Below are 51,252 nucleotides of genomic sequence, written 5' to 3' on the forward strand. Positions count from 1 at the left end.
ATGTCCAGACCAATAGCTAACCTTCCCTTGACCCGGAACGGCCCGTGTAGAAGGCAACGGTGAGGTCCTTGACCAGAGCCTTGCGCTCGTAGTCGTCCAGCTCCACGAGGCCGCGCGAGGTCAGCCGGGTCACCGTGTCGTCCACCGCGTCCACCACCGACGTGAGCACGCTGTCCCGGTGCCTGGCGTCGATCGCCGCGATCTGCCGTCGCTGCATCGCCTCCGCCACCTCGGGCGCGTACTCGATCCCCACCGGCTGGGCCGAGAAGACCTCGATCCCCACCGGAGCACACTCGGCCAGCAGCATGCGCGTCAGCGCGGCCCCCACGGCCTCCGCGTTGCGCAAGGTCGGAGCGTCCTCGTGGAACGCGTCCGCGGGAAGCTGCGAGAGCACCCGCGCCATCGCCGACTCCACCTGCTCGCTCAGATACTCCTCGTGGTCCTCCACACCGAGCGCCGCCCGCGCGGTGTCCTTGATCTGCCACACCACCAGCACGACGACGCGCAGCGCGGTGCCGTCCGCGTCGACCGCCGGCATCGGCTCGCTGCGCCAGTGCCGCAGCCTGACGTCCACCCGGCGGCGCAGCAGCAGCGGGCTCATCCACACCAGCCCCGTGCGCCGCACACTCCCCCGGTACTCACCGAACAGCGTCAGCACCCAGGCGTGGCCCACCTGTCCGCGACCGAGCCCGCCGAGTGCGAAGAGCGCGAGCAGCACCCCGAGGGTCACCAGGCACCACAGGCCGAGACCGAGACCGTGGTACGGCTGCGCGGTCACCCGGACCATCCGGGTCACCATCGCCGGCACCACCCCGGCGCCCCACAGCACCGTCCCGATCCCGGCGAGCGCGCACGCCCCGGCCACCAGCCCCGTCCAGCCCGGCAGCACCGGCCCGGCCCGCTCGGCCAGCTCCGGGTCGACGGGCGGCGGGGGCCGCAGCGGCGCGGGGGTGGGCCGGGGCGCCGATGTCCTGCGGCCGATCCTCGGCTGCTCCCCGGTGCCCTGCCGGCGTCCGACCACGGCGGGCCGCAGGGCGATCGGCGCGGAGTCGTCGTCGCGGAACAGCAGGTGCACCGGGATCTCGGTGGTGGCCTCCTGGGCGATGACCGGGGTGTGCCGCGGCCCGTCGAAGGGGGCGCCGCCGTCGGTCTCCGGGGTCGTGGTGTTCATGCCTGCCGCCTCCGCTGGTCGATCCGTCCTGCTGTCACGCCGGTCCCCGGCGCGCCGGGGACCGGTTTCTGCCGTCACGCGGCCCTCAGCGCGCCGCGGCGAAGAGCTTGCTCCAGGTGTGCGGCCCCGGGTAGCCGTCGGCCTCGGCGCCGCGCCAGCCGAGCGAACGCTGGAAGGCCTCGACGTTGCGCCGGTCGGCCTCCGTCCAGCGCGGACCGGGCCCGGTCGTGTAGTGCTTGCCGAAGCCGCGCTTCACCAGCTGCTTGCCGAGCTGGGTGACGTACGCGTTGGACTGCCCCGGCCGGAAGTGGCCCCGGCCCGGGAAGGGCGCGGTCACGGACCCCGGTCCGGCCGTCCCCGCGGCCGGGATGCTCCTGCCCTGTCCGCCGGCGAGCAGCCGCCAGGTGTGCGCGCCCGGCAGCCCGTCCGCCTCCGCGCCCCGCCAGCCCTGGGCCAGCTGGAAAGCCTGGGTGGCCCTGCGGTCGGCCTCGCCCCAGCGCGGCCCGGGGCCCTCGGTGTAGAACCGCCCGCCGCCCCGGGCCACCAGCATCCTGCCGAGGTCGGTGACGTGCTTGTTGTTCTTCCCGGGCCCGAAGGAGGCCGCCCCCGGGAACGCCGCGGTCGCCGAGGGGCCGGGTGTGGTCGTGACGCCGCTCAGGCCCTTGTAGCGGTAGGGGATGTACTTGTCGGAGTTGGTCCAGTACCCCATGGGCGTGGCCTGCTTGCGCGTGCTCGGCTTGGTCTGCTCGTACGCGACGTAGGAGGTGTGCGTGTAGTCGGTCCAGCCGCCGAAGAGCGTGACGTGCGAGCCCTTGGTCGGATTGGCCGGGTTGTGGAAGAGCAGCATGTCGCCGGGCTGGAGCTCCTCGCGGGTGATGCGGGTGCCGAACTGGTGGAGGCTGCCGGTCCACTCGTTGCCGACGAGGTTCCACGCCATCGAGACATACCCCGAACAGTCCTGGCGGTAGCCGTCGGACCAGTACGCCTCCATGCTGTACGGGACCTTGGCGGCGAGCCATTTCTTGGCGCGGTTGATGATCTCGGCCCGGGTGGTCTTCCGGAGTTCGGGGGTGGCCGCCGGCTTGCCGGACGGGCCGGCGAGCGGCCTGCCGTGCAGCGGGCCCCTGCCTCCCTGCTCGCTGTCCGGATCGTCCGCGGGCGCCATCGCCGCATCGAGCCCGAGCCCGAGCCCGGAGATCCCCGGGTGGGACCGGCCGGCCGCGGGCGCCGACGCGTGCGCGGCCCCCGCGCCCCCGCCGCCCAGCACCACACCGGCGGCGGTGACGAGGACGAGCGCCCTCCGGCATCCGTGGGCCGCCGGGTGCTCACCGGCGGCGAGCGCTCGGCGCTGCAGGGCGCAGCCCGGGCAGTCGCAGTCCGGGGCGGGCTCGTACTCCTCGAACACCGGCACCGTCATACGTGGCCCCTCCGCACTACTAGTGAAGATCTTTCGGGACCGGCGCACGGGGTGCGGCGGTGCCCCAACTGTCCTGACTAGTCGCATTTTGACGGACCAAAGGTAAAAAACGACCATCCGACAGGCCGGGAGCGATCAGATAATGGTCGGAGGCACTCGTCGCCATCCGGTAAAGTTCTCCAGGTCAGCAGGCGCCGCTAGCTCAGTTGGTTAGAGCAGCTGACTCTTAATCAGCGGGTCCGGGGTTCGAGTCCCTGGCGGCGCACGCACAGCGAGGCCCCTCACCATCGGTGAGGGGCCTTCGCTCTGTCCGCACGCGTCAGGGCTCGTCGACCGCCTGTGCCGCGGCCGGACCCGTCGTCACCCCGGTCAGATAGGCCGAGACGACCACATTGGCCGTGTACGCCTTCTTCGCCGGGTCGAAGGTGCCGCCGCAGGTGATCAGCCGCAGCTCGGCCCGCCCGTCCTGACGCGCGCCGTACACCTCCTGCGCGTCGAACCGCTCCCGGCCGAAGACCTGGACGTCGTCGATGGTGAAGACCGCGACCGACCCGTCCTCCCTGGTCACCCGCACCTTCTCACCGGGCTTCGCGGCGCTCAGGCCGTAGAAGACGGCCGGCTTGGTCTCGGTGTCCACGTGACCGACCAGCAGGGAAGGTCCCGCGGCGCCGGGCTGTGCGCCTTTGTCGAACCAGCCGACGGTCTGCGGCATGGCGTAGGGCGGCGGGTCCACGGCCCCGGTGGCGTCCAGGCCGCGGGGCACGACAGCCGCGCTGACGCCTATCGAGGGGATGTCCACGCGATGGGGCCTGGCCGGCTCCACCGGGGCGTGGGCGGGAGGCAGCGGGACGCCGAGGGGGCGCCCCACGGCCGCGACATCGCCGGTGGTGGGGGCTGAGCTCCCGCCGGGGCCGCCGGAGACCTCACGGCCCCAGAGCCACAGTCCCAGCAGCAGCACGGCCCAGGCCACGCCGGTGAGCATGCGGCCGGAAGACGCAGGCCGTTCGCCGGTCCCCATGTCACTCAGCACCCGACCGGCGCCGGCGCGAGCCGCGGAAGGCCACCGCGACGGCCGCCGCACCCGCGAGCACCAGACCGGTCACGGCCTGCCCGGTGCCCGGGCCCGCGCCGTCCCGCACCTCGACGTGCTCCTGGTCGGCGGCCAGGACCGCCGTACCGCCGCCGCCGGCCCGTACGGGCGCGTCCGGGGTCGGCTCCGCCGACGCGGACGCCTTCGCCCGGCGCTCGACGACCTTCAGCACACCCACGTCCGGGTGCTTGCGGCCGTCGCATGTCACACCGATCGTGTAGGTGCCGACTTTCACGGAGGACTTCACCCGCGTCTCCACGAACAGCCGGGAGCGCTGCCCGTCCTGCCAGGCGAGCTCGGCAGCGGAGACGAAGGCCACCGACGTCGCGGCACCCGCGGTGGTCTTGCAGCCCTTGACCAGCACCTCCACCTCGTCGCCCGGTACGGCGTCGGCCGGGGACACCGTGACATCCACGGCATCGTCCGCGCGGGCCTCGGGGGCGAAAGGTGCGAGCACCAGGACGGCGGCCACACCAGCGGCACGGAGAGCAATCGAACTTGAACGCATTGTGAACCTCCTGACACCGAAAGATTCACGCGTCTGGCGCGTTTTCGCATCCGCAGGAGCGATCTTGTCCGACCCTTACCCTCCTGACCTGCACAAATACGCTGGGTGAGGGTGATGTCGAGCGGGCGTCACACCCGGTCGACGAGGTCCGCGATCGAGTCGACGACCGTGGAGGCCCGGAACGGATAGCGGTCGATCTGATCCGGCGTCGTCACCCCGGTGAGCACCAGGAACGTCTCCATGCCCGCCTCCAGGCCCGCGAGCACGTCGGTGTCCATCCGGTCGCCGATCATGGCGCTGGTCTCGGAGTGGGCGCCGATGGCGTTCAGGCCGGTGCGCATCATCAGCGGGTTCGGCTTGCCCGCGAAGTACGGATCGCGGCCGGTCGCCTTGGTGATCAGGGCCGCGACGGACCCGGTGGCGGGCAGCGGGCCCTCGGCGGAGGGACCGGTCTCGTCCGGGTTGGTGCAGATGAATCTGGCCCCGGCGTTGATCAGCCGGATGGCCTTGGTGAGGGCCTCGAAGCTGTACGTCCGGGTCTCCCCGAGCACGACGTAGTCCGGCTCCTGGTCGGTGAGGATGTAGCCGATGTCGTGCAGCGCGGTGGTGAGACCCGCCTCGCCGATGACGTACGCCGTGCCGCCGGGCCGCTGGTCGTCCAGGAACTGGGCGGTCGCGAGGGCCGAGGTCCAGATGTTCTCCACGGGCACGTCGAGCCCCATGCGGCCGAGCCGCGCGTGCAGGTCGCGCGCCGTGTAGATGGAATTGTTCGTCAGGACCAGGAAGGGCTTCCCGGTCTCCCGCAGCTTCTTGATGAAGGCGTCCGCGCCGGGGATCGGCACGCCCTCGTGGATCAGGACACCGTCCATGTCGGTGAGCCAGGACTCGATCGGCTTGCGCTCTGCCATGTGACGGGACTCCTGCCGTACGCAGTGTGCTGGTGGCGCCGGGGGTACGCCGCTGTGCCCCCCGGCGCCACCAGCCTAATCAGGATGCGGTGACCTTGACCCCGTCGATCACCCAGTACCAGTTGTTAGCCCCCGTGCAGCGGAAGCGGAAGCTGACGCCGGAGGCCCCCGCGGGGACACTCACGCTCAGCGACTGCGGCTTCGACACCACGTCCGCCGTGTAGCTCTTGACCCGGGTCGGCGTGCCGCCGTTGAAGGAGGCGAGGACCTCGGCGCTCTGGCCGGCCTCGTGGCGGTAGAGGGTGGTGAAGTCCAGCCGCACGGTCGTCTTCCCGGACACCCCGTACGCCGGGGTCACCAGCGTCGAGTCGTACGGCCCCGAGCTCGCCCTGTCGGCCCACTCGTCGGAGTCGGCGACGGCGAAGACACCGCGCGAGCGGACGTTGAGCTCGCGCCACTGGTCGCGCTGCGACCGGGACCAGAACTCGTCGGTGGCGAAGGCCCAGCCGCGCCACTCGGTCATACCGCCGGTGCCCATCGCGCTGTTGATGACGGACCAGCCGCTCGGCGCGGTGTGCGTGAAGCCGAGCACGCCCGCCGGGATGCCGGTCTCGTCCACCCGGCCGGTCAGGGACGGCAGCAGGGTGTCGAAGGGGTCCGTGGAGCGCTGCTGGACCGGCTTGCCGTCCAGGCCCCAGGACGGGTCGGGCACGATGCCGAGCTGGTGGAAGACGGTGGCGGCGACATCGACGAGCCGGGTGTCGGCGGGCCGGGCGCCGGCCGCGATGCCGGGTCCCTGCGCGAGGACGAAGGTCCGCCGCTCCTCGATGGAGCTGCCGCCGTGGCCGCCGGCGTCGGCGTGACCGTGGTCGGTGGAGACGATGACCGTCCAGCGCTCGGTGGCGTAGGACGGGCGGGCCTTGATCGCGGCGAGGAAGCGGCCGAGGTACCCGTCCTGGACGGCGATGGCATCGAGGTAGCGCTGCCCGGTGCCGGAGCTGTGCGCGACGGCGTCGGTGTTGCCGAGGTAGACGAACAGCACGTCCGGGTTCTGGGACCGCAGGACCGACTCGGTCTCGTTCGCGATGGTCGCGTCGTGCCCCGGGTAGCCGTCGCGGTCCCCGTCGAGCACGAGCTTGCCGTCGGCGCCCGGGGTGACGGTGCCCTGGTCGTCGAGCGGCTTCCAGTCGACGGCCGCGTAGGTGGACAGCTCGGGGCGTACCTGCGCCAGCCGTGCCAGGAACCCGGGGTAGGCGCCGTAGTTCTTGCCGGCGAAGGAGTTGTCCTTGACGCCGTGCTTGTCGGGCCAGACGCCCGTGGCGATCGTCGACCAGCCGGGGCCGGAGGAGGTGGCCGCCATCGGCGGCGCGTAGAGCAGCGAGAGCCCGTACGTCCCGTTCGCCATCAGGGACTTCAGATGCGGGGCGTTGGCGGCGTCGATCCGGTCGTGGCGCAGACCGTCCATGCCGATGACGAGCACCTTGTCCTTGCTGGTGCCGTTCGGGAGGGTGGGAGCCGCGTAGGCGGCGGGTGCTGCGAGGGTGCCGGTGGCGGCGACCGCGGCGGTCGCGGCTCCTGCGGCGAGTACCGAGCGGCGGGACATGCCGTTGATCGGCATCTGATCCTCCGTCAAGGGTGGGTTCGAGGGTGAGGTGGGCAGAGCGACGCCCCTGATTCCTCAGGGGCGTCGGTCCGTACCCGTTATCGTTCCGCGACAGATCTGCGCGGACCAGATGGCCCGGGTGAACTCTCAGCTGCCGGTCGCGGACTTCCAGGCATCGATGTACGACGGGAGGTTCTTGTCGATGTCCTTCCAGTCCGGCTCGAAGATCTCCACGCCCTCCATCACCTTGGCGAGCGCGATGGCGTTGTCGTCGGTCGGCTTGATGTCGGAGCGGGCGGGGAAGCCGCCGCCGATCGCGCTGACCTGGCGCTGCGCCGTCTCGCTGAGCATGAAGTCGAGCAGCTTGCGGCCGTTCGCGGTGTGCGGGGCGTCCTTCACGAGCCCGGCCGCGTACGGCAGCGCGAAGGTGGTCGGCCGGCCGCCGCTCTTCGCCGGGAACCAGATGCCGAGGTTCGGCATGGAGGCGGACTGGGCGTGGTTCATCTGCACATCGCCGTTGGCGACGAGGATCTCGCCCTTGTCGACCTTGGGCGCCAGCTTGGAGGTGGACGAGGACGGGCCCACGTTGTTGGCCTGGAGCTTCTTGAGGTACTCCATCGCCGGCTCCTTGCCGCCGAAGTCGTGCATCGCCTTGATGACGACCGCGGTGCCGTCACCCGCGACACCGGGCGTGGAGTACTGGAGCTTGTTCTTGAACCTGCCGTCCAGCAGCGCCTCCCAGGTCCCCGGGGCCTTCGGCAGCTGCTTGGTGTTGTGGATGAACCCGAAGTAGTTGTTGACGACCGAGGTCCAGGTGCCGTCGGCGGACTTGTCCGCGCCGTTCACCTTGTCCACGCCCTGCGGTTGGTACTTCTGCAGCAGTCCCTTGGAGCCTGCCTGCTGGATGAACGGCGGGAGGGTGACGAGGACATCGGCCTGGGTGTTGGACTTCTCGCGGACGGCGCGCTGCACCATCTCGCCGGAGCCGCCCTCCACGTACTCGACCTTGATACCGGTCTGCTTCTCGAAGTCCTTGAAGATGCGGTCGTACCAGCCGTCGCCGTTCTCGCCCTTGAGGCCGTCGGCGCTGTAGACGGTGACGACCTTCTCGTCGGCCGCGGCGGAGGTGCCGCCGCAGGCGGTGAGGGAGGCGGCGAGGGCGAGGCTGCCGGCGACGGCGGCGATCGGCTTGAGGGTGTGCGTAAGCATGGCGTGGTGCGCTCCTTAGCGGAATGAGGCCTTGGTACGGATGCGGGAGAGGGCGAGCAGGACGAGCAGCGTGGTCGCCATGAGGACGACCGCGACGGCCGAGCCGGTGAAGAGGGACCCGCGGTCGGTGGCGGTGAAGATCAGTACCGGGAGCGGCATCCAGTCCGGCGGGTAGAGCATCATCGTGGCGCTCAACTCGCCCATGGACAGGGCGAAGCAGAGCCCCGCGGCCGCGTTGAGCGACGGCAGCAGGAGCGGCAGTCGCACGCGGAGCAGGACGTACAGGGGCCGGGCGCCGAGACTGGCCGCGGCCTGCTCGTACATGGGGTCGAGACGGGTGACGGCTGCGGCGACCGACTGATGGGCGAAGGCGGTGACCAGGACGGTGTGCGCGAGGATCACGATCCAGCGGGTGCCGTTGAGCAGCATCGGGGGCTGGGAGAAGGCGACCAGGACCGCGAGGCCGACGACGACCGAGGGGACGGCGACCGGCAGCACGAACAGCGCGTCGAGCAGCCTGCGTCCGCGCTTCTTCAGACCGGCGGCGGCGAGTGCGGCCCAGCTGCCGACGATCAGCGCGAGCAGGCTCGCGGTGACCGCGGTGACCAGACTGGTGGTCAGGGCCTGCAACGACTCCCCGCGCACCGCCGCTGTGTAGTGGGCTGCGGTCGGCCCGGAGGGGAAGGCGCCGGACCAGTTCGTGGAGAACGACGCGATGACGATGACGAGCAGCGGCAGCGCGAACAGCGGCACGAACAGGAGAAGGAAGAGGGCCCAGCAGGCCCACGTGCCCTTGCGGCTATGCACCAACACGACGGCTGACCATTCGGTAGAGGCTGTAGAGGCCGACGGAGATCGCGATGTTGACCACGGCGACCACACAGGCGGCGGGGTAGTCGGACTCGAGGATCGCCTTGCCGTAGACGAGCATCGGCAGCGTGGTGACGTCCTTGGCCCCGGTGAACAGGACGATCCCGAACTCGTTCAGGCACATGACGAGCACGAGGCTGCCGCCGGCGCCGAGCGCGGGCAGCGCCTCGGGCAGGATCACCTGCCGGACGATGCGGGCCGGCTTCGCCCCGAGCGAGGAGGCGACCTCCAGCTGCGCGGTGTCGATCTGCGAGAACGCGGCGAGCAGCGGACGCATCACGAACGGCGTGAAGTACGTGATCTCCGCGAGGAGTACGCCCCACGGCGTGGTGAGGAACCGGAACGGTCCGCTGCCCGCCCCGGTGACATCCGTCCACACCCCGTTGGCCATCCCGACCGTGCCGTAGACGAACAGCAGCGCCAGCGTGATCAGGAAGGACGGGAAGGAGAGGAAGACGTCGATGAACTTGGCGACGGCCTTCCCGCCGGGGAACGGGACGAAGGCGATGACCAGCGCGAGGGCGAACCCGAGGACGAGACAGCCGACGGTGGCGCCGACGGCGAGCCACACCGTCGTGGAGAGCGCTTCGCGGAAGGCGTCGGAGCCGAAGACCCGTCCGTAGGCGCCCGGTTCGAGCGACTCCTGCACCACGAGCGCAAGAGGGTAGAGGAAGACGAGAGCGAGGACCGCGACGGGCGGCAGGCTCCACAGGGCCGCGGTGGGCACCCGGCGCACCGGGGCCGTACGGGCAGGCGCCGGAGCCGGGCGCTCCGCCACCATCACGGACTCAGCCGGACCGGTCATGGCCGACCCCCGCTCCCAGCAGCACCGCATCCTCCGGCGCGAAGTGGACGGTCACGTCCTCCCCCAGCACCGGCACCGCCCGCAGTTCGCGGACATCGGCCGTGACCCGGTGCCCGTCGACCTCGACGTACAGCCGGTGGGTCGCACCCCGCCACTGCACCTCGGCGACGCGTCCGCGCAGGGCGTTGGGCCCCTCGCCCAGCCCCACGAGATGCGGGCGTACGCACAGGGTGGCGCCCGCGCCGGGCGCGGCTTTCCCGACGGCCACGTCGAGTGCGGCGCCCTGGAAGGAGACCCCCCGGTCCGCCACGGTCACCGGCAGCAGATTCGCGTTGCCGACGAACGAGGCCGTGAACTCGGTCGTCGGCCGCCGGTAGAGGTCCTGCGGGGTGCCGCAGTCCTGGAGCCGCGCCTTGTCCAGCACCGCGATGCGGTCCGCCAGCGTCAGCGCCTCCACCTGGTCGTGGGTGACGTACAGGATCGAGACGTCGGGCAACTCGCGGTGCAGCCGGGCCAGTTCGGCCAGCATCCCGGACCTGAGCTGCGCGTCCAGCGCGGACAGCGGTTCGTCCAGGAGCAGCACCCCGGGACGGATCGCGAGCGCCCGGGCGATCGCCACACGCTGCTGCTGCCCGCCGGAGAGCTCCCGCGGATGGCGCTGCGCGTACGCCGCCATCCCCGTCATCTCCAGCGCCTCGGCGACCCTTCCGGCGATCTCGCGCCGGGGTGTCCTGCGGGCCCTGAGCCCGAAGGCCACGTTGTCCGCGACCCTCATGTGCGGGAAGAGCGCGTACTGCTGGACCACCATCCCGATCCCGCGCCGGTGCGGCGGCAGGCCCGTGACATCGCGGTCGCCGATGAGGATCCGCCCCGAGGACGGCTGCACGAAGCCCGCGACCGCGCGCAGGGCGGTGGTCTTGCCGGAGCCCGAGGGACCGAGCAGGGCCATGACCTCGCCGGGTTCGACGGTGAGGTCCAACGAGTCCAGAACCGTGTTCCCACCGCTGCCCGAGCCGTAGACGACCGAGACGTTCTCGAAGCGGATGCCGCTGCTCATCGGTCGTCCACCCCGGCGAGCAGGTCCGGCAACTCGGCGACCGACGCCAGCACATGGGTGGCTCCGTGGTCCAGCAGCTGCGTCCTGTCGTGCGCTCCCGTGAGCACACCCGCGACGACGCCCGCCCCGGACCGCACTCCGCTGAGCATGTCGTACGACGTGTCGCCCGCGACCGCGATCTCGCTGACGCCGTCCACCGCACCCGTCCGCAGGAAGGCGGCGAGCACCATGTCCGGGTAGGGGCGTCCGCGGCCGCCCGCGTCGGCGGGGCAGAGCGTGAGCTCCACCAGGTCCTGCCAGCCGAGCGCGGCGAGGATCGCGTCCTGGGTCGTGCGGGCGAAACCGGTGGTCAGCACCACGGTACGGCCCTGGGACCGCAGCTTCTCGACGGCTTCGGCCGCGCCGGGGACGGGGGCGATCCGCCCGGCGCCCACCAGTTCTCCGTAGGCATCCTCGAAGGCGCGGTTGGCCTGCTGTGCGCGCTCCTCGCTGCCGAAGAGGTGCCGGAACACGGAGATCTTCGACTCGCCCATGGTGGCGCGGACATGGCCGATCATCGCTTCGGGCGCCTCACCGAGGCGTTCGGCGGCCGCGGCGAAGGCCTGCTCGACCAGTCCGCCGTCGGCGACCGTCGTACCGGCCATGTCCAGGACGACGAGGTTCGTTCGGGTCATCAGAAATCACCAGCCCAGTTCGTTCGCGGTCTTCTCGGCGATCGCCGGCGAGCAGGTCATGCCGCGCCCGCCGGGACCGGTCACCAGCCACACGCCGTCGCGCACCTGCTCCCGGTGGACGACACGGCTCGTGTCGGTGCACTGCGCGTACACCCCGGCCCACCGGCGGCGGACCTTCGGCAGCGGCCGGCCGAGGAAGGACTCGACGACGCCGATGAGGTGCTCGTAGGGGTCGTCGAGGGTGTCGAAGGCGAAGGGGTGCTCGTACTCGTGGGTGTCGCCGATGGTCAGCCCGCCGTCGCGGCGCTGGACCATCAGGAGCTGCATCCTGTGCTCGGCGGCCGTCGGGGCCTGCGCCTGCCCGGCGTTCAGCGCGTCCAGCGCCTCACTCGCGTAGGCGGGGTAGTAGCGGAAGCTGTCGGCGTCGGCGACGGAGGTGGTCAGCGGCTCGCCGAGCGGGTCGGTCTGCATCATCTGGAGCCGAACGCGGCGTACGGGGAGGGCGGGGGCGAGTTCGCGGACGAGACCGGAGAGCGCGGCGCCCGGGCACAGCACGACGGCGTCACCGGTGTGCACCTCGCCGTGGTCGTCGCGGACGGATGCCTCACCCACCACGTCACGGACCTCGCGCCCGCCGAGGTAGGTGTACCGGCCGGACTCCAGCAGGGCTTTCTTCAGGGCCAGTTGGGCGGGCCGGGGCTCCACCGCCGCATCCCGCTCGCACCACAGGGCGGCGATGAACCGGCCCCGCAGCGCGGGGTTGATGTCGCGCGCCTCGGCGGTGGTGACGAGCTTGTAGCCGCGGGCGGCGGCGTCGGGGCGGGCGACCGCCGCTTCGGCGACGGCCAGTTCCCGCTCGTTGCGCACGGGGGTGAGCGAACCGATGGCCCGGAAGCCGAGCTCCGGCACGCGCCGCCCGATGGACTGCCACAACTCACGGGCACGCAGCGCGGTTTCGAGCTCCTCCCCGCCCGCGCGGCCGCTCACCCAGATCTGTCCGAAGTTGCGCAGGCTCGCGCCCCGGGCCTCCTGCTCCCGCTCGATCTGTACGACCTCATGGCCGCGTTCCACTGCGTGCCAGGCGTGCATGGTTCCCACCACGCCGGCTCCTACGACGATGACTCTCACGGCCGCAACGCTCCTCGCGGCCGGTGTCCCGTTCGGGGACGACCGGCAACGGGACGGTGAACGGGCCGTCAAGCTTGGACTAGACCCGTTACCACTCTGTGATGAGGCGGAGGTCCGGTGCGGGTCGCCTGCGGATCACCTGCCCGCCGCCGACGGCTGTCGCGGCCGGTCAGCCGCCGTTGCCGAGATGGGTGGTGAAGCTGAAGCGGTCGCCCCTGTACAGCGTCCGTACGCGCTCCAGCGGGCTGCCGTCGGTGTCGCGCGACAGACGGTGCAGCAGCAGCATCGGCAGCGCCGGCGGCGTACCGATCAGCAACGCCTCGCGCGGTGTGGCCAGCACCGTCTCGATCCGCTCGTCCGCATCGCCGAAGGCGATGGACAGCCGCTCCCGCAGATAGGCGTAGAAGGAGGAGTCGGGGTCGAAGTCGGCGTCCAGGCGCGGCACCCGGGCGACGGTGACGTACGTGCTCTCCAGTCCGACGCGCTCGTCGTCCGCGAGCAGCACCCGCTCCATGTGCCACACCGGCTCACCGACGCTCGCGCCGATCTCCTCCGCCAGCGCCGCCGAGCAGGGAAAACGGTCCAGGCCGATGAGGTTGCGGCCGGGCCTGCGGCCCTGCTTGCGCACGCCTTCGGTGTAACTCGCGAGCGAGAGCGGCTGCTCCAGTTTGGGGCCGGCGACGACGGTGCCGCGGCCCTGGCGGCGCAGCCGTCCCTCCAGCAGGAGTTCGCGCAGCGCCTGTCGCACGGTCTCGCGCGACACCGCGAACCGCAGGGCGAGATCGCGCTCGGTCGGCAGCGGGTCGCCCTCGGCCGACTCGTCGACGAGGGCGGAGACACGGGCCTTGACGGCGTAGTACTTGGGGATGCGTCCGTGCTCCGGAATGCCGGAGCGGACAGGGGCGCCGGGCGCCTGGTCGTTCGGGTAGTCCACCGCCCGATGCTCGCAGACGCATATGAACGATCAGCGGCGGCCCGTCCGCAGCTTCCTGGAGGCCAGCACCACGACGGCACTTCCCAGCAGGATCGTGCCGAGAGCCATACCGAGGCGGGCCAGTGCCCCGGTGCCCGTGGTGGCGAGCTCGTCGCGGGTGACCGAGAGGCCGGAGCCGTCGTCGTCCATGACGGCGAAGCGGTAGTCGCCCGACTCGCCGACCCAGTCGCCGTCGTCGCCGCGCCGCTGGACGACGGCGGCATTGACGGTGACCTGGTTGGGCGGAGTGTCCGCGGTCAGCGCGAACCGGACCCGGACGGTGACGGTCGCACGGGCCGGCACCGCGAAACCGGCGAACGCGCCGTCGTCGAGTACGCCGATCACCTCGTCCTGCGCGGTCGTCTCCAGGGACGCGGGCCGCCAGCGCGAGGCGTCCTCGTCGTAGAACTCGAGCGTGACCCTGGGCGGGGTCAGCCCTCGGTCCCGCGCGGTGAAGACGATCACCGGGTGGATGTTGCGGCATGCCTCCGCGGTGGTGTTGGCGAGGTCGACGGACCACTGCTCGAAACCGCCGCCGGGGTGGTGCACGGGCGGGCCGCCGTGGATACGGGAGTCGATCGGGAAGCTCTTGGCGGCCACCGTGCCGCAGGTGGGCTCGTCGCCTGGGGCACGGACGGCGGCCCTGGTCTCCTTGGCCTTGCTCGCCTTGGCCTTGCTCGCCTTGGCCTTGTTCTCTTCGGCTGTGCCCGCTTCGGCCGTGCCTGCTGTGGCCTTGCTCGCGGCGGTGCTACTCGCGCCGGCCTGGTTCGCGGCGGTGCTGCTCGCGCCGGCGTGGTTGGCGGCGGTGTCGGAGACGGCGGCCCGCACGGCCGGGTCTGCGGTGGCGGCCGCCGGGGCCGCGAGGGCTGCGGGGACGACGGTGGCCGCGGCGGCGCCGGCGGCGAGGACATTGCGCAGTCGCATGGCTGACCTTTGCTGTTCGGCCGGTGCGGGCAGGGGACGTGGGCGCGACCCTGCCACGCGGGCGCCCGGGGACCCGGGAGGCACGTCCCCGAACGGCCGAACTCCGCCCTATCAGCGTATTTTCTGCCCGGTGCGCGACGGCGGGAGCGGTGACGAGAAGGCGGCCTCGGCCCGCCCGAAGACCGGGGCGAGCACCAGCTGTGCCGCGCCCTCGGCGACCGTGTGCGGACCACCGTTCGCGAGCTCCACCGGCACGGGGGTCTGCTCGCCCACTCCGCGGACGAAGGTGCCGGCCGCGGCCTCGACGACCCGGCCGCCGAGCAGGACGCGGTCGATGTCCAGCAGCTCCACGAGGTTGGCGGCGCCGACGCCGAGAATCCTCGCCGCGGCAGCGAGGTCCCCGTCGGCGACCGCCGCCAGACAGAGCGCCTCGATGCACCCTCGCCGGCCACAGCCGCACGACGGCCCGTCGAGCTGCACGACCTGATGCCCGAACTCCCCCGCCCCGGTCCGTGCCCCGCGGTAGAGCCCCCCACCGAGCACGAGACCCGCCCCGAGCCCGGTCCCCAGATGCAGATACGCGAACGAGTCCCCGTTCCCCTGGAGGGCGAGCCCGAGGGCCGCGGCATTGGTCCGGAGGGCGAGGCCGAGAGCGGCGGCGTTGGTGTCCTTGTCGAGCGCGACGGGCAGCCCGAGCCGCTCGGCGAGTGCGTCCCGCAGGGGAAAGCCGTCCCACTGCGGGAATCCGGTGACGCGATGGGGAACGCCGGAGGCGTGATCGAGCGGCCCGGGCATGGCGACGCCGACACCGAGGACGCGGTGGGAGGGGCGGTTGTCGGGACCGGGACCGCTGGGCTGCGGGGCCGGTCCGGGTTCGCCGAGCCAGGGAGCCGGTCCGGTTCCGGCGGCGGATCCCGCAGGTCCGGGGCTCGGCGCGGCGGCGGGCGCCGGGGCGGGCACGGAACCCGGCTCCCCTGCGGACAATCGCCCGGCGGAGGGCGGCTCGGAGAGGGGCCCGGCGGACAGGGTGGCGGAGGGCTGCCCGGAGGGGGGCCCGGCGGACAGGGTGGCGGAGGGCTGCCCGGAGAGGGGCCCGGCGGACAGGGCGCCGGCCGGGTCGGAAGCGGCCAGCAGGGACTCCACCTCGACCGCCACCGCCTCCATCACCGCATCCGCGCCGGCTCCCAGATCCAGCGGCACCACACGCCGGCCGACGAGCACCCCCGCCAGGTCGAGCAGCACGACGGTCAGCTCGTCACGGTCCAGGTGCAGCCCCACGGCGTGCGCCGCCGGAGGGACCAGGCGCAGGACCGTACGAGGCTTCCCGCCGGTCGAGGCGCGGTAGCCCGCCTCCGCCACCAGCCCGCTCCCGCGCAGCCGTGCCGTGATCTTGCTGACCGCCTGGGGGGTGAGCCCGGTGCCCTCCGCCAGTTCGAGACGGCTGATCCCGCCCTCACCCGCCACACGCAACAGCTCCAGGACGCGCGCCGCGTTCGCGCTGCGCAGTCCGGACAGGCTGGGCAGCTCTGGCAGCTCGGTCCCCGAAGACCCTCCATTGCCGAGGCGCCCGCTCCCCTGCCCGCTTCCGCTTCCGTACCTGCTCCCGTTGGTGTTCACGCCATCCATTCTCCCCCTCGCTTGCACTTCGGCAACACCGTTGCTTAAGTGGGGCCATGACTGGCACCGGCACCCCCCTCCGCGTCGGACTCGTCGGCTACGGCCTGGCGGGCTCCGTCTTCCACGCCCCGCTGATCGCGGCCACCGAGGGCCTCGTCCTCGACACGATCGTCACGTCGAACCCGGAGCGGCAGGAGCAGGCCCGCGCCGAGTTCCCGGATGTGCGCTTCGTGGCCACGCCCGACGAGCTGTGGACCCACGCCGGCGAACTCGACCTCGTCGTGATCGCCTCCCCGAACAAGACCCACGTCCCCGTCGCCAAGGCCGCCCTCGAAGCGGGTCTCTCGGTGGTCGTGGACAAGCCGATCGCCGGCACCGCCGCCGAGGCGCGTGAGCTCGCCGCGCTCGCGGAGGCCCGCGGTCTGCTGCTCTCCGTGTTCCAGAATCGCCGCTGGGACAACGACTTCCTCACCCTCCGCAAGCTGATCGCGGACGGCTCGCTCGGTGAGGTCCAGCGTTTCGAGTCCCGCTTCGAGCGGTGGCGCCCACAGCTCAAGGGCGGCTGGCGCGAGTCGGGCGACCCGCAGGAGATCGGGGGTCTGCTGTACGACCTCGGCAGCCACCTCGTCGACCAGGCGCTGACGCTGTTCGGCCCGGTCACCCGCGTGTACGCGGAGTCCGACCTGCGCCGCCCCGGCGCCCAGGCGGACGACGACACCTTCTTCGCGCTCACCCACGCGAACGGCGTCCGCTCGCACCTCTACGCCAGCGCCACCACCGCCCAGCTCGGCCCGCGCTTCCGCGCCCTCGGCTCGGCCGCCGGGTATGTGAAGTACGGCCTGGACCCGCAGGAGGCGGACCTGCGCGACGGCAAGCGCCCGGACACCCACAAGCCGTGGGGCGTGGAGGACGAGTCGCAGTGGGGCCGGATCGGCGGCGGCGAGTCACCACTCACCGGCGGCGGCGACCCGGTGGAGACGCTCCCGGGCGACTACCCTGCGTACTATGCGGCCGTTGCCGACGCCCTGCGCAACGGCACTCCCCCGCCGGTCACCGCCGAGCAGGCGGCCGCCGCGCTCGAGGTCCTGGAGGCCGCGCGCCGCTCCGCCCGTGAGGGCGTCACCGTGGAGGTGTCCGTATGACAACGCCCCCCACCATCCATGAGCTGGTCGACCAGGAACGCCGTCTGACCCTGCGCCGGTTCAACCATGCCGACGCGTGGGCGCTCGGCAGCATGCTGGTCGAGATGGCGCACCTGCGTGAGGCCCCGGTGGCCATCGACATCCGCCGCGGCGCGCAGCAGCTGTTCCACTGCGCACTGCCGGGTTCGAGCGCGGACAACGACGCCTGGATCGACCGCAAGCGGCGGGTCGTCGAGCGCTACGGCGAGAGCTCGTTCCTGGTCGGCACGCGGCACCGGGAGAAGGGCACGACGTTCGAGGAGTCGTCGCGGCTGGACCCGGACACGTACGCGGCGCACGGCGGATCGTTCCCGATCACGGTCGAGGGCGCGGGAGTGATCGGTACGGTCACGGTCTCGGGCCTCCCCCAGGCAGAGGACCACGCAATGGTGGTGGACGCCCTCTCCCGCTTCCTGGCCTCCACCCCACCGGGCACGTAACCCGGCCACGCCCAGCCCCGGCACTGGAGAATCACGGCCGCAGGCCGTGCCAGCTCCGGGGCCGCCCGACACAAGCCCGCCCATCCCGTCCGGCGCTCGAGGACACGGCCGCAGGCCGTGCCCACCCACAAGCCGAACCGTCCGCACCAGTCCAACCAACTCCAGCCCGTCCGGCGCTTGAGGACACGGCCGCAAGGCCGTGCCTGCTGCCCACGGGCGGGGAGCCCGAATCGGCCGACCAAATCCAGGGCCACCCGACACCTCAGGAACGGCCACAACCCAAGCACGCCCAGCCCCATCCAGCCCGTCCGGCGCTTGAGGACACGGCCGCAGGCCGTGCCCACCCACGAGCCGAACGGTCCGTACCAGTCCAGCCAAATCCAGCCCGTCCGGCGCTTGAGGACACGGCCGCAGGCCGTGCCTGCTGCCCACGGCGGGGGACCCAGCCCCGGACCTCGGCCCCAGCCCCCGCGCCGAGGCCGGAACCCGAAGCCCCGGACCCCCAACCCCCGCGCCACCAGGCGCGCTACGCGTCCTTGAGGTCCTGCCGCTGCCTCCCCAGCCCCTCGACCTCCAGCTCCACCACGTCCCCCGCCCGCAGGTACGGCTTCGGCTCGGGCTGCCCCATCGCCACCCCCGCCGGCGTACCCGTGTTGATCACGTCTCCCGGGTACAGCGTCATGAACTGGCTGACGTACCGGACCACCTCGGCCACCGGGAAGATCTGGTCGGCCGTCGAGCCGTTCTGCTTCAGCTCGCCGTTCACCCACAGCCTCAGGCTCAGCGCCTGCGGGTCCGGTACCTCGTCCGCCGTCACCAGCCAGGGGCCCAGCGGGTTGAACGTCTCGCAGTTCTTGCCCTTGTCCCACGTACCGCCGCGCTCGATCTGGAACTCGCGCTCGGACACGTCGTGCGAGATCGCGTATCCGGCGACGTACGACAGCGGGTCCTCGTCGTCCTCCAGATAGCGCGCCGTACGCCCGATGACGACCGCGAGCTCGACCTCCCAGTCGGTCTTGCGGCTGCGGCGCGGCACGAGCACCGTGTCGTTCGGTCCGACGACCGTGTCCGCCGCCTTGAAGAAGACGACCGGCTCCGCGGGAGCCTCCGCCCCCGTCTCGGCCGCGTGGTCGTGGTAGTTCAGCCCGATGCACACGACCTTGCCGATCCGGGCGAGCGGCGGGCCGACGCGCAGCCCGTCGGCGGCGAGCGCGGGCAGCTCGCCGCCCTGTGCCGCGGCCCGGATCCGGCCGAGAGCGGAGGCGTCGGCGAGCAGCTCCCCGTCGATGTCCGTGACAAGGCCGGACAGGTCGCGCAGAGTCCCGTCCACGTCGAGCAGGGCCGGGCGCTCGGCGCCCGAGGTGCCGACACGCAGCAGCTTCATGGTCTGTCTCCCCTGGTTCGGTGCGAGCCCGGACGATGGGTAGCGGCCATCGGAGGGGTTCGGAGGATTGGCTGATCCTCCAAGACATCGGATCACTCCGCAAGACCCCGTTCACAACCTGGACTGTTACGCGACGGTAGCCAGCGCGCCGGCCGTCGGCATGTCCCGGTACAGGACCGTGCGCTCGACGGCGGTCCAGGCCGTGCTGGTGACGACGTACAGCGCGGCGGCGAGCGGCACCACGGCCACCGTGATCAGCGTCGCGAACGACATCAGCGGCATGATCTTCATCATCGCGCCCATGCCCGGGGTGTCCCCCTGCGGCAGCGGCGAGGACGCCATCTGACGCTTCGTACGCCGGAAGTTGAAGATCGCGACGCCCGTGACGACCGCGAAGAGCACGAGGTACACGAGGCCCGCACCTCCGAACACCCCGCCGTGTGCGAGGGCATCCGCCCAGCGGTCGCCGAGGGGGGCGTCGAAGAGGGTGTGGCCGAGCAGACCGTTGGGCTCCCCGCCGATCCGGCTGCTGGAGAACAGGTGGTACATCAGGAAGAACGCCGGCAGCTGCAACAGGCTCGGCAGGCATCCGGAGAGCGGCGAGACCTGCTCCTTCTTGTGCAGCTCCAGCATCGCCTTCTGCATGCGCTCGGGGTTCTTGCCGTGCTTCTTCCGCAGTTCGGCGATCTGCGGCGAGAGCCGGGCCTTGGCCTTCTGCCCGCGGGCGGCGGCACGTGAGAGGGGATGGACGGCGAGCCGTACGAGCGCGGTGAACAGGACGATCGCGGCGGCTGTCGCCGATGCGTGGAAGAGCGGCTGGAGCAGGTCGGCGAGCTGCTCGACCAGGTTGGCGAATACGGACATGGGTGAGCCCTCCGTGGGTCTCGTCGTGCCGGGATGCGGTCATGGCGGCATGACGACCCGCGAGGGGTGCGGAGGCTGCGGGATCACCGGGCGCGCCTGCGCGAGCGGTCCAGCGCTCGGGCGGTCCAGCGCTCGGGCGGTCCGGGGCACACGATCCGTCGCTCGTAAGCGGCCCGGCGCGCGTGACGGTCCGGCGCGCGATCCCTCGCACGCGAACAGTCGGCGGCAAGCGGCCCGGCGGCGAGCGATACGGCAGCGGGCAGTCCGGCGGCGAACCGGCCGTGGCCGGTGTGCCGGTGTGCGGTTGCGCCCCTACGCGGTCGTCAGGACGAGACGCCCGGGAGCCCTGGGCCTGGTGCGGCCCCGTGCGTCCGGATCCCGCTGCGGCAGGAAAGCGGTGCGCCGCCGCCGGTCACGCAGAGCGGTACGCACCCGGGTGACGGGCACGGCGGGCACGCAGCGCGCGCTGATGAGGGCGCAGACGACCAGTGCCGAACCGGCCGAGGCCGTGGCGGTCGCGGCGAGCGCGACGGCGGCGGAGAGGCTGCTGCCGTCGGCGATCAGGATCTCGAAGAGCAGGAACAGCGCGAACGCGGAGGGGTGCACCCATCGCGACAGCCGGCGGCCGTCCATGTGCTCCCACCTCACTTCCTCGCTCTGCTGCCCGAACACCGTCGGGACACCTTCCAGCCGTTATACAGGATGCGCCTCGCGGGCGGGATCGGCCGCAGGGAGGGGATCCTCGGCGAGCACCTCCCCGTCGGGCCGTGGATCACGGTCGGCCGGGCGCGTGTACGTCACCGCCAGCGCGACCGCCAGATTCACGGCGAGGGCGACGATGCCCGCGTTCATGCCCCACACCGGATCGCGCCCGGTGAAGACGAGCACGCAGACGATCGTCACCCCCACGGCGAGACCGGCCAGCGCACCCGCGAACGTGAGCCGCCGCCACACCAGCCCCAGCAGCAGCATGGGCAGGAGCTGTGCCATCCCCTCGTACGAGATGAGGGACAGCCGCACGAGCGTGTTGGGGGCGATGTACGTCAGCAGCAGGGCGATCGCGCCGGCCGCCACGACGACGATCTGGGCCGCCCCCTTCTGCCGCTCGCGCAGCGCGGGCACCAGGGAGAGGACGCTGCGTCCCCACATGGTGCCGATGACGAGCATGAAGACCGCCATCGGCACGATGGAGGACAGCGCCGCCGCCACCCCGACGATCCCGACCGCCCAGGCCGGCAGCGAGTCCACGACGAGTTCGAAGAGGGCCAGGTTGGATTCCGCGCCGACGAGTCCCGGAACGACGAAGAGGGCCGCCATGCCGAGAAGCATGGGCACGAAGAGCAGGACGTTGTAGGCGGGCAGCCACATCGCGTTGCGGCGCAGGGCGTCGGCGTTGCGGGCGCCGAGGTAGCCGGCGACGGTGGTCGGAAAGATCACCACGGTGAGGGAGTTGAGGAGGGTGGTGGTGGCGAACCACAGCTCGCCGAAGCCGCCGCCCCCGTGCCCGGGCAGGGTCAGCCACTCGCCCTTCTCCGCGACGAGCCGCCCGAGGAACTCCTCGTAGCCTCCGAAGTAGTGCTGGGGCACATAGATCGCGAGGAAGCCCAGGGTCGCGATGACGAGCACGTCCTTGAGGACGGACACCCAGGCGCTGCCGCGCAGTCCGCTCACCACGACGAAACCGGTGGTGACGGCGAAGGCCAGGAAGTAGGCCCAGTTGAGGCTGACGGCGCCGTAGGAGATGGTCGAGACGACGACTCCCATGCCGGTGATCTGGAGCTGGATGTAGGGGAGCAGGAAGACGGTCGCGAGGAAGGCGACCAGGGCGCCGAGCCAGGGCCGGTCGTAACGGTGGGCGACCATATCGGTGATCCCCACCAGACCGTGCTTGCGGGCGTAGGCCCACAACATGGGGCCGACGACGTAACCGACGGCGTAGCCGCAGGACATGTACGCCACCACATACAGCACGGGTGAGCCGTAGTTGTAGCCCCAGCCCGCAGCCCCCAGATAGCTGAAACTCGTATAGCCCTCGCCCGCCATCAGCACCCAGATGAAGACGGCCCCGAGGCTGCGCCCGCCGACGGACCACTCGGCGAGCCCGCCGCCCCCACCGCCCCGCCCGCGTACGGCAAGAAGCCCGAGAGCGACGGTGCCGAGCATGAAGAGACCGAAGATCGAGGTGGCGACGACGGCGTTCACCGGCGGTCCCCCCGCCGGGCGAGCCAGACGGCGAGCGGAGTGACCAGCGTCGCCCCGAGCAACCAGACGAAGAGGAACGGCAACCCGAGCAGGACGGGCCGGACACGGTTGACCAGCGGCAGCGCACCGACGAACAGGACGTACGGCACGAGCAGCCAGAGCAGTTGAGGACGACGCTTGAGCACGTCAGGACCCTAGACCCGGTGCCCTACCGCGGCCGCATCGACGTGAGCTTCCCCCACACGATCAACCGGTACCGGGAGCTGTACTCCGGCGTGCAGGTGGTGAGGGTCAGGTAGTAACCGGGCGCGCTGTACCCGGCGGACGGCGTGACGAGACTGCGGGGAACGGGCCGGATGACGCCGATGTCCCGAGGGCTCGTCCGTGTGAGGGCCCGGTCGACGGCGTACACATACACCGCGCTCCGCGTCTCGACCCGTATCTCGTCCCCCTTGCGCAGCCGGTCGATGTGCCGGAAGGGCTCGCCGTGGGTGTTGCGGTGCCCGGCGACGGCGAAGTTGCCGCCGCCTCCGGGGTGCGCGGTGCCGGGATAATGCCCGATGTACCCCTTGTCCAGGACGCCCTGTTTGCTGATCCCCTGGGCGACGGGGGCGACAACACCGAGGCGCGGGATACGCAGGACGGCGTACGCCTGGTCCCAGCGGGGGGCGGGCGGGCGTACGGACTCCCCTGCACGGGCTCCGGAGCCGCGTCCCCCACCCCCGGCGGCCGGCGGGTCCTCGCCGGCCGCCGGTTCGCCCGACGGCGCGGCTTCCGGAGCCTCGCCGACGGAGGCGTCCCACTCCCGCTCCAGGGCGTGGACGCGGCGCTCGGCGCCCTCGCGGGCCTGCCGATTGGTCCACCACAACTGGTGCACGACCAGCAGGAGCACCACGACGCCGAGTGTGACGGTGATCTCGGCGACGGCCCACAGCACACCCGCGAACCGGGCCCGCCTCCGCGAGCCGCGCCCCTGGACCACGACCGGTATCCGCTCCCGCACGGGCGCAGGTTAGGCGCTGATCGCCGAAGTCACCAGAGTGGTACACAGCACGTCCGCCATCACGCGAACGTGCCCCCCGCCGAACCCCCGTACGGCAGTACCGTGTCATCCATGCGCCCCGACACGCCTGCCGATCACAACGCCGAAGCCGAGCGCCTGCTGCGTACCGCGACGCAGTACCCCGAGGACAACGAGTCGCTGCTGCTCCAGGCCGCGGCCCACCTCGAACTGGCCGGCGACCGCGAAAGCGCCTCCAGTCTCTACGACCGCCTCCTCGCCGACAGCCCCGAGCGCCCCCTGCTCGTCAAGGCACTCCAAGCGGCGAACCTGTGGGAGTACGGCCACGAGGCCGAGGCCCGCGCCCTGATCACCGGCATCCGCACGGCGGCCCCCGCGGACCCGGCCCCGTGGGAGATCATCGCCGAGACGCTGGAGTCCCACGACGAGCTCGAGGCGTCCCACGACTGCTTCACCACGGCGATCACGCTGCTCCTCACCCCCGGCGACGACGACGTCCCCTACGACACCCAGTCCCTGCTGACCGGCCGCCACCGCGTGCGCCGCATGCTGGGCCGCGCCCACGACAACTGGGACGCGCTCGCGGACAAGGTCCACACGGCCCACGCGTCGATCTCCCTGGACGAACTCCACGACCCGAACCGCCTGTGGGCCCTGGGCTCGAACAACCCGGCCGAACTCCAGGCCGAAATCGCCCGCCTCCGCTCGGAACTGGGCTCCTACCGCTCGGCCCTGTCCCGCCCCTTCCCGGTGGCGGTGCTCCACTGGCCGGAAGGAGAACTGTCGGAACTCCTGACGGCGTACCCCGAACTCGAATCCGAGTACCCGACCCACACGGCCCACCTGACGGACATCGAGGCCTCGCTCCGCGACCTGTCCTCCACGGGCACGGCCAACCTGGGCATCGTGACGGCGACGGTCCCGTCCTACGAGGCTTTCGCGGCCTCGGAACAGTCCTCCCCATCGAACGCGGACCTGCTCCCGCAGTACGCGACGACGCTGGCGGCGAGGGGCAAGGCGGTGGCGTGGCCGCCGGCGAAGGGGGCGGACTGCTGGTGCGGGTCGGGGAGGGCGTACAGGGGGTGCCACGGGACACCGCTTCACGGCTGAGTCTGGCCACCCAGCGGCGGATCTCCTCACCGGGTCCGCACCATCGGGGCAGGGTGCGAGCCTCGGGCCCAGCGCCGAGAATGACCTATACGGCATCGGTCCACGGTGGTGGGAACAATGGCTGACTCAGGAAGGCAGCGAGGAGACAAAGCAGCCCCGACGCACCCTGACCGCCGGCACAATACCCAGGTGCCCGATGCCGTTCCTTCCTCCGCTGCCGTCTCGGCGCGCATGAGCCGACAGGTCTCGCGTGACACGGCCCCCGAAGTCGCAGTGCGCAAGTTGCTCCACGGAGCAGGGCTGCGCTATCGCGTGAACGTTCCGGTACCCGGCATGCGGAGACGCACGATCGACATTGTCTTTGGTAAGGCCAAGGTCGCGGTCTTCCTGGACGGCTGCTTCTGGCACGGCTGCCCCCAGCATGCGACGCACCCAAAGGCCAACGCCGAATGGTGGCGAACCAAGCTGGACAGGAACATGGCCCGCGACCGGGAGACAACGGACCATCTGCAGGCTCAAGGATGGACGGTCCTCCGCTTCTGGGAGCACGAGAGTCCAGAGACCATCGCGAGGGCAGTGGCTCGGGCCCGAGATCAATCCATAAGGGCGGACGCCCCGGCGAACAGAACGCAATAGCGCCTGGCCCGGCTCAGTCGACATTCGGGCCTCGCAGCCCATTGTCCGACCCGACCGCTATGGTCACCAATGCTCATATAATCAGCCGGGATCCCCAAGGCGAGGCCATGACCCACGACTGGCAGTTCGACGTCCCCACTGCCGGGAGCAAGCGCCTCCCGCCGGATGCGCGCTACATGGAGGCACTGAGCAGTCAGGGCTACGGGTTCGAGGTCGCGATCGCCGATCTCGTCGACAACTCCATCGACGCCGGAGCGAAGGATGTGGTCATTCACTTCCTGCGCGACGGTGATCAACTCGTCAGCCTCTTGGTCGTCGACGACGGCAAGGGAATGGACGAGGCCGCCCTCGACATCGCCATGACCGTCGGTGGCCGGCGCGACTACGCCGCCGACGCACTCGGCATGTTCGGAACGGGCCTCAAGTCCGCCTCGCTCAGCCACGCCTCGGCAGTCACGGTGGTCAGCACGACCAAACGCACCCGCACGGCCGGTCGCCGTTGGGTAATGGAGCGTGCGGTCTCAAGCTTCGACTGCGACATCGTGGAGCCGGAGTACGCGCAAAAACTCATCGATCGATACGACAGCGGGCGTCCAATCGAATGGCAAGGCACAGTCGTCCGCTGGGACGGTGTCAAGGACTTCCCGAAGCATGGCGGCGGAGGTCAGACCGACCGATACCTCCACCGCACGATCAACAAGCTGGGCCTACACCTCGGCCTCCACCTGCACCGGTTCCTGGCACGCGAGGACTTCAACATCACCATCGCCGTCGAGGACGTGCGTACTGGCACGATCTACATGAACTTCGGCGTCGAGCCGCTGAACCCATTCGGGTACCCCGTCCCAGGACATCCCGAGTACCCGCGGAAGTTCACGGCGTCGCTCCCCTCCGTCGGTGCAGTCACATTGGATGCCCATGTTTGGACACCAAAGTCCAACCTCGACGAATACAAAGCAGTTGGCTCCGGCATGGAACGCCAAGGCTTCTACTTCTACCGCAACAACCGTCTGGTCCAGGCGGGTGGCTGGAACAACTTCCGGCAGCCCGAGCAGCACCTCTCCCTCGCCCGCGTGGCCGTGAACCTCCCTGACCGCCCTGGCGACGCATTCCGGCTCACAGTGAAAAAGGCTGGGGTCGAGGCGTCGCCCGAGTTCACCTCCGCGCTGGAGGAAGCCTCCACCCCCGCGGGCGATGTCTTCCTGGACTACTTGAACGCCGCCGAGGGGGTCTACCGCGACGCCCGCAAGCGTTCCGGCACCACCCGCAAGCCCGTTCTCCCGCCGGGCGAAGGTCTCGACCCAGCTGTACGTGAAACGATCGAGGACGAGCTGCCGACGATCCCGCACGAGGAACCCATCGCACTCCGCTGGCAGAGGCTCGACAACGAGCTCTTTTTCGATGTCGACCGTGACGACCGCACGATCGTGCTCAACCAGCACTATCGGACCGCGATCCTTGGCGGACGCAGCGGTGGTGCCAACGATGCTCCCCTGCTCAAGTCGTTGATGTATGTACTCCTGCACCAAGTATTCGAGAAGGAGTACAGCGGAAGCCGCGAGAAGGACAACCTCCAACTGTGGCAGTCGATCCTCGTGTCTGCAGCCCGCGCGGAGCTGGACAGGGTGGCAGACGATGGTTGAGGGACCGTACGTACCGTGGCCCTCCGTTGAGTACTACCTCGGTGAGAATCAGTCCACCTCGTATCGGCTCTCCGCCCCCTCGACTCATCCAGAGGTCTCCTACGTCGTTGGCGAGGGTGGTCGCGAGATTGCTCTCTACGTAGAACTCGACCGGCGCCACCAGCCGCCACACTCCCCACTGCCGTTGATCCGCATTGACCAGATCGCGGAGCGAGGGATGCGGATGGCTCGCATCAGAACCACCCAGGCAGCTCTGATTCGCGACTTTCACGACCTCCTGAACGCCGTCGCCGACCGGATCGTGACTCATGACCGCACGCTGGATCAAGCATTCGGAGAGACCGTACGCGCCTGGAGCGCGCTGCTGGATCGTCCGCGAGCGCTACGAGCAGAGAAACGTATCGGCCTGATCGGCGAACTCTCCGTTCTCTCGTCGATCGCCTCCGCACATGGTTGGTCCACCGCCGTGAAGGCCTGGACAGGTCCGGACGGTGAGGAGCACGACTTCGGTCTGCTCGGCTTCGACATGGAGGTGAAGACCACTGCTTCGGAACGGCGCGAACACACAGTCCATGGACTCGGCCAACTACTGCCGAGCGGCGACCGCCCCTTGTGGCTGGTCTCCTTGCAAGTCACACGAGGGGGAATCGACGGTCGTACCCTCGCAGACTGTGTCCGCTCTGTACGCAGTGACGTTGCCGAGCACGCCCCGGAACGACTCGATCGCCTCGACGGGCATCTCACCGCGACAGGTTGGGACCCTGAAGTCCCGGACGACGAACGGTGGCGCTTGCGCACCCAACCGATCGGCTTCCTTGTCGATGACCAACTGCCGCGCCTGGATACAGAGTCCGTGCCCGCGCAGTTTCGAGACCGCATTCGCGATGTCACGTACACACTCGACGTAACCGGTCTCCCAGAGTCTCCCAAGCCTCCGGCCCTCCTAGCCGACCTTCGCCTCCCGTAAGCCCGAGGAATCATCGATGAACCCCACCGAAATGCTCCGGCTCACGCTCCACACCTCGGCCCTTGCAGGTATGGACAGCAAACCGAAGAACCTGCTGCGTGCACTGACCTACCAGTCCGAGGAAGAAGGGCCCGCGGCTGAAGCACTTGCCACGGATGAGGATTTCCGGACAACGCTGAACGCGGCACACTCCACGGACCAATTGGTTGAGCTCTGGCGCAAGCAGCTCACGCAGTGGGACTACGCCGAGAGTCCCACGTGGTCACCGACCGAACCCCGTACCGACGAGCGACGTGCCGCCGTCCTCGCTCTCCTCAACCTCTCTGAGGACACGCAAAAGATCCTCAACCTGTTGGTCCCGGTTCCCAAGACGTCTGGGCCTGTCGTGATCAGCGATACGTTCACCCCTTGGTACACGACCCAGTCCCAGCAAGGTCGCAGCTGGTACTGGCCGGCGTATCGCCATTTGCTTTCACAGAACGGCTGGGCCGAGACCGCGGTAGCGGGCCTCGACTCGGCCTCCGACCGCGTCGTCGAGCGCCTTGCCGACCCGACCTCCACAGCCGCCTACCAGTCAAAGGGCTTGGTGGTGGGTTACGTGCAATCCGGTAAGACCGCCAACTTCACGGGCGTCATCGCAAAGGCCGTTGACGCCGGCTATCGCCTGGTCATCGTCCTCGGCGGCACGCTGAACCTGCTGCGTGCTCAGACGCAACGCCGCCTCGACATGGAACTCGTCGGCCGCGAGAACATCCTGCGCGGAGCTTCCGAGTACGAGTCCGACTATGCAGACGACCCGGCCTGGGCACAGGGCAAATTCCTCTCCCATGGTGGGCTACCCTCCGCCCTCGGCGGCTTCGACATCGTCCGAATGACCACTAGGGACAACGATTACAAGAGTCTCCTACAAGGCATTGTCGCCTTGGAGTTCGAGAAGCAGGAACCAGCTCTCCCACTTCACGATCCTCGCAACCTGCATCGCTCGTCGGCCCGTCTGATGGTCGTCAAGAAGAACCAGGCGGTGCTGGCTCGACTGGTCCAGGATCTCAACAAGATCAAAACGCCGCTCGCCGAGATCCCGGTCCTGATCATCGATGACGAGTCCGACGAGGCATCGGTCAACACCGCCAACCCCAACAAGGCGGATGTAGATCGCACCGCCATCAACGACAAGATCTCCGAACTCCTACGGCTCCTCCCCCGTGCCCAGTACGTGGGCTACACGGCAACACCCTTCGCAAATGTATTCATCGACCCCAGCGACGCAGAGGACATCTTCCCAAAGGACTTCATCGTCTCCCTGCCGCGCCCGCAGGGATACATGGGAGTCCAGGACTTCCATGACCTGGACTCCCCGATCCCACGAGATGAGCGGACTTTCGCCAACTCCAACGAAAAGGCGCATGTCCGAGACATTAAACTCGCGTCGGAAGAGGACGACACAGCTCTCCAACAGGCGATGGACATGTTCGTCCTCACCGCCGCCATGAAGCTGTACCGCGAGGCAAATGGCCTGGGAGACCGCACTTTCCAGCATCACACGATGCTCATCCACGAATCGGTACGTACGGAGCATCACCAGAAACTGCGTGGCCGCGTACAAAAGATGTGGTGGTCCGCCGGCTACACCGGGCCCGAGGGCCACGCACGACTGCGCGCACTCTTCAACACGGACATCGCCCCTGTCTCGCGCGTACGCTCCGAGGGCTTCGCAGTCCCCGATTCCTACGACGACCTCTCCCCATACGTCGGCGTGGCGGCAATCCGTATCGGCGGTGACAACCAGCCGATCATCGTCGTCAACGGCGACAAGGACATCGAGAACGGCGAAGCCGACTTCGACAAGCGCTCCTTGTGGAAGATCCTCATCGGCGGGCAGAAACTCGCCCGTGGCTTCACGGTCGAGGGGCTCACGGTCACCTACTACCGCCGCCGGACCAACAACGCCTCGACTCTGATGCAGATGGGTCGCTGGTTCGGGTTCCGCAAGGGTTACCAGGATCTGGTCCGTCTCTACTTGGGTCGCGAGGAGACGATGGGCAAGAAAGACATCGATCTGTACGAAGCCTTCGAGGCGATCTGCCGTGATGAGGAGAGCTTCCGCGATGGACTACAGCAGTACTCCATCATGATCGACGGGGAGCCCCAGGTCACACCCGAGCGGGTACCGCCTTTGGTCTCCCAGCATCTTTCCTGGTTGAAGCCCGCAGCCGCTAACAAGATGTACAACACCCGCCTGGTAGCCATGGATTCGCCAGGCAAGTGGGAGGAACCCACGGCATACCCGTCAGGGGCGCCCGCGCTGCGACACAACACGGACCTTTGGATCCCCGTCCTGGAGTCCATGTCCACCAAACCGAGCACGTTCGCCTATTACTTCGACGAGACGGAAACGCACCACCGGTTCAATGCACTCACGGGGACGCTCACTTCCGCCGAACTTTTGAGGCTGGTCCAAACATTGAAGTGGGACGCCCAAGGGCGTTTCGATCCGCATCTCGCATACTTGAAGGAGATCACAGCCTCCTCCAAAGTCGACGACTGGCTTGTCCTTGCTCCCCAACACGCCTCCGGAAACAAGCAGCTCTCCATCGGCACATCGTCACGAACCTTCTCCTGGTTCAGCCGCCAACGCAGACGTGCCGAGACCTTCGGCGCAATCAGCGAACCGCGGCATCGTGCAGCGGCTCTGCGAATCGCCGGCGCCTTGGCGCATGGGGGAAATGACACGACCGAACACTACGTCGCCGAGCGCCGGGGAGTGGTTTCCCTCTACCCGGTCGTGGAGCCGGAACACCGGGGAGAGCTCGAAGCCTCGGGACGTATCGACCCCGGCAAGGTCGTCATGGCGTTCACCTTTGTCGCACCTGCTTCGGCACGGAGTCACGATGGCAAGGTGTTGCGCTTCGTCACGATCGACTCCAAGGACGCGCGCATCTAGACCCCAAGCAATCAGACCACTTCGTCGAACGTGGTCCAGGCCTTACTATGAAGATCCGGGTGTCGAGGTGGGGGTGGGACATACTCGTGCAGGAACGGCGTTACACCGCAATCGAGTTGTGTGCCGGCGTGGGAGGACAAGCGCTGGGACTCGAGCGTGCGGGATTCGATGTCATAGCCGCTGTCGACATCGATTCGGACACGTGCGCCACCCTCTCTCGCAACCGCCCCGGTTGGGGCACAATCCAGGGAGACCTCAACCGGATTGAGCCCGTAGACCACCAACTGTTGGACCGTGCCGACATTCTGAGCTGCGGTTTGCCACGATCCCCGTACAGCATCGCCGGCAAACAACTCGCCACGCACGACAAGCGGGACGCCCTCAGGGCCACGCTTGATATGGCTTCCTACATCCGGCCGCGGGTCCTGCTATTGGAGAACATCCCCTCCTTCCTGAATGCGGCCAAGTTCGCTGCGGAGCGACAAGTGGTGGCCGAAGCCATTGCCGACCTCGGCTTCGAGCTGAAGTCGTCCGTGCTGACGGCCACGGATTTCGGAGTGCCTCAGCATCGACCACACGGGTTCATGGTCGCCATGCATCCCCAGGACATGGCTCACTTCGAGTGGCCCGTGCCGGACTCCACCCGCTGCCCAACCCTCGGAGAAGCACTCTACGAATCGATGGCCTCGGCAGGTTGGCCGGAAGCCTCTGACTGGGCGACACATGCATCGGAGCCGGCTCCTCTGATCATGGGCGGAGCCACCGGTCGAGGGGGCGCGGACCTCGGGGCAAGCCGTGCAAAGGCCCTCTGGGCCCGCCACGGAATCTATGGCGGAAGCATCGGCGATTCCGTACCGGGCCCGGACTTTCGCCGAAACTTCAACGTCGAGCCACGCTATGGACTGCCCAAGATCACAGTTGGCCAGGTCGCGCTGCTCCAGGCATTCCCTTCCGACTGGGAAATTTTCGGCAAGAAGACGTCCGCCTACCGACAGATCAGCCAGACCACCCCGCCCCCGCTTGCCGAGGCTCTCGGGCGCAGGATCCTGGGCGCACTGAAGAGTTCCTCACGCACCGCCTGAACCGTCTGGCAGACACCTCGGGTAACGCCGACCAATCCACGGAGGCAGGGCCGTGCACAGGAGATCGTCCGCAGTAGACTCACTCACCATGGCGACCACCACTACTGACACCACTGCGGACTCGACCCCGCGTGAGCCCACGATCAAGGTGGTCGACTTGTTCGCGGGCGCAGGTGGCTTCTCCGCAGGCTTTCGCGCCTACGAGCCGGCCGGCCCCGGGTCCTCCCCCTTCGAGTCTGTCGCGGCGGTCGAGTTCGACGAGGCCGCGGCCGCAACGTACTCGGCGAACTTCGGTTCAGCCCACGTCGCCAACATCGACATCGCTACATGGGACGCCCAGCCCTACGAAGGTCAGGTGGACCTCGTCATGGGAGGGCCGCCCTGCCAGGGGTTTTCTTCCCTCAATAGGGACGACCTCGCGAAGCGACCGCCTAAGGTCGACGACCCCCGAAACCGGCTGTGGCGCGAGTACATGCGCGTGGTCACCACGATCAAGCCCAAGATCTTCGTTCTGGAGAACGTTGATCGCTTCCTGCACTCCCAAGAATTCGCCAACCTCGCGAAGGCGACGGAGAAGGGCGGGGAGCTCTCCTCGTACAACCTGCGCGTCAAGATCCTTAACTCTGCGGACTACGGAGTGCCACAGGCCCGACGGAGGGCGATCGTCATTGCCACCCGCGACGACCTGGGCGTCCCGTTGGAACACCCTCGCCCTACGCATGCTCGACAAGCAGCCGCGGTGCAACCGACTCTCGATGGGCGCGACGAAGAGCCGGTCCAGCTCGCACCCTGGGTGGCCGTGGGAAGCGCGGTCTTCGCTCACACCCCCAAGGCTGCGCCCGAGGTCAACCTTCCTGATCGTGAGGGCAAGCCATTGGGCCTCCTCCTGCCAGGCCCCTTCCTCACGACCGAACTCCACATCGGACGGACGCCGACCGAGCTTTCCGTTGCGCGATACAAAGCAATCGGACGCGGAGGCAATCGCCACGATTTGCGAGGCAAGTGGGCCACCCTTCACGGCGAGGAGACATACCTATCCACGAAGAGCTGGGACAATCACAACAGCGGTTCCGGCGATGTGATGGGTCGTATGCACGAGGACCGTCCATCCGTCACGATCCGCACAGAGTTTTACAAGCCCGAAAAGGGACGATACCTCCACCCCGTAGAGGACCGGCCCATCACACATCTTGAGGCAGCTCTCATCCAGGGCTTCCCGGACGACTTCAAGTGGTTCGGCAGCAAGATCCAGATCGCTCGCCAGATCGGTAACGCTGTACCGGTTGGCCTGGGCCGTGCGCTCGCCCAGGCCATCCACGAACGGCTACGCGCCTAAGACTGACTTATCGGATGCCGACGCCGACTCCAGCGTCGCCGGCATTCACTCTGCCGCGTACCGGCGCACCCTCAAACAGCTTCTCGAACCAGTTGGTCAGCTTCTCCGCAGAGCTGTGGGGAACGCTGCCGTCGTTCGGCCCCTGGGGCAGGGTGTCGTACTGGACGGCCGGGTCGTCTCCAGCGGAGAGAATCCACTCCCTAAGAGCCTCAGCGTCCTGGAGTTCGTCTGGAGCCATGGCCTCGTAGACCAGAGTTGCACCCGCCGCATTCGCGACCGACACGGCAGCATTGACGTCCCGACCCGTGCGAACGGCGCCTCTGTGCAGCCTCAAGAGCGCCTGAGCAGCTGGGCGATGCTGAATCATCTCCAGCCGCATCGCCGTGTTGAGAATGTCCTGGTTACCGCAGGCGAGCTCAACCGGGCTGTAGTTCTTGCCGTCTCGGAACAGCTCTGCCGCCCACCACAGTCGAGAGAAGCACTGGATGTCCCATCTGCCAGAGAAGCGAGCAGCCTGTCCCACCTCCATGCCACTCTCGCCTCGGCCCCAACGCCATTGCACGAAGTCGGGTGCGAGACACAGGGCAAGAAAGTTCCACAGAGTGGAATCCGAGGCTTCTGCACGCGTCAGGCGGAGCGTGTAGTGGAGTCGCGGAGCCAGCCACGCGTCACTGGCAGTAGGTGTACTGCCTGCGAAGCGTCGCCGTGCCTCCACCAGCAACTCGCGTACCGGCTCTGATTCCCAACGTGCGATGTCATCCGCAGGTCCCTCGATCTTCCCCCTGAAGGTGGAGAACGAGAGCGTTTCGTAGCCCCGCAGTACCCGTGGAGTGATCGCTCGGACGGCCACGGAGTCAGGTAGGTGACCTATTCTCGTCGGGATTCGCGAAGTCACGAACTCTCCTTCGTATCAGCCATGCGCGCAAGAGTCCGAACGGTGTTCGCCACAGTCTTCTGCTTCATGGAGTTCAAGGTCGCCGAGTGCATAAGTCGCGCGTGGAGGTCGGACCCACTCTCACCACCTATTCGACGCCCGACGAGTTCAACGAGCGCCTCGTCGGGCGAGATCTCGGGGAAGAAGTCTGGCAACATCCGCCGCAGAACATCCTCATGCCAACCCCCTGGCCACTGAGGCTCTTCTCCCTCTACAGCACAGGCATACAGGGCGGTATTGAACATCGAAGTCCATGCCTCGGAAGCGATCTGTGTCGCCATGACTTCACGAACAAGCTTTTGCTCCGCACTTGAGGCACCGCTGAGCACGGCTCGAAAACCTTCGAGTGCGGAATTGAGGTACAGAACCGGCTCGCCTGCCTCCGCATCCAGAATCCACGGGTCGTCGCGGAAACCGTCGAGGTACGGGTGTTCCGCAAAGTCCTTCCAGACCATCTTGATACTGCGCTGCCTCGTAGGTTGCTTGGCTTCGAAATCCGCGCTCCACCGGTTCTCGGCACGACCGATCAACCGACCCTCGACACCCTTGACCTCCGCGACGATCCATCCGTCTATCTCGCAGCGTCCCGCATGCTCACCTCGACGGAGCTCCACCTCGCCGGACCAGCGCCCTCCGCCTTCGTAGTGCAGAGGGAAAGTCAAACGAACGTTAGTTCTCCTGTTGCGAACTGTGGCCAGACACCCGGGAGAGGCCCATACACCCGCCGCCAATTCATCGGCGTCGACGGACACGGCCACCTTGACTCGAATCTCGTGCCAATCCCGCTTGATCGCGTGAAGAGCAATCACTTGCTCGTTGTCGGAGATCAGACTGAACGCCAATGGGATGTTGTCCACCCAGACCTGGTCGGCAGTCAACGTGACGTCTCCCGCCAAGATCGGATATGGAAAAGCTGTCTTCACTCCACGATCTCCTTGGCCCTCGGCACGTCCACCTCAATGCATGACATGTCGGCGATCACCGGGTGACTTGAGACGTCAGTAACACCCCTGAAGATCCCTCGTCTTGCACCATCCCTGAACCGCAAGTTGCCATTTCTCGTCAACTCGCAGTCCCGTTCCGGGACCAGTGTCCCCGCCCACCGAACGGGAATATTGCCGCCGGAACGCACCACAAAGCGAGCAACAGGAGAGAGCACCCAAGAGTCCTCGCGCTCAGGAAGTTTCACCGTCACACGCACCCGCCACGCGCCACTCTCCGATACGTCGCCCTCGACGGCGTGTACAACAGGGAAGCCTTGCGTCCGAGATTTCTTCGGCGCATCCAGAGTCAACAGGTCTCGGAGGATTTGTGGCCCGTCATCTGCGTCGGCCTCCTCTTCCTGCCCCCTCAACAGCTCACGGATCGTCTCCTCCGCGTTCCTCTTAAAATTGAGGATGCTTTGCCGCGCACCACGAACGTACGTAGCCGTCAGATCCTCTGTACTGGTCCAGTCGTTGTGGTCCGGGGGTTCGGAAGTGCGCAGGAACTGCTCGGCTTCCTCGGCCGCATGGTCACTCGCCCCGGTGGCTCGGCCGGCCAGAAGGATCGCCTGAAAACGAGGGTGGCCCATAGGTAGATCGCTGACCCGCTTGCTCTTGACCACCATGCGGGTGGCACGCATGAAGCTGATCCGGTCCGGCTTTGGGTCGTCTTCAGCCGTCGGTGTCACGAGCAGCACCGCCTCGTGAGACTGTGGACGTTCCTCGCCGCCGATCCCTGGTTCCTTGCGGGCCGGCAACTTGAGCGAGACGGCGGCTTGCAGCACGTCATCGCGCGAAGTCAATTCGGTTGTCGTACGCCCATCAAGGAAGGCTCTGACCGCCCGGGATCTTGCAGGCTCATAGGCATGCGGATCGATGAAGCGCTCCGGCCTGATGACTTGGCCGTTGCGCCACGCCGCAACGGACGCGCGCAACAGTGGACCTGCCTGCTCCCCACCGACCATGGAGGCCCAGAAGTTGCGCGCAACCCCAGCAGTCAACTGGTCATGCATCTCTCCCAGATCCTCGGTGTCGCCTGAGCCGTCATACGCACCGACCACGAGGAACGAAGTTCCGGGCGACGAGCCGCTTCGCTCCAAGTAGAGACTCTCAGCAGTCGCGGCATCGGCCCACCAGGAGCGAGCTGACTCCTTTCGCTCTCGGTCTCTGGCGCCGAACCAGGCTGGTCCAGCGAACTCATCGCCATCCAGAGAGTGCCACGGGAGCTCGAGTCTTCCGGCCATCCGCCGCTCGTCCCGGCCGTCCTGCCTCTCGGAGAGAGTACTGTTCACCAGCACCAATCCGAAGCGACTGGCCGCCCAGAGCGCCGCCTTGCCCAGACCGTACGAACCGCCCTGGGTACCGACCTTGCCGCTGTCAAGTGTTCGTCGAACGACGCGCGCGAAGCGCCCATCGTCATACTCGGGCCCGGTCAACCCGCTCGCGTTGAAGTCATCGATGCGGAGCAGGACGAGACGCCCCGTGCGCTCCAGTTCATTCAGACCATCAACCAGGACGCGGCCCGCCTTCTGGCGCCGGTCGGCTGCTTCACGAAGGTGCCGCTCGATCGACTCCCATCGGAGCGCATCGAGAAAGCCCTGGAGGTGTTGGCCCGTCAACTCGTGAAGCACGAAGCGAGAAGTGACAGGCTCGCTTGGCAAGTACCGCTCATCCAGGCTGTTCTGCGTCGCCTCCCGCGCGAGTACCTCAAGGTTGGCTGCAAAGGCATAGGCAGCTGCGTTTCCTCCGCTCCTACTGCCGTCCTCGGGCGCCGGCTGAAAGATCCATTCCAGCTCGGACGGGGTGGACTCCGGAGGACGGCGACTCACGGCATCCTCGACAGCAACTTCCAGTGCTGACGCTATGGCCGCAATCTTCTCGTATCTCGGAACAGAGCGACCGTTCGCCCAGGCGTTCACCGCCGCCGGGGTCACCCCCACCAGCTCGGCCAACTCCTTCTGCGGCATGTCTCGCTGGCGCAGCATCCCAACGAGCCAGTCTGCGAAGTCCTGCGTCACTGCCGCACCCCCAACGCCGTGTAGATGCACAGATCGTACAAGGATGCGGTTCATTTGAGCTACCCAAATGAAGAGTTCTAACACCGAACATTGGATGAAACGACTATATCGACACATAACATCCGCCGCCTCAACCCGGCGAAGACTATTGCCTGGCGCATCACGAGGCACCTCAACGACCCCTAGGTGTAGGCTCCTTGGCCATGCGGCATCATCCGAACACTCGCGCGTTGAGGGTTCCTACGTTCGAGCGACCATCGGGCCGGTGCAATCACGCAGACACCTCCACTACGGGAGTTGGCTGCAGATGAGCAAAATAGTCCCTTTTCTAACACTTTGGGGATGCACGCGAACATCAGCAGTGACCGTGCGTCCGCGTACGGCTCGCCGGCCCGACCCGGAAGTTTCCGCAGAAAGGACTCACGCGTGACCGCGAAGAAGATCGTTGAGTACAGCGTCTCTGTCCCCGCTGACAGCAAGGCGTCGTTCCGCGTCAACCACACACCTGGCGGAACGACTTGCACCATCGAGTCCGAGCACGGGCGCTATGACGTGTCGACTCGGCAGTTCGACATGAACGCCGCCGACGAGGACGGGGAACTGGTCGAGCCTCACCGGACAGTCGGCTCCGAGTCCGACTCCGATTGGACTTGAGCGCGGTCGACAGTTTCCTCCGGGTCGCGCATGGGCCCGGAGCCAGTGAAGGAGGTCGGCGATCACGTTGATCGCCGCTTCCTCCGCCGCTGCCAGGGTCAAGCGCGTGCCGCCATCGGTCCGAGGCCGGCGAACGGCACCATAGAGACCGAGCAGCGCCTGTCCACGCGCGCCCTGGGCTCGCCGACGTTGCCGTCGAGCTCCGTGAGAGCGGTGGTCAGTTCGCGCTGTCACTGGAGAGTGGGGACTAGGACCGGCCTGGTCACACAGGCATTGGCCCTCGTGTCCCCACCGCCCACTCCTGCTGGACCTTCCGTTCACAAGTGACCAGCGCCACCACTACCCTCACCACACCACTTCACTTGGACCCGTCCGCCGCCGACCACGCCACGCGGGTCCGAACTCGGCGCGGCTCGGGAGCGCCGGCTCCTCGCCCACTACCGAGAGCGCCCCTCGCTCCCCCCTCAACCGCCTCCGCCCCCAGCCGCCACCACCTCCGCCGAACAGACACCCCTCCCCAATGCCCCTCGGATCGCCGCCACGATCTCGTCCGGGTTGTCGCGGAGTTGAGACGGCGAGACCGACAGGACCGTCAGGCCGTGCTGGGCCATGCGGTTGCGGCGGGTCATGGTGTGTTCCCAGGCGCCTGGGCTCAGGTGCCATTCGCGGGAGTCGATCTCCAGCACCAGGCCTGCCGCCGGCCAGTACGCGTCGGGGCGCGCGAGGAAGGTGCCATCGCGTAGGTACAGGTTGTGGTTCCACACAGGGGAGACGATGGCTGCTGCCGCAAGCACGCGGCGGGCGTCCGCCTCTGCGACCGAGCGGATGCCCGCTGTCAGGCCCTCGATCGTGGGAGTGATCCGCGGATCACTCCCACGGTGCACCGACTTGAGCGTCGACGTGAGGTCGTCGAGCGTGCAGCGCCCCCGCTGGACGACCTCTGCCAGGAGGGCCGTCACCGCACGTCCGTCACCCAGGTACGGGATCGCGTCGATGACCGCGCGGGCCAGGTGCGCGCACGGCAGGCCTTCCACCGGAAGGCGGCGGACCTCGTTCCGGGTTCGGTGGATGCGGACGTAGGCGCGGCTTCGGGGGTTGCGGGCGGCCGGAACCAGGACGTCCACCGGGGGCGCCTTGCCAGGCGGACCCACGCCGCGGACTCCGTACAGCGTCAATGCGGCCGCCCCGGTGAGCAGCGCGCCCTCCCCCGCGTAGAGCAGTGCCGCACGTAACCGTTGGCGTCGGCTCGGGGCTCCGGTCTGGAGGAGGATCACCCGCGGCAGAACGCGTTGCCACGGGCCGCCCTTGCCGCATCGGTGGGCGATGGTCGAGCGGGACCATCCCAGGTCCGCCAATTGGCGGGAGGTCGCCAGGCCGTCCTGGCGGTTGATCAGGCTGCTGGTGAGAGTTTGCATGATCGGGATCTGCCCCTGGTGCGACGTCCCTCACCCACCGTTGCGAGTACTCGCCATGCCAGGCCGCGCCGCCCCCACCGCTCACCCACCGTCATCCCCCGCACACCCTCATCACAACTCAGCCACAAACACCCCCACTTCCACCATCCCCCGTTAACCGGAATGAAATGCTCAGCCCCCTCAGTCCGGATCCGTCAGCCTTGGGGGGCACATGACTCGGATACGTACGCAGGGGCGCATCGCCGTGGCCGCAGCAGGTGTCGTGATGGCGGTGGTGGGGGTCGCCGGGTGTGGGGGTGAGAGTGCTCAGGACGCCGAGCCCGCCGCCGAGAAGGTGGCGAGCGCGTCCGCGGCCGCCAAGCCGGCGCCCTCCGCCAAAGCTCTGCTCGAACTCGTCGATGACCAGGAGAGCGCCGACAGCGGGGAGGAGATCGTCGTTCAGGTGCTTCAGAACGACACCGTCACCCTCGGCAGCGGGACCAGTGGCAATGTGCAGATGGTCCTCGACGACGAGACCTTCGACGTCACCGTCGACTCGCCTCCCGCCCACGGCACCGCGACCGTCGACGGCAACACGATCGTGTACAAGGCAGTTGCCGGGTACGACGGCGAGGACACGTTCACGTACAAGGTGGATGTGTCCGGGAGCGAGGCCGTGTCCGGGACCGCCGTGGTGCGGATCACCGTGGACGCGCCCGCGCCGCCGGCGAAGCCCGCCGTGCCCAAGAAGCCCGTCGCGCCGGTGAAGCTGTACGCCAACTGCGCAGCCGCCGAGGCCGCCGGGGCCGCGCCCGTCGAGGTCGGGGACCCGGGCTACGGGCGCCATCTGGACCGGGACGGCGACGGCGTGGGGTGCGAGCCGCACTCCGGCGGGGGCGGTTCGTCCGGCGGGAGTTCGGGGGGCGGCTCCACGGGCGGTGGCGGCGGGAGTGTGTCGTACGCCAACTGCTCCGAGGTGCGCGCCGCGGGCGCCGCGCCGATCCGGACCGGCGACCCCGGCTACGGGCGGCACCTCGACCGGGACGGCGACGGCGTCGCCTGCGAGTGAGACGAGAGGCCGCGCCGCATTCCCGGTGACCGTCAGCGGCGGGGGATGTCGGCCTCCGGTCACCGGGAATGGGCAGGGCTGCGGCGGCCGGGAGGGACGACCCGGCCGCCGCAGGTTCATGGGGTGGAATGAATTCCCAAGAGATTTCCCCGCATTCGGGAATTCATCCCGTCCGGATTCTGTAACGGAATGATGCGTCTCCCGTATCAGACCGCCTTCTTGACGAGCTTGCCGTCGGCCGCGACGGCGAACCACTCGCCGTCCAGGCCCTGCCCGTTGACGTCTCCGGCGGTGGCGTCGCCGACGTAGTAGTACAACGGCCAGTCCCCGTACACCGCCTGCTCGGCCCCCTCGCCGAGCTTCGCCTCCTCGAGGAGGTCCGGCCGTACGCCGACGCCCGCGGTGACGTCCTTGGCGGAGGTGAGGGCCGGCCAGACCGCGATGCAGTCGGCGTCGCACCTGCTGCCGCCGGGCTTGTCCTTGGTGAATCCATACAGCGTACGGCCCGATTCGTCGACGAGGATCCTGCCGACCGGCGAGTCCGCGATCTTGATGACTGCTCCCGCCGCGGGCTTTGCGGCGCCCCCCGACGCCGCACCCGACGCCGCGCCCGGCTCCGGGCCGGACGCCCCGTCCGAGCCGCCGCACGCGCTCAGCGTGAGCAGCGCGAAGGCCGCGGCGGAGACGGCGGCGGGCATGGTGAAGCGGTTCCTGCTCATGGTTGTTCCCCCGGTTGTTGGGTGCGCTGTGGTCTGCCCGGTTGTACGGCGTCAACTGATCGGTGGTTCAACTGAATTGCAGAAATCTCGCGTTGAACGACCCGCACGGGAGACGCGTACCTCCATGCGACCGACCCGACCAGTCGGCCTCAACGGGAGGAACAAGAACAATGAACAAGCGATTCATTTCTGTGGCCGCAATTGCAATGGTGCTCGGTGTCGCGGGTGTTACTCCCGCAGTCGCTCACGGGGGCGGACACGGCGCCCAGCAGGGCGGGAGCAGCGCGGCGAGCACCTTCACCAAGCCGTCCACCGGACGCGCCCTCACCTTCGCCGCCGAACTGTCGGGCGCCGACGAGGTGCCCGTCGCGGGTGGGCCCGCGGTCAACGACCCGGACGGCACGGCCGTCGCGCTGGTGAAGGTGAAGGGCGACCGGGTCACGTTCGCCCTCCGGTGGAAGGGCTTCGTACCGAGCCTCGGGCACATCCACCAGGGGGCGGCCGGGAAGAACGGCGAGGTCAAGGTGCCGTTGTTCGGTACGGCGATGCCCGACTCCGTACACTCCGCGGCCGGGCAGGTGGCCCTCACGGACGCGAAGCTGGCGCGTGACATCCGTAACAACCCGGCCGGCTTCTATGTGAACCTGCACAGCGCCGAGTTCCCGGGCGGTGCCGTACGGGGGCAGCTCAAGCCGCTGCACAAGAACATCAACCCGCTCGACGTCATCAAGGGCGGCAAGCTGCGGGCGCTGTCCAACGGGGCCCAGGAAGTGCCGAAGAACGACGCCTCCAAGGTCGGCGACCCGGACGGGCACGCGGTGACGTTCATCCACCCCAAGGGGACGACCGTCGACTACTCGCTCGCCTGGATCAACCTCAAGAGCCCGACCAAGGGGCACATCCACAAGGGCGCGTTCGGCAAGAACGGCGACGTCGTCCTCGACTTCTTCAACCGGCCCGTGCCGGACGGGGTCTTCGCCGTCTCGGGCACGATCACGGGCCAGAACCCGGACGTCGTCCAGCGCGTCCGCGCCAACCCGCGCGACTACTACTCCAACATCCACACCGCCGAGTTCGCCGACGGCGCGGTCCGCGGCCAGCTCTTCCACTGACAATCCCCCGCGCACGTGCGTGCCGGGTGAGGGGAGGTGCGATGGCGGTACGGCGGTCCGGTCGCGGAGCCGTCCGGCGGGAGTTGAACACATCCGCGCCGCCGTCCGTACTCCCTGACACCTCCCCTGAGTGTCTGGGCGGGTGACGGGTCAGGAAGGGGCCCGTCACCCGCCCAGCGCGTGTGCCACGGTGTAGATCAGCAGCCCGGCGAGCGCACCGACGACCGTGCCGTTGATCCGGATGAACTGAAGGTCCCGTCCGATGTGCGCCTCGATCTTGCGCGAGGTGTGCTCGGCGTCCCAGCTCGCGACGGTGTCCGAGATCAGTGAGGTGATCTCGGCGCGGTACGTCGTCACCACGTACACCGCCGCGTCCTCGATCCACCCTTCCAGCTTCGACTGGAGCCGGCCGTCGGAGGCGAGGCGCGCCCCCAGGGACAGCAGCGAGGAGCGGGCCCGCAGCCGCAGCTCGCTGCGGTCGTCCTCGGCCGCCGACATGATCATGGCGCGTACGGAGGACCACGCCGACGCGATCACGTCCTGGACCTCGGAGCGGGCCAGCAGGTCCGACTTCATTCGCTCCACGCGGGCGCGGGTGTCCGTGTCGGACTGGAGGTCGGCGGCGAAGTCCGTCAGGAAGCGGTCGATCGCGCCGCGGGCCGGGTGGCCGGGCATGTCCCGCATCTCGGTCACGAATCGCAGCAGCTCCCGGTACACCCGCTCGCCGACCTTGCGGTCCACGAACCGCGGGGTCCAGCCGGGGGCGCCGCCCTCGACGGCGTCCATCACGGAGTCCGAGTGCAGGACCAGCCAGTCGTGCGCACGGGCGCAGACGAGGTCGACGGCGCGGTGGTGGGCGCCGTCCGCCACCACCTTCTGCAGGGTCTTGCCGACGCCTGGCGCAATCTCGGCGTTGTCCGCGCGCCGGGTGATCGCCTCGCCGACGACGGCCTGGACGTCGGAGTCCCGCAGGACGGTGAGCGCGCCGCGCAGCGCGGTGGAGAGTTCGGCGGTGACGCGGTCGGCGTGGGCGGGCTCGGCGAGCCAGGAGCCGAGGCGGCCGCCGATGCCGAGGGCGCGCAGGCGGGCGCGCACCACGTCCCCGGAGAGGAAGTTCTCGCCGACGAAGGAGCCGAGCGAGGCGCCGAGCTGGTCCTTCTTGTTGGGGATGATCGCGGTGTGCGGGATGGGGATGCCGAGCGGGTGGCGGAACAGGGCGGTGACGGCGAACCAGTCGGCGAGAGCACCGACCATGCCGGCCTCCGCCGCGGCGGCGACATAGCCGGTCCAGGGGCCGGCGCCGGCCTTGCCCGCCCAGGTGGCGAGCGCGAAGACGATGGCGACGAAGACGAGCAGTCCGAGCGCGGTGAGCTTCATGCGCCGTACGCCGCGCTGCTTCTCCTCGTCGGCCTCGGTGTACGCGAATCCGGGGAGCGTGGTCCGGGTACGGGCGCCCCGGGCCGCACGGCCCGGCGCGGTCCCCGCCCCGGAGGTCGTCGCATGGCCCGAGGAACCCGCCCCGGAGCCGTCCGAACCCGGCGCGGCGTCCGGGGAGCCGGGGGCCGAACGCGCCCGACCCGCCGCACCGTCCGCCGAACGCGGGGCCGAGCGCGGGGCCGAGCGCGGGGCCGAACCAACGGCACCCGCCGCACCGTCCGCCGAGCCCTCGGAGCCCGCGCCATCCACCGAGCCCTCGGAGCCCGCGCCATCCGTCGACCCCTCAGAACCCACCGCCGAGCCCTCAGAACCCGCCGCCGAGCCCCGGGAAGCCTGTGCGCCCCCGATCGCGCCGTCCGCACCCGCCGGACGCTTCTTTCGCCCCGCGCCGCCCCCCTCCCCCGGCCCGGCAGCCCGCCCGGGCCGCTGCGCGCGGGCGTCCTCCCCGCCCGCAGCCGCAGTGGCCTGCGTCTTCTCCGGCTCTTCCGGTCCATCTCGCTCTGTGTGGTTCATCCGCTCCACCCGTCCGCGCGCACCCCGTACGCATAGTCCCTACCCCAGGTACTCCTGGGGCGCATCACGAGTTCCCGTGCCATATCGGATGATGTGTTCATGAACATGCGTCGCGGATACGCGACTCTCGCCGGCGTCACCGCCGTGATCGTCCTCATCTGCAGCGCGATATACCTCGGAGTCGAGGCAGCCCAGGGCCGCACCGCCGTCCGGACGTCCGTGGGCCCACCCGCCGTCTGGGTCGGGACCTGGGCCGCCGCGCCCGTGCAGGCCGACCTCCAGGACACCGCCCGCGGCGACCGGTCCGTACGCAACGTCGTCCACACCAGTATCGGCGGGTCGGCCGCCCGGCTCACGTTCTCCAACCTCACCGGACGCGAGCCGCTGCACATCGCCCGGGTCTCGCTCGCACTGCGCGCGGGCACCACCCCGGCGGCCGTGCCCGGCACCCTGCGGCGGGTGACGTTCCGCAAGGCGGAGGCCGTCACGATCGCCCCGGGCGGGCAGTTCGTCAGCGATCCGGTCACGCTGGGGATCCCGTACGACGGCGATCTGCTGGTCAGCATCCACACACCGGCCGACGGGCCGGTCACCCTCCACCCGCGGGCCCGGCAGACCTCGTACCTCGCCGACGGCGACCGCACGGACGACGTCTCCGGGGACTCCTACACCGAGCAGACCTTCGCCTGGCGGCATCTGACCGCCGTCGACGTGCTGACGCAGGACGTCCGGGGCGCCGTGGTCACCATCGGGGACTCGATCACCGACGGGGTGACCTCCACCATCGACGCCAACCGCCGCTGGCCGGACCGGCTCTTCGAGAGGCTGAACGCCCACGGCACCGAGCAGTTCGCCGTGGTCAACCAGGGCATCAGCGGCAACCGGCTCCTGCTCGAAGGCCGTGGCCCCAGCGCACTCGCCCGCTTCGACCGCGACGTGCTCGCGCGGCCCGGCGTACGGACCGTGATCGTCGCGATCGGCATCAACGATCTGCTGCGGGCCTCCCACGAGCCGGACGCGGCCTCGGTCACGGCAGGGCTCACTCAGCTGGCCCGCCGGGCGCAGGCGCGCAATCTGCGCGTCCTGGGAGCCACCCTGCTGCCCTGCGCGGGGCACGACCGCTGCACCCCCGCCGTTCAGGAGGCGCGGCAGGACATCAACGCCGCCGTCCGCGGCGGGCGGATCTTCGACGCGGTCGTGGACTTCGACCGGGCGCTGCGGGATCCGTACGCGCCGGGACGACTGCTGCCGCGGTACGACTCGGGGGACCATCTGCACCCGAGTGACGCGGGCTTCGCACGCATGGCGAGGGCGGTGGACCCGGCGCGGCTGTGAGACGCCGGGCTGTACGGGTGGGGGCGCGTCGCGACCGAGGACGCGCCCGGCTCCCGGCCCGTAAACCCGCCGGCACCGTCAGCACGTCAGCCGTGTCCCAGCTCCACGACGACCGGGCCCGGCCTCCGCTCGAACCCGACTCCCCCAGGGCTCAGCCCAGTTCCTTGCGGTCGCTCCGGTCGCCCTTCGTCAGCCGGCCGCTTTCGCCGCCCTTCTCCAGGCGCTCGCGCTCCGCCGCGCGTTCCGCCTTGAGCCGCTGCTTCTCGGCCTTGCGGAGCTTGCGCTCGACGCCCACGCCGCCCATCAGCGCGAAGCCGGTGATCCGTACGCGCGGTGCCGTCGGGTCGGGCTCCGACTCGCCGTCGCCCTCCTCGCCGAAACCGCCCATGAAACCGATGCCGTTGACCTCGACGTTCAGATCGGGCGGTACGACGATGTGGACCCCGCCCATGATCGCGAAGCACCGGATCACGGTCTCCCGGTCCTCGAACCGCGCCTCGCGCAGGTCGAGTTCGCCGCCGCCCATCATCGTGAAGCTGGTGAACAGCCGCGGGACCGTCCAGGTGCCCTTGCGGCTGAAGCCGCCCCAGAACGCGAACGCGCCCTTGGAGGTCCCGGGCCCGCCGATGCGGTCGGCCCACCGTCCGGAGCCCGTTGCCGCGACCGGAGCCACCGTGGGGGCGCCCGTCAGCGGGAGATCGCTGACCAGGGGCACCAGCTCACCGTGCGTACGGGCCTTGTAGGTGGCGTCGAGGCGTTCCTCGAACTCCTCCATGTCCAGCCGCCCCTCCGCCACCGCGTCTCGGAGCCGTTCGGCAATCCGTTCGCGCTCGGCGTCGGAGGCGCGCATCTCAGGGAGTTCGCTCATGCGGGCAGAATATCCAGCGCGGCGCCCGGCTCCCAGCGCTGGGGCTACAAGCCCGGGCGCTCGGCATACATTTTGGCGATCACGGCCTCGATGTCCGGCTCGCGGACCGACAGATCGACCACGGGGTACTTGTCGGCGAGCGCGGCCACCAGCGGCGCGGCCGACTGGGACGCGGGGAACGCCAGCCACTGGCGGGGCCCCTCGACCTTGACGGTACGAGCCGATTCCAGTTCCACTGGCGGCAGTTCGCGCTCCAGGTCGACCACCAGCGTCCGCTCGCTCTCGCCGATCTCGTGCAGCCCGGCGAGCGCTCCGTCGTACATCAGCCGGCCGTGGTCGATGACCATCACCCGCTTGCACAGCTGCTCGATGTCGGTCAGATCGTGGGTGGTCAGCAGGACGGTGGTGCCGCGCTCGGCGTTCAGGTCGAGCAGGAACTCACGGACCTTCGCCTTGGAGATCACATCGAGCCCGATGGTCGGCTCGTCGAGGTAGAGCACCTCGGGATCGTGCAGCAGAGCGGCGGCGATGTCGCCGCGCATGCGCTGTCCGAGCGAGAGCTGGCGTACGGGCACGTCCAGGAGGTCGGCCAGGTCGAGGAGTTCGACACAGCGGTCGAGATTGTCGCGAAAGCGCCGGTCGGGTACGCGGTACATCCGGTGCACGAGCCGGTAGGAGTCCTTCAGCGGGAGGTCCCACCACAGAGTGGTGCGCTGGCCGAAGACGACGCCGATGCGCTGGGCCAGCCGGGTGCGCTCGCGGGACGGGTCGATGCCGGCGACCCGCAGCCGTCCGGCGCTGGGGGTGAGGATGCCGGTGAGCATCTTGATGGTGGTGGACTTGCCTGCGCCGTTCGGCCCGATGTAGCCGACCATCTCGCCGCGCGGGACCCGGAAGCTGATCCCGTCGACGGCCCGCACCTGGTGCTTCTCCCGGCGCAGCCGGCCGGCCTTGCGGCGTACGTCGAAGACCTTCTCGATGCCGTCGAGTTCGATGAAGGCGGCGGTCCCGGCGGTCACCGTAATCCCGGCGGTCACCGAGGCCGCCGTGGTCCCTGCCGTGTTCGTGCTCTCCGCGGTCTCTGCGTGCTCCACAGTTCAGCTCCCTGTGCTCCGGTACGAACGGAGCCCGACCCGCCACGCGAACCCCGCCAGCCGGCAGCACACGGCGGCGACCACCGGCGGCAGGAAGGCGAGCCAGTGGGGCAGGTCGAGCGGATAGGGCCGCCCCAGCACGTACAGCGCGGGCAGCCAGTTGACGAAGGCGAGCGGCACCACGAAGGTCACCCCGCGCACCAGGTCCTTGGCGAAGAGCGTCGGCGGATACTGCAGCAGGGTGTTGCCGCCGTACGTGAACGAGTTCTGCACCTCCGACGCGTCCTGCGCCCAGAACTGGAAGGCGCCCCCCGCCACGAAGACCGAGGAGAAGATCGCCGCCCCGCTGAGCAGCATCATCGGCACCATCAGGACCCGCAGGGGCGTCCAGTCGACGTCCACGGTCAGCAGTCCGTAGCCGAGGACCAGCAGGCCCTGGGTGATCCGGCCGAGGCGGCGCAGTGCGAACCGGTCGGCCGCGACCTGGGCGAGCACCGGCGCGGGCCGCACCAGGAGGACGTCGAGCGTGCCGTCGCGCACCCGGCGGCCGAGGCGGTCCATGGAGCCCATCACGAGGTCGGCGATACCGAACGCGGTGCCGGTCGCCCCGTAGAGGAGGGCGATCTCGCCCAGGGAGTAGCCGCCCAGCGCGTCCACGTGCGAGAACATCAGCAGGATCGTGACGAAGTCGAAGGCGGTGGCCGCGAGGTTCCCGAAGGCGGTCAGCAGGAAGGACGTGCGGTACGTCATCGTGGAACGGATCCACATCGCGGCGATCATGCGGTAGGTCCGCAGACCGGCGGTGAGCGTCTCAACCACCCTGGACCACCACCCTGCGGGTCGCGACGGACTGGAGGGCGCGCCCGGCGCCGAGCAGCGCCACGGCCCAGCCGCACTGGAAGGCGTAGGCGCCCAGCAGTCCCCAGCCGGTGTGCTTGCCGAGGAAGACGTCGGCGGGTACCTGGAGGAGCGAGGACCAGGGCAGGGCCCGGGCGATGTCGCCGAGGGTGCCCGGGAAGAGGTTGAGCGGCAGCAGCATCCCGGAGAAGAACAGACCCGCGAGCCAGGCGATCTGGATGACGCCGGCGCCGTCCATCAGCCAGAACGCGGAGAGGGCGACGAGGAAGCGCAGGGCGAAGCTCACGACCACGCCGAGCGTCACCGAGACGAGGAAGGCGATCCAGGTCAGCGGGGACCCCGGCAGCGCCAGGTCGAAGGCGAGCGCGCCGAGGATCATGGGGACGATGCCACGACCCACCAGATGGAAGGCGGCCCGGCCCAGGTCGCCCGCGAGCCACCACAGTTGGAGGTCGGCGGGCCGGTAGAGGTCGATCGCGATGTCGCCCGTGCGGATGCGTTCGATCAGCTCGTCCTCGAAGCCGCCGCCCATCATGGCGCAGGTCATCAGCAGGGCCTGGCCGAGCCACACGAAGGTCAGCGCCTGGGAGACGTCGTATCCGCCGAGGTGGGGGCGCTGATCCCAGAGAGCGATATAGGTGTACGCCATGATGAAGCCGAAGACGGTGTTGGTGAACACCCCTGCCGCCGTCGCCACCCGGTACGTCGCATAGCGCCGGAACCCACCGACGGCAACGACCGCATACAGCCGCACGTCTCCCCCCTCCGCCCGGTGCCGCCGGATTGGAGCGGCGACACCAAAGCGCCCGACCCTAGCGGTGCCCCGAGACCCGACGCGAGCCCTTTTCCGGGCGTGGGGTCCGACAGCCGTCCCCTGGAGAGATGCCGCGTTCCGCCGGATCCGAGGGATATGCGCGCGAAAAGGGCAGTATGGCCGCATGAGTGTGGAGCCGCAGCACGGCTGGAACCCCAGGGACGCGACCGCCGTCGGGCCGGCGCCCCTTCCGGAGAAGAGGAACCGCAGGCGTACGGGCTTCCGCCGGCTCCTCCCCACCTGGCGGATGCTGCTCGGCGGAATCCTGCTCGTCGCCCTGCTGCTGATCGGCGGCTTCCTCGCCGGCTATCTGCTCGTCGACATCCCGCCCGCCAACGCCGCGGCCACCTCCCAGTCCAACGTCTACCTCTACGAGGACGGCACCCAGATCGCCCGCGACGGCGAGGTCAACCGCGAGAACGTGAAACTCGCGCAGGTCCCGCTGACGGTCCAGCGGGCCGTACTGGCCGCCGAGGACCGGGACTTCTACTCCGAGCGCGCCGTCGACCCGAAGGCCATGGTCCGCGCCGCCTGGAACACGGTCACCGGCAAGGGCCGGCAGTCCGGCTCCACGATCACCCAGCAGTACGTCAAGAACTACTACCTGGGGCAGGAGCAAACGGTCTCGCGGAAGTGGAAGGAGTTCTTCATCGCGATCAAGCTCGGCCGCGAGCAGAGCAAGAGCGAGATCCTCGAGGGCTACCTCAACACCAGCTACTTCGGGCGCAACGCGTACGGCATCCAGGCCGCCGCCCAGGCCTACTACGGCACGGACATCGAAGAGATCGACACCGCCCGCGGCGCGTATCTCGCCTCGCTGCTCAACGCCCCGAGCGCGTACGACATCGCCACCCACCCCGAGAACCGGGCCGCCGCGCTCGGCCGCTGGAACTACACGCTCGGCGGCATGATCAAGAAGAGGTGGCTGAGCCCGGCCGACCGCGCCGCGCTCACCTTCCCGGTCCCCGAGCGGGCCAAGCCCGCGACCGGTCTGTCCGGGCAGCGCGGCTACATCGTCCAGGCCGTCGAGGACTATCTGACCGGCAACGACATCATCGACGAGAAGACGCTCGCCGTCGGCGGCTACCGGATCACCACCACCCTGGAGCGCGCCAAGCAGACCGCCCTGACCGAAGCGGTCGACGACCAGGTGAACTCCAAGCTGAGCGAGACCCGCAAGGCCGACCGCAACGTCCGCGTCGGCGGCGCGTCGATCGACCCCGCCTCCGGCAAGGTCGTCGCCCTGTACGGCGGCGTCGACTACACCCGCCAGTACGTCAACAACGCGACCCGCCGCGACTACCAAGTCGGCTCCACCTTCAAGCCGTTCGTCTTCACCTCCGCCGTCGAGAACGGCTCGGTCACCCAGGACGACCGCCCCATCACGCCCAACACCGTCTACGACGGCACCGACCGGCGTACGGTCCAGGGCTGGAGCGGCAAGCCGTACGCCCCCGAGAACGAGGACGGCCACTCCTACGGCCCCATCACCGTCCGCACCGCCACCGACAAGTCGGTCAACGCGGTCTACGCGCAGATGGCCATGGACGTCGGCCCCGCCCGGGTCAAGCAGACCGCGATCGACCTCGGCATCCCGGCGAGCACTCCGGACCTCACCGCCTCGCCGTCCATCGCCCTCGGTCCCGCGACAGCCAGCGTGCTCGACATGACGAGGGCGTACGCCACACTCGCCAACCACGGCCGGCACGGCACCTACACCCTGGTCCAGCGGGTCACCAAGGACGGACAGCAGGTGCGGCTGCCGAAAAAGAGCGCCGGACAGGTCGTCAGCCGGGAGGCCGCCGACACGACCACCTCGATCCTGCAGAGCGTGGTCGAAGGCGGCACGGGGACGGCAGCACAGTCCGCCGGCCGCCCGGCGGCGGGCAAGACCGGGACCGCCGAGGAGGACAAGGCCGCCTGGTTCGCGGGCTACACCCCGCAACTGGCGACCGTGGTGGCGGTGATGGGCCAGGATCCCGTGACCGGCGCACAGAAACCGCTGTACGGGGCGCTGGGACTGCCGCGGATCAACGGCGGCGGGGCGCCGGCGAAGATCTGGGGCCAGTACACCGGAGCCGCCCTGGAGGGCTCCGAGATCGTGGAGTTCGACCTGGAACTGGAGGAGGGCGCAGAGGAGGAGCTGCCACCGTCCGACGAGGAGTCCCCGTCCGAGTCCTCACCGGCGTCGCAGTCCCCCGGGCAGACACCGTCGCCCGGGGGAAGCCCGAGCACGACGCCCGGTCCGGGGATCGGCGAACCGACGGGCGCGGGCCAGACAGCGGGGCAGACCGCGGGACAGACGGCGGGGCCGCCCACCGGGGGCGACACCCGCGGCGTCACCGGCGGCGACGAAGGCACCGCGGGACGGCCCGGCGGACAGACGGGAGGGGGCGGGACCGGCGGCGGGACCACAGGAGCGACGACCGGCGGGGCGGGAGACAGCCGGCCCACCGACGCCGGCGGCGACCAGGGCGGTGCCGGCGGGGGCGCGGGCAGCACCCCCACCCGGCTCGTCCGGCCGCAGTGACCCGAAATCGTCCACAGTCCGTCCCGGTGTGTCCCGGTGACCCGGGTCGCGAGTGTCGCCGGCCGAAGCCGGACACCGGGTCACCGGCGTCGAGCCCGGCCGCGGTGACCCCGGGCGCCGAGGCCCGGCGGAGCGGCCCCGGTCCTACGCCCCGGGGGA

General features: G+C 69.3%; 45 protein-coding genes and 1 tRNA gene. 15 read left to right on the top strand and 31 right to left on the bottom strand.

All coding sequences use genetic code 11. The features are described 5' to 3' along the window. Positions 1-16: 16 nt before the first annotated feature. The gene (locus ACFWU3_RS19005; RefSeq protein ID WP_384438475.1) at positions 17-1,171 is read right to left on the bottom strand and encodes an SPFH domain-containing protein; all 1,155 of its coding nucleotides are present in this window, start codon (positions 1,169-1,171) and stop codon (positions 17-19) included. Between the two features lie 85 nt (positions 1,172-1,256). Further along, positions 1,257-2,588 carry a peptidoglycan-binding protein gene (locus tag ACFWU3_RS19010; RefSeq protein ID WP_384438478.1) on the bottom strand — a complete coding sequence of 444 codons (1,332 nt, stop codon included), beginning with the start codon at positions 2,586-2,588 and terminating at the stop codon, positions 1,257-1,259. 191 nt (positions 2,589-2,779) lie between these two features. On the opposite strand from ACFWU3_RS19010, the gene ACFWU3_RS19015 reads away from it, so the two are divergent. Next, positions 2,780-2,853 (top strand) — tRNA-Lys (locus ACFWU3_RS19015). Positions 2,854-2,907: 54 nt separating this feature from the next. On the opposite strand, the gene ACFWU3_RS19020 is transcribed toward ACFWU3_RS19015, so the two are convergent. From ACFWU3_RS19020 to ACFWU3_RS19080, 13 genes are all read right to left on the bottom strand, one after another. Next, on the bottom strand, positions 2,908-3,606 hold the full coding sequence (locus ACFWU3_RS19020) for a class F sortase (protein ID WP_384438481.1): 699 nt from the start codon (positions 3,604-3,606) through the stop codon (positions 2,908-2,910). Between the two features lies 1 nt (position 3,607). After that, entirely contained in the window at positions 3,608-4,186 is a 579-nt protein-coding gene (locus ACFWU3_RS19025) for a hypothetical protein (protein WP_384438484.1), read from the bottom strand. A gap of 128 nt (positions 4,187-4,314) precedes the next feature. Then, positions 4,315-5,094 (bottom strand): HAD-IIA family hydrolase, encoded by a 780-nt coding sequence (locus ACFWU3_RS19030; RefSeq protein ID WP_384438487.1) that lies wholly within the window; start codon positions 5,092-5,094, stop codon positions 4,315-4,317. 79 nt (positions 5,095-5,173) lie between these two features. After that, entirely contained in the window at positions 5,174-6,712 is a 1,539-nt protein-coding gene (locus ACFWU3_RS19035; RefSeq protein WP_384438490.1) for an alkaline phosphatase family protein, read from the bottom strand. 132 nt (positions 6,713-6,844) lie between these two features. Continuing rightward, positions 6,845-7,906, bottom strand: coding sequence for a 2-aminoethylphosphonate ABC transporter substrate-binding protein (locus ACFWU3_RS19040; protein ID WP_384438493.1), 1,062 nt, complete (start codon positions 7,904-7,906; stop codon positions 6,845-6,847). A gap of 15 nt (positions 7,907-7,921) precedes the next feature. Next, positions 7,922-8,719, bottom strand: a complete 798-nt coding sequence (locus ACFWU3_RS19045; RefSeq protein ID WP_384438496.1) for an ABC transporter permease — start codon at positions 8,717-8,719, stop codon at positions 7,922-7,924. Beyond that, positions 8,706-9,581: a 2-aminoethylphosphonate ABC transporter permease subunit gene (locus ACFWU3_RS19050; RefSeq protein WP_384438499.1), complete on the bottom strand. Its 876-nt coding sequence runs from the start codon at positions 9,579-9,581 to the stop codon at positions 8,706-8,708. Before ACFWU3_RS19050 ends, ACFWU3_RS19045 begins: the two co-directional genes overlap by 14 nt. Beyond that, on the bottom strand, positions 9,565-10,638 hold the full coding sequence (locus ACFWU3_RS19055) for an ABC transporter ATP-binding protein (RefSeq protein WP_384438502.1): 1,074 nt from the start codon (positions 10,636-10,638) through the stop codon (positions 9,565-9,567). Before ACFWU3_RS19055 ends, ACFWU3_RS19050 begins: the two co-directional genes overlap by 17 nt. Next, positions 10,635-11,312, bottom strand: a complete 678-nt coding sequence (locus ACFWU3_RS19060) for a phosphonatase-like hydrolase (RefSeq protein WP_384438505.1) — start codon at positions 11,310-11,312, stop codon at positions 10,635-10,637. Before ACFWU3_RS19060 ends, ACFWU3_RS19055 begins: the two co-directional genes overlap by 4 nt. Positions 11,313-11,318: 6 nt before the next feature. Further along, the gene (locus ACFWU3_RS19065; RefSeq protein ID WP_384438508.1) at positions 11,319-12,440 is read right to left on the bottom strand and encodes a TIGR03364 family FAD-dependent oxidoreductase; all 1,122 of its coding nucleotides are present in this window, start codon (positions 12,438-12,440) and stop codon (positions 11,319-11,321) included. Between the two features lie 169 nt (positions 12,441-12,609). Beyond that, positions 12,610-13,374 carry a GntR family transcriptional regulator gene (locus tag ACFWU3_RS19070; protein WP_384438511.1) on the bottom strand — a complete coding sequence of 255 codons (765 nt, stop codon included), beginning with the start codon at positions 13,372-13,374 and terminating at the stop codon, positions 12,610-12,612. A gap of 30 nt (positions 13,375-13,404) precedes the next feature. Continuing rightward, the gene (locus ACFWU3_RS19075; protein ID WP_384438514.1) at positions 13,405-14,337 is read right to left on the bottom strand and encodes a hypothetical protein; all 933 of its coding nucleotides are present in this window, start codon (positions 14,335-14,337) and stop codon (positions 13,405-13,407) included. A gap of 111 nt (positions 14,338-14,448) precedes the next feature. Further along, positions 14,449-15,954 carry an ROK family protein gene (locus ACFWU3_RS19080; protein WP_384438517.1) on the bottom strand — a complete coding sequence of 502 codons (1,506 nt, stop codon included), beginning with the start codon at positions 15,952-15,954 and terminating at the stop codon, positions 14,449-14,451. Between the two features lie 56 nt (positions 15,955-16,010). Between ACFWU3_RS19080 and ACFWU3_RS19085 the strand changes: the two genes are divergently transcribed. Further along, positions 16,011-17,096 carry a Gfo/Idh/MocA family oxidoreductase gene (locus ACFWU3_RS19085; RefSeq protein WP_384438520.1) on the top strand — a complete coding sequence of 362 codons (1,086 nt, stop codon included), beginning with the start codon at positions 16,011-16,013 and terminating at the stop codon, positions 17,094-17,096. Beyond that, positions 17,093-17,575: a heme-degrading domain-containing protein gene (locus ACFWU3_RS19090; protein ID WP_313946141.1), complete on the top strand. Its 483-nt coding sequence runs from the start codon at positions 17,093-17,095 to the stop codon at positions 17,573-17,575. The genes ACFWU3_RS19085 and ACFWU3_RS19090 overlap by 4 nt, the downstream gene beginning before the upstream one ends. A 526-nt stretch (positions 17,576-18,101) precedes the next feature. On the opposite strand, the gene ACFWU3_RS19095 is transcribed toward ACFWU3_RS19090, so the two are convergent. From ACFWU3_RS19095 to ACFWU3_RS19120, 6 genes are all read right to left on the bottom strand, one after another. After that, the gene (locus ACFWU3_RS19095; protein WP_384438523.1) at positions 18,102-18,959 is read right to left on the bottom strand and encodes a fumarylacetoacetate hydrolase family protein; all 858 of its coding nucleotides are present in this window, start codon (positions 18,957-18,959) and stop codon (positions 18,102-18,104) included. A gap of 126 nt (positions 18,960-19,085) precedes the next feature. After that, a complete protein-coding gene (locus ACFWU3_RS19100; protein ID WP_384438526.1) occupies positions 19,086-19,823 on the bottom strand; it encodes a YidC/Oxa1 family membrane protein insertase in 738 nt (245 codons plus the stop codon). Between the two features lie 312 nt (positions 19,824-20,135). Next, positions 20,136-20,456 (bottom strand): DUF6412 domain-containing protein, encoded by a 321-nt coding sequence (locus ACFWU3_RS19105; protein WP_313948995.1) that lies wholly within the window; start codon positions 20,454-20,456, stop codon positions 20,136-20,138. A 60-nt stretch (positions 20,457-20,516) separates the two neighbouring features. After that, the gene (locus ACFWU3_RS19110; protein ID WP_384438529.1) at positions 20,517-22,025 is read right to left on the bottom strand and encodes a sodium:solute symporter; all 1,509 of its coding nucleotides are present in this window, start codon (positions 22,023-22,025) and stop codon (positions 20,517-20,519) included. Further along, on the bottom strand, positions 22,022-22,180 hold the full coding sequence (locus ACFWU3_RS19115; protein ID WP_384438607.1) for a DUF3311 domain-containing protein: 159 nt from the start codon (positions 22,178-22,180) through the stop codon (positions 22,022-22,024). Before ACFWU3_RS19115 ends, ACFWU3_RS19110 begins: the two co-directional genes overlap by 4 nt. Before the next feature lie 53 nt (positions 22,181-22,233). Further along, positions 22,234-23,028: a class E sortase gene (locus ACFWU3_RS19120; RefSeq protein WP_384438532.1), complete on the bottom strand. Its 795-nt coding sequence runs from the start codon at positions 23,026-23,028 to the stop codon at positions 22,234-22,236. Between the two features lie 111 nt (positions 23,029-23,139). Between ACFWU3_RS19120 and ACFWU3_RS19125 the strand changes: the two genes are divergently transcribed. The 7 genes from ACFWU3_RS19125 (at position 23,140) to ACFWU3_RS19155 (ending at position 32,761) form a co-directional block, all read left to right on the top strand. Further along, the gene (locus ACFWU3_RS19125; RefSeq protein ID WP_384438535.1) at positions 23,140-24,156 is read left to right on the top strand and encodes a hypothetical protein; all 1,017 of its coding nucleotides are present in this window, start codon (positions 23,140-23,142) and stop codon (positions 24,154-24,156) included. Between the two features lie 189 nt (positions 24,157-24,345). Then, positions 24,346-24,792: a very short patch repair endonuclease gene (locus tag ACFWU3_RS19130; RefSeq protein WP_384438538.1), complete on the top strand. Its 447-nt coding sequence runs from the start codon at positions 24,346-24,348 to the stop codon at positions 24,790-24,792. A gap of 107 nt (positions 24,793-24,899) precedes the next feature. Then, positions 24,900-26,435 carry an ATP-binding protein gene (locus ACFWU3_RS19135; RefSeq protein WP_384438540.1) on the top strand — a complete coding sequence of 512 codons (1,536 nt, stop codon included), beginning with the start codon at positions 24,900-24,902 and terminating at the stop codon, positions 26,433-26,435. Then, positions 26,428-27,402: a PD-(D/E)XK motif protein gene (locus tag ACFWU3_RS19140; protein ID WP_384438543.1), complete on the top strand. Its 975-nt coding sequence runs from the start codon at positions 26,428-26,430 to the stop codon at positions 27,400-27,402. The genes ACFWU3_RS19135 and ACFWU3_RS19140 overlap by 8 nt, the downstream gene beginning before the upstream one ends. Positions 27,403-27,418: 16 nt before the next feature. Next, positions 27,419-30,343: a Z1 domain-containing protein gene (locus tag ACFWU3_RS19145; protein WP_384438546.1), complete on the top strand. Its 2,925-nt coding sequence runs from the start codon at positions 27,419-27,421 to the stop codon at positions 30,341-30,343. Positions 30,344-30,429: 86 nt separating this feature from the next. Then, positions 30,430-31,425, top strand: a complete 996-nt coding sequence (locus ACFWU3_RS19150) for a DNA cytosine methyltransferase (protein WP_384438550.1) — start codon at positions 30,430-30,432, stop codon at positions 31,423-31,425. A gap of 88 nt (positions 31,426-31,513) precedes the next feature. Next, a complete protein-coding gene (locus ACFWU3_RS19155) occupies positions 31,514-32,761 on the top strand; it encodes a DNA cytosine methyltransferase (protein ID WP_384438553.1) in 1,248 nt (415 codons plus the stop codon). A 7-nt stretch (positions 32,762-32,768) separates the two neighbouring features. On the opposite strand, the gene ACFWU3_RS19160 is transcribed toward ACFWU3_RS19155, so the two are convergent. Genes ACFWU3_RS19160 through ACFWU3_RS19170 form a run of 3 tightly spaced genes read right to left on the bottom strand, consistent with a single transcriptional unit; the run spans position 32,769 to position 36,696 of the window. Then, on the bottom strand, positions 32,769-33,656 hold the full coding sequence (locus ACFWU3_RS19160) for a DUF6339 family protein (RefSeq protein ID WP_384438556.1): 888 nt from the start codon (positions 33,654-33,656) through the stop codon (positions 32,769-32,771). Further along, entirely contained in the window at positions 33,653-34,618 is a 966-nt protein-coding gene (locus tag ACFWU3_RS19165) for a hypothetical protein (protein ID WP_384438559.1), read from the bottom strand. Before ACFWU3_RS19165 ends, ACFWU3_RS19160 begins: the two co-directional genes overlap by 4 nt. Further along, positions 34,615-36,696 (bottom strand): helix-turn-helix transcriptional regulator, encoded by a 2,082-nt coding sequence (locus ACFWU3_RS19170; RefSeq protein ID WP_384438562.1) that lies wholly within the window; start codon positions 36,694-36,696, stop codon positions 34,615-34,617. The genes ACFWU3_RS19165 and ACFWU3_RS19170 overlap by 4 nt, the downstream gene beginning before the upstream one ends. Positions 36,697-37,122: 426 nt before the next feature. Here ACFWU3_RS19170 and ACFWU3_RS19175 point away from each other — a divergent pair, with 426 nt between their 5' ends. Further along, a complete protein-coding gene (locus ACFWU3_RS19175; protein ID WP_384438565.1) occupies positions 37,123-37,350 on the top strand; it encodes a hypothetical protein in 228 nt (75 codons plus the stop codon). Positions 37,351-37,814: 464 nt separating this feature from the next. Here ACFWU3_RS19175 and ACFWU3_RS19180 read toward each other — a convergent pair whose 3' ends face one another. Beyond that, complete coding sequence (locus ACFWU3_RS19180) at positions 37,815-38,765, bottom strand: hypothetical protein (RefSeq protein ID WP_384438568.1); 951 nt, start codon at positions 38,763-38,765, stop codon at positions 37,815-37,817. A 211-nt stretch (positions 38,766-38,976) separates the two neighbouring features. Here ACFWU3_RS19180 and ACFWU3_RS19185 point away from each other — a divergent pair, with 211 nt between their 5' ends. Then, on the top strand, positions 38,977-39,813 hold the full coding sequence (locus tag ACFWU3_RS19185; protein ID WP_384438571.1) for an excalibur calcium-binding domain-containing protein: 837 nt from the start codon (positions 38,977-38,979) through the stop codon (positions 39,811-39,813). Positions 39,814-40,019: 206 nt separating this feature from the next. Here ACFWU3_RS19185 and ACFWU3_RS19190 read toward each other — a convergent pair whose 3' ends face one another. Continuing rightward, positions 40,020-40,532: a hypothetical protein gene (locus tag ACFWU3_RS19190; protein WP_384438574.1), complete on the bottom strand. Its 513-nt coding sequence runs from the start codon at positions 40,530-40,532 to the stop codon at positions 40,020-40,022. Between the two features lie 191 nt (positions 40,533-40,723). Between ACFWU3_RS19190 and ACFWU3_RS19195 the strand changes: the two genes are divergently transcribed. Beyond that, positions 40,724-41,644 (top strand): CHRD domain-containing protein, encoded by a 921-nt coding sequence (locus ACFWU3_RS19195; RefSeq protein WP_384438577.1) that lies wholly within the window; start codon positions 40,724-40,726, stop codon positions 41,642-41,644. A 165-nt stretch (positions 41,645-41,809) separates the two neighbouring features. Here ACFWU3_RS19195 and ACFWU3_RS19200 read toward each other — a convergent pair whose 3' ends face one another. After that, a complete protein-coding gene (locus tag ACFWU3_RS19200; RefSeq protein WP_384438580.1) occupies positions 41,810-43,375 on the bottom strand; it encodes a DUF445 domain-containing protein in 1,566 nt (521 codons plus the stop codon). 318 nt (positions 43,376-43,693) lie between these two features. Here ACFWU3_RS19200 and ACFWU3_RS19205 point away from each other — a divergent pair, with 318 nt between their 5' ends. Then, complete coding sequence (locus ACFWU3_RS19205; protein ID WP_384438583.1) at positions 43,694-44,929, top strand: GDSL-type esterase/lipase family protein; 1,236 nt, start codon at positions 43,694-43,696, stop codon at positions 44,927-44,929. Positions 44,930-45,080: 151 nt separating this feature from the next. Here the strand turns inward: ACFWU3_RS19205 and ACFWU3_RS19210 are convergent, their stop codons facing one another. From ACFWU3_RS19210 to ACFWU3_RS19225, 4 genes are read right to left on the bottom strand one after another with little or no spacing between them, the layout of a single operon-like run. Further along, positions 45,081-45,797 carry a DUF1707 domain-containing protein gene (locus tag ACFWU3_RS19210; protein ID WP_384438586.1) on the bottom strand — a complete coding sequence of 239 codons (717 nt, stop codon included), beginning with the start codon at positions 45,795-45,797 and terminating at the stop codon, positions 45,081-45,083. Between the two features lie 44 nt (positions 45,798-45,841). Continuing rightward, entirely contained in the window at positions 45,842-46,834 is a 993-nt protein-coding gene (locus ACFWU3_RS19215; protein WP_384438610.1) for an ATP-binding cassette domain-containing protein, read from the bottom strand. 60 nt (positions 46,835-46,894) lie between these two features. Continuing rightward, positions 46,895-47,671: an ABC transporter permease gene (locus ACFWU3_RS19220; RefSeq protein WP_384438613.1), complete on the bottom strand. Its 777-nt coding sequence runs from the start codon at positions 47,669-47,671 to the stop codon at positions 46,895-46,897. Between the two features lie 31 nt (positions 47,672-47,702). Beyond that, positions 47,703-48,503, bottom strand: coding sequence for an ABC transporter permease (locus tag ACFWU3_RS19225; RefSeq protein WP_384438589.1), 801 nt, complete (start codon positions 48,501-48,503; stop codon positions 47,703-47,705). A gap of 184 nt (positions 48,504-48,687) precedes the next feature. On the opposite strand from ACFWU3_RS19225, the gene ACFWU3_RS19230 reads away from it, so the two are divergent. Beyond that, complete coding sequence (locus tag ACFWU3_RS19230) at positions 48,688-51,093, top strand: transglycosylase domain-containing protein (protein ID WP_384438592.1); 2,406 nt, start codon at positions 48,688-48,690, stop codon at positions 51,091-51,093. Positions 51,094-51,252: the final 159 nt, after the last annotated feature.

Origin of the sequence: Streptomyces sp. NPDC058685, assembly GCF_042714725.1 — a bacterium.
Taxonomy (GTDB): domain Bacteria; phylum Actinomycetota; class Actinomycetes; order Streptomycetales; family Streptomycetaceae; genus Streptomyces.

What these genes read in the sequence shown, in the direction of transcription:
- ACFWU3_RS19005 (WP_384438475.1), bottom strand. Translation starts at nt 1,171, where the DNA reads ATGAACACCACGACCCCGGAGACCGACGGCGGCGCCCCCTTCGACGGG.
- ACFWU3_RS19010 (WP_384438478.1), bottom strand. Translation starts at nt 2,588, where the DNA reads ATGACGGTGCCGGTGTTCGAGGAGTACGAGCCCGCCCCGGACTGCGAC.
- ACFWU3_RS19020 (WP_384438481.1), bottom strand. Translation starts at nt 3,606, where the DNA reads ATGGGGACCGGCGAACGGCCTGCGTCTTCCGGCCGCATGCTCACCGGC.
- ACFWU3_RS19025 (WP_384438484.1), bottom strand. Translation starts at nt 4,186, where the DNA reads ATGCGTTCAAGTTCGATTGCTCTCCGTGCCGCTGGTGTGGCCGCCGTC.
- ACFWU3_RS19030 (WP_384438487.1), bottom strand. Translation starts at nt 5,094, where the DNA reads ATGGCAGAGCGCAAGCCGATCGAGTCCTGGCTCACCGACATGGACGGT.
- ACFWU3_RS19035 (WP_384438490.1), bottom strand. Translation starts at nt 6,712, where the DNA reads ATGCCGATCAACGGCATGTCCCGCCGCTCGGTACTCGCCGCAGGAGCC.
- ACFWU3_RS19040 (WP_384438493.1), bottom strand. Translation starts at nt 7,906, where the DNA reads ATGCTTACGCACACCCTCAAGCCGATCGCCGCCGTCGCCGGCAGCCTC.
- ACFWU3_RS19050 (WP_384438499.1), bottom strand. Translation starts at nt 9,581, where the DNA reads ATGACCGGTCCGGCTGAGTCCGTGATGGTGGCGGAGCGCCCGGCTCCG.
- ACFWU3_RS19055 (WP_384438502.1), bottom strand. Translation starts at nt 10,638, where the DNA reads ATGAGCAGCGGCATCCGCTTCGAGAACGTCTCGGTCGTCTACGGCTCG.
- ACFWU3_RS19060 (WP_384438505.1), bottom strand. Translation starts at nt 11,312, where the DNA reads ATGACCCGAACGAACCTCGTCGTCCTGGACATGGCCGGTACGACGGTC.
- ACFWU3_RS19075 (WP_384438514.1), bottom strand. Translation starts at nt 14,337, where the DNA reads ATGCGACTGCGCAATGTCCTCGCCGCCGGCGCCGCCGCGGCCACCGTC.
- ACFWU3_RS19085 (WP_384438520.1), top strand. Translation starts at nt 16,011, where the DNA reads ATGACTGGCACCGGCACCCCCCTCCGCGTCGGACTCGTCGGCTACGGC.
- ACFWU3_RS19090 (WP_313946141.1), top strand. Translation starts at nt 17,093, where the DNA reads ATGACAACGCCCCCCACCATCCATGAGCTGGTCGACCAGGAACGCCGT.
- ACFWU3_RS19095 (WP_384438523.1), bottom strand. Translation starts at nt 18,959, where the DNA reads ATGAAGCTGCTGCGTGTCGGCACCTCGGGCGCCGAGCGCCCGGCCCTG.
- ACFWU3_RS19100 (WP_384438526.1), bottom strand. Translation starts at nt 19,823, where the DNA reads ATGTCCGTATTCGCCAACCTGGTCGAGCAGCTCGCCGACCTGCTCCAG.
- ACFWU3_RS19105 (WP_313948995.1), bottom strand. Translation starts at nt 20,456, where the DNA reads ATGGACGGCCGCCGGCTGTCGCGATGGGTGCACCCCTCCGCGTTCGCG.
- ACFWU3_RS19125 (WP_384438535.1), top strand. Translation starts at nt 23,140, where the DNA reads ATGCGCCCCGACACGCCTGCCGATCACAACGCCGAAGCCGAGCGCCTG.
- ACFWU3_RS19135 (WP_384438540.1), top strand. Translation starts at nt 24,900, where the DNA reads ATGACCCACGACTGGCAGTTCGACGTCCCCACTGCCGGGAGCAAGCGC.
- ACFWU3_RS19140 (WP_384438543.1), top strand. Translation starts at nt 26,428, where the DNA reads ATGGTTGAGGGACCGTACGTACCGTGGCCCTCCGTTGAGTACTACCTC.
- ACFWU3_RS19145 (WP_384438546.1), top strand. Translation starts at nt 27,419, where the DNA reads ATGAACCCCACCGAAATGCTCCGGCTCACGCTCCACACCTCGGCCCTT.
- ACFWU3_RS19155 (WP_384438553.1), top strand. Translation starts at nt 31,514, where the DNA reads ATGGCGACCACCACTACTGACACCACTGCGGACTCGACCCCGCGTGAG.
- ACFWU3_RS19180 (WP_384438568.1), bottom strand. Translation starts at nt 38,765, where the DNA reads ATGCAAACTCTCACCAGCAGCCTGATCAACCGCCAGGACGGCCTGGCG.
- ACFWU3_RS19185 (WP_384438571.1), top strand. Translation starts at nt 38,977, where the DNA reads ATGACTCGGATACGTACGCAGGGGCGCATCGCCGTGGCCGCAGCAGGT.
- ACFWU3_RS19190 (WP_384438574.1), bottom strand. Translation starts at nt 40,532, where the DNA reads ATGAGCAGGAACCGCTTCACCATGCCCGCCGCCGTCTCCGCCGCGGCC.
- ACFWU3_RS19205 (WP_384438583.1), top strand. Translation starts at nt 43,694, where the DNA reads ATGAACATGCGTCGCGGATACGCGACTCTCGCCGGCGTCACCGCCGTG.
- ACFWU3_RS19210 (WP_384438586.1), bottom strand. Translation starts at nt 45,797, where the DNA reads ATGAGCGAACTCCCTGAGATGCGCGCCTCCGACGCCGAGCGCGAACGG.
- ACFWU3_RS19220 (WP_384438613.1), bottom strand. Translation starts at nt 47,671, where the DNA reads ATGATCGCCGCGATGTGGATCCGTTCCACGATGACGTACCGCACGTCC.
- ACFWU3_RS19230 (WP_384438592.1), top strand. Translation starts at nt 48,688, where the DNA reads ATGAGTGTGGAGCCGCAGCACGGCTGGAACCCCAGGGACGCGACCGCC.